Annotated in this window: 47 protein-coding genes, 1 tRNA gene and 3 pseudogenes (2 of these 51 cut by a window edge); 30 read left to right on the top strand and 21 right to left on the bottom strand. The window is 64.0% G+C overall.

The window, feature by feature from the left end:
- Window positions 1-274, bottom strand: the 5' portion of a protein-coding gene (locus tag CSV86_RS07680) for a hypothetical protein (RefSeq protein ID WP_158487745.1). Its footprint begins 50 nt before the window's first position; only the first 274 of its 324 coding nucleotides appear in the window; it begins with the start codon at window positions 272-274; its stop codon lies off the left edge, out of view.
- 113 nt (window positions 275-387) lie between these two features.
- On the opposite strand from CSV86_RS07680, the gene CSV86_RS07675 reads away from it, so the two are divergent.
- Complete coding sequence (locus tag CSV86_RS07675; RefSeq protein WP_037062396.1) at window positions 388-1,611, top strand: MFS transporter; 1,224 nt, start codon at window positions 388-390, stop codon at window positions 1,609-1,611.
- Window positions 1,612-1,938: 327 nt separating this feature from the next.
- Here CSV86_RS07675 and CSV86_RS07670 read toward each other — a convergent pair whose 3' ends face one another.
- The 3 genes and pseudogenes from CSV86_RS07670 to CSV86_RS07660 form a co-directional block, all read right to left on the bottom strand.
- Window positions 1,939-3,228: an ISL3-like element ISPpu12 family transposase gene (locus CSV86_RS07670; protein ID WP_004574636.1), complete on the bottom strand. Its 1,290-nt coding sequence runs from the start codon at window positions 3,226-3,228 to the stop codon at window positions 1,939-1,941.
- A 21-nt stretch (window positions 3,229-3,249) separates the two neighbouring features.
- Window positions 3,250-3,762 (bottom strand): signal peptidase II, encoded by a 513-nt coding sequence (lspA, locus tag CSV86_RS07665; RefSeq protein WP_003821921.1) that lies wholly within the window; start codon window positions 3,760-3,762, stop codon window positions 3,250-3,252.
- Window positions 3,763-3,765: 3 nt separating this feature from the next.
- A pseudogene (locus tag CSV86_RS07660) lies at window positions 3,766-4,661 on the bottom strand (cation efflux transmembrane domain-containing protein).
- Window positions 4,662-4,756: 95 nt separating this feature from the next.
- Here CSV86_RS07660 and cadR point away from each other — a divergent pair.
- Window positions 4,757-5,164, top strand: a complete 408-nt coding sequence (cadR, locus tag CSV86_RS07655; protein WP_009403731.1) for a Cd(II)/Pb(II)-responsive transcriptional regulator — start codon at window positions 4,757-4,759, stop codon at window positions 5,162-5,164.
- A gap of 208 nt (window positions 5,165-5,372) precedes the next feature.
- Window positions 5,373-6,784: pseudogene (locus CSV86_RS07650) on the top strand (purine-cytosine permease family protein).
- 54 nt (window positions 6,785-6,838) lie between these two features.
- Here the strand turns inward: CSV86_RS07650 and CSV86_RS07645 are convergent.
- The 3 genes from CSV86_RS07645 to CSV86_RS07635 form a co-directional block, all read right to left on the bottom strand.
- Window positions 6,839-7,081, bottom strand: coding sequence for a hypothetical protein (locus CSV86_RS07645; RefSeq protein WP_009407229.1), 243 nt, complete (start codon window positions 7,079-7,081; stop codon window positions 6,839-6,841).
- A gap of 354 nt (window positions 7,082-7,435) precedes the next feature.
- Window positions 7,436-8,593 (bottom strand): acetylornithine deacetylase, encoded by a 1,158-nt coding sequence (gene argE / locus CSV86_RS07640; protein WP_009407231.1) that lies wholly within the window; start codon window positions 8,591-8,593, stop codon window positions 7,436-7,438.
- Window positions 8,586-9,263 carry a DUF1028 domain-containing protein gene (locus tag CSV86_RS07635; RefSeq protein ID WP_009407233.1) on the bottom strand — a complete coding sequence of 226 codons (678 nt, stop codon included), beginning with the start codon at window positions 9,261-9,263 and terminating at the stop codon, window positions 8,586-8,588. The genes argE and CSV86_RS07635 overlap by 8 nt, the downstream gene beginning before the upstream one ends.
- Window positions 9,264-9,517: 254 nt before the next feature.
- Between CSV86_RS07635 and CSV86_RS07630 the strand changes: the two genes are divergently transcribed.
- Both CSV86_RS07630 and CSV86_RS07625 read left to right on the top strand, forming a co-directional pair.
- On the top strand, window positions 9,518-10,834 hold the full coding sequence (locus tag CSV86_RS07630) for a flavin-containing monooxygenase (protein ID WP_037062268.1): 1,317 nt from the start codon (window positions 9,518-9,520) through the stop codon (window positions 10,832-10,834).
- Window positions 10,834-11,244: a RidA family protein gene (locus CSV86_RS07625; RefSeq protein ID WP_009407237.1), complete on the top strand. Its 411-nt coding sequence runs from the start codon at window positions 10,834-10,836 to the stop codon at window positions 11,242-11,244. Before CSV86_RS07630 ends, CSV86_RS07625 begins: the two co-directional genes overlap by 1 nt.
- A gap of 133 nt (window positions 11,245-11,377) precedes the next feature.
- On the opposite strand, the gene CSV86_RS07620 is transcribed toward CSV86_RS07625, so the two are convergent.
- Window positions 11,378-12,286 (bottom strand): LysR substrate-binding domain-containing protein, encoded by a 909-nt coding sequence (locus tag CSV86_RS07620; RefSeq protein ID WP_009407239.1) that lies wholly within the window; start codon window positions 12,284-12,286, stop codon window positions 11,378-11,380.
- Between the two features lie 98 nt (window positions 12,287-12,384).
- Window positions 12,385-13,284 (bottom strand): LysR family transcriptional regulator, encoded by a 900-nt coding sequence (locus CSV86_RS07615; protein WP_009407244.1) that lies wholly within the window; start codon window positions 13,282-13,284, stop codon window positions 12,385-12,387.
- Window positions 13,285-13,482: 198 nt separating this feature from the next.
- Between CSV86_RS07615 and CSV86_RS07610 the strand changes: the two genes are divergently transcribed.
- From CSV86_RS07610 to CSV86_RS07595, 4 genes are all read left to right on the top strand, one after another.
- Window positions 13,483-14,823 (top strand): dicarboxylate/amino acid:cation symporter, encoded by a 1,341-nt coding sequence (locus tag CSV86_RS07610; RefSeq protein WP_009407246.1) that lies wholly within the window; start codon window positions 13,483-13,485, stop codon window positions 14,821-14,823.
- Between the two features lie 47 nt (window positions 14,824-14,870).
- A complete protein-coding gene (gene ttdA, locus CSV86_RS07605; RefSeq protein ID WP_009407248.1) occupies window positions 14,871-15,770 on the top strand; it encodes a L(+)-tartrate dehydratase subunit alpha in 900 nt (299 codons plus the stop codon).
- Complete coding sequence (gene ttdB, locus CSV86_RS07600; protein WP_009407255.1) at window positions 15,767-16,375, top strand: L(+)-tartrate dehydratase subunit beta; 609 nt, start codon at window positions 15,767-15,769, stop codon at window positions 16,373-16,375. Before ttdA ends, ttdB begins: the two co-directional genes overlap by 4 nt.
- A gap of 72 nt (window positions 16,376-16,447) precedes the next feature.
- Window positions 16,448-17,314, top strand: coding sequence for an isocitrate lyase/PEP mutase family protein (locus CSV86_RS07595; protein WP_009407258.1), 867 nt, complete (start codon window positions 16,448-16,450; stop codon window positions 17,312-17,314).
- Between the two features lie 454 nt (window positions 17,315-17,768).
- Here CSV86_RS07595 and CSV86_RS07590 read toward each other — a convergent pair whose 3' ends face one another.
- The 3 genes from CSV86_RS07590 to CSV86_RS07580 form a co-directional block, all read right to left on the bottom strand.
- Window positions 17,769-18,686 carry a hypothetical protein gene (locus CSV86_RS07590; protein ID WP_009407260.1) on the bottom strand — a complete coding sequence of 306 codons (918 nt, stop codon included), beginning with the start codon at window positions 18,684-18,686 and terminating at the stop codon, window positions 17,769-17,771.
- Between the two features lie 126 nt (window positions 18,687-18,812).
- Window positions 18,813-19,814, bottom strand: a complete 1,002-nt coding sequence (locus CSV86_RS07585) for an AraC family transcriptional regulator (protein WP_009407262.1) — start codon at window positions 19,812-19,814, stop codon at window positions 18,813-18,815.
- 248 nt (window positions 19,815-20,062) lie between these two features.
- The gene (locus CSV86_RS07580; RefSeq protein WP_170394490.1) at window positions 20,063-22,831 is read right to left on the bottom strand and encodes an RHS repeat domain-containing protein; all 2,769 of its coding nucleotides are present in this window, start codon (window positions 22,829-22,831) and stop codon (window positions 20,063-20,065) included.
- A gap of 224 nt (window positions 22,832-23,055) precedes the next feature.
- Between CSV86_RS07580 and CSV86_RS07575 the strand changes: the two genes are divergently transcribed.
- From CSV86_RS07575 to CSV86_RS07550, 6 genes are all read left to right on the top strand, one after another.
- Entirely contained in the window at window positions 23,056-24,033 is a 978-nt protein-coding gene (locus tag CSV86_RS07575) for a helix-turn-helix transcriptional regulator (RefSeq protein ID WP_009407265.1), read from the top strand.
- 103 nt (window positions 24,034-24,136) lie between these two features.
- A complete protein-coding gene (locus CSV86_RS07570; RefSeq protein WP_009407266.1) occupies window positions 24,137-25,006 on the top strand; it encodes a transporter in 870 nt (289 codons plus the stop codon).
- 7 nt (window positions 25,007-25,013) lie between these two features.
- The gene (locus CSV86_RS07565; RefSeq protein WP_037062257.1) at window positions 25,014-26,177 is read left to right on the top strand and encodes an MFS transporter; all 1,164 of its coding nucleotides are present in this window, start codon (window positions 25,014-25,016) and stop codon (window positions 26,175-26,177) included.
- A 33-nt stretch (window positions 26,178-26,210) separates the two neighbouring features.
- Window positions 26,211-27,323, top strand: coding sequence for a histone deacetylase-like amidohydrolase (locus tag CSV86_RS07560; RefSeq protein ID WP_009407268.1), 1,113 nt, complete (start codon window positions 26,211-26,213; stop codon window positions 27,321-27,323).
- Window positions 27,324-27,446: 123 nt separating this feature from the next.
- Window positions 27,447-29,090: a hypothetical protein gene (locus CSV86_RS07555; protein WP_009407270.1), complete on the top strand. Its 1,644-nt coding sequence runs from the start codon at window positions 27,447-27,449 to the stop codon at window positions 29,088-29,090.
- A complete protein-coding gene (locus tag CSV86_RS07550; protein ID WP_009407272.1) occupies window positions 29,090-30,076 on the top strand; it encodes an exonuclease/endonuclease/phosphatase family protein in 987 nt (328 codons plus the stop codon). The genes CSV86_RS07555 and CSV86_RS07550 overlap by 1 nt, the downstream gene beginning before the upstream one ends.
- A gap of 1 nt (window position 30,077) precedes the next feature.
- On the opposite strand, the gene CSV86_RS07545 is transcribed toward CSV86_RS07550, so the two are convergent.
- From CSV86_RS07545 to CSV86_RS07530, 4 genes are read right to left on the bottom strand one after another with little or no spacing between them, the layout of a single operon-like run.
- Window positions 30,078-30,557, bottom strand: a complete 480-nt coding sequence (locus tag CSV86_RS07545) for a hypothetical protein (protein WP_009407274.1) — start codon at window positions 30,555-30,557, stop codon at window positions 30,078-30,080.
- Complete coding sequence (locus CSV86_RS07540; protein ID WP_009407276.1) at window positions 30,554-30,919, bottom strand: hypothetical protein; 366 nt, start codon at window positions 30,917-30,919, stop codon at window positions 30,554-30,556. Before CSV86_RS07540 ends, CSV86_RS07545 begins: the two co-directional genes overlap by 4 nt.
- A complete protein-coding gene (locus CSV86_RS07535; RefSeq protein WP_009407278.1) occupies window positions 30,903-31,454 on the bottom strand; it encodes a DUF4123 domain-containing protein in 552 nt (183 codons plus the stop codon). Before CSV86_RS07535 ends, CSV86_RS07540 begins: the two co-directional genes overlap by 17 nt.
- Window positions 31,451-32,236 carry a hypothetical protein gene (locus CSV86_RS07530; RefSeq protein WP_009407280.1) on the bottom strand — a complete coding sequence of 262 codons (786 nt, stop codon included), beginning with the start codon at window positions 32,234-32,236 and terminating at the stop codon, window positions 31,451-31,453. The genes CSV86_RS07535 and CSV86_RS07530 overlap by 4 nt, the downstream gene beginning before the upstream one ends.
- 229 nt (window positions 32,237-32,465) lie before the next feature.
- Here CSV86_RS07530 and CSV86_RS07525 point away from each other — a divergent pair, with 229 nt between their 5' ends.
- From CSV86_RS07525 to CSV86_RS07480, 10 genes are all read left to right on the top strand, one after another.
- A complete protein-coding gene (locus tag CSV86_RS07525) occupies window positions 32,466-32,996 on the top strand; it encodes a tetratricopeptide repeat protein (protein WP_170394487.1) in 531 nt (176 codons plus the stop codon).
- A gap of 264 nt (window positions 32,997-33,260) precedes the next feature.
- Window positions 33,261-34,163: a LysR family transcriptional regulator gene (locus CSV86_RS07520; protein WP_009407283.1), complete on the top strand. Its 903-nt coding sequence runs from the start codon at window positions 33,261-33,263 to the stop codon at window positions 34,161-34,163.
- A 246-nt stretch (window positions 34,164-34,409) separates the two neighbouring features.
- Window positions 34,410-35,990, top strand: a complete 1,581-nt coding sequence (locus tag CSV86_RS07515) for a flavin monoamine oxidase family protein (RefSeq protein WP_009407285.1) — start codon at window positions 34,410-34,412, stop codon at window positions 35,988-35,990.
- 20 nt (window positions 35,991-36,010) lie between these two features.
- Complete coding sequence (locus CSV86_RS07510; protein ID WP_009407287.1) at window positions 36,011-36,511, top strand: RidA family protein; 501 nt, start codon at window positions 36,011-36,013, stop codon at window positions 36,509-36,511.
- A 46-nt stretch (window positions 36,512-36,557) separates the two neighbouring features.
- Window positions 36,558-39,005: a TonB-dependent receptor plug domain-containing protein gene (locus tag CSV86_RS07505; RefSeq protein ID WP_009407289.1), complete on the top strand. Its 2,448-nt coding sequence runs from the start codon at window positions 36,558-36,560 to the stop codon at window positions 39,003-39,005.
- A 267-nt stretch (window positions 39,006-39,272) separates the two neighbouring features.
- Window positions 39,273-40,607, top strand: coding sequence for an LLM class flavin-dependent oxidoreductase (locus tag CSV86_RS07500; protein ID WP_009407298.1), 1,335 nt, complete (start codon window positions 39,273-39,275; stop codon window positions 40,605-40,607).
- 35 nt (window positions 40,608-40,642) lie between these two features.
- Window positions 40,643-41,746, top strand: coding sequence for an LLM class flavin-dependent oxidoreductase (locus tag CSV86_RS07495; RefSeq protein WP_009407300.1), 1,104 nt, complete (start codon window positions 40,643-40,645; stop codon window positions 41,744-41,746).
- Between the two features lie 399 nt (window positions 41,747-42,145).
- Window positions 42,146-43,390 carry a multidrug efflux RND transporter periplasmic adaptor subunit MexE gene (gene mexE / locus CSV86_RS07490; protein WP_009407302.1) on the top strand — a complete coding sequence of 415 codons (1,245 nt, stop codon included), beginning with the start codon at window positions 42,146-42,148 and terminating at the stop codon, window positions 43,388-43,390.
- Between the two features lie 12 nt (window positions 43,391-43,402).
- On the top strand, window positions 43,403-46,582 hold the full coding sequence (locus tag CSV86_RS07485) for an efflux RND transporter permease subunit (protein WP_009407304.1): 3,180 nt from the start codon (window positions 43,403-43,405) through the stop codon (window positions 46,580-46,582).
- An 11-nt stretch (window positions 46,583-46,593) separates the two neighbouring features.
- The gene (locus CSV86_RS07480) at window positions 46,594-48,003 is read left to right on the top strand and encodes an efflux transporter outer membrane subunit (RefSeq protein ID WP_037062260.1); all 1,410 of its coding nucleotides are present in this window, start codon (window positions 46,594-46,596) and stop codon (window positions 48,001-48,003) included.
- Between the two features lie 90 nt (window positions 48,004-48,093).
- Here CSV86_RS07480 and CSV86_RS07475 read toward each other — a convergent pair whose 3' ends face one another.
- Window positions 48,094-48,276, bottom strand: a complete 183-nt coding sequence (locus CSV86_RS07475; RefSeq protein ID WP_009407309.1) for a hypothetical protein — start codon at window positions 48,274-48,276, stop codon at window positions 48,094-48,096.
- A 195-nt stretch (window positions 48,277-48,471) separates the two neighbouring features.
- Between CSV86_RS07475 and CSV86_RS07470 the strand changes: the two are divergent.
- The 3 genes and pseudogenes from CSV86_RS07470 to CSV86_RS07460 all read left to right on the top strand — a co-directional run bounded on the left by CSV86_RS07470 (window position 48,472) and on the right by CSV86_RS07460 (window position 49,732).
- Window positions 48,472-49,145 (top strand): annotated as a pseudogene (locus tag CSV86_RS07470) (polysaccharide lyase family 7 protein).
- 60 nt (window positions 49,146-49,205) lie between these two features.
- Complete coding sequence (locus tag CSV86_RS07465; RefSeq protein ID WP_009407315.1) at window positions 49,206-49,442, top strand: hypothetical protein; 237 nt, start codon at window positions 49,206-49,208, stop codon at window positions 49,440-49,442.
- Window positions 49,443-49,555: 113 nt separating this feature from the next.
- The gene (locus tag CSV86_RS07460; RefSeq protein ID WP_009407317.1) at window positions 49,556-49,732 is read left to right on the top strand and encodes a DUF3606 domain-containing protein; all 177 of its coding nucleotides are present in this window, start codon (window positions 49,556-49,558) and stop codon (window positions 49,730-49,732) included.
- Window positions 49,733-49,803: 71 nt separating this feature from the next.
- Here the strand turns inward: CSV86_RS07460 and CSV86_RS07455 are convergent.
- The 4 genes from CSV86_RS07455 to CSV86_RS07440 all read right to left on the bottom strand — a co-directional run bounded on the left by CSV86_RS07455 (window position 49,804) and on the right by CSV86_RS07440 (window position 55,572).
- Window positions 49,804-49,877 (bottom strand) — tRNA-Cys (locus CSV86_RS07455).
- A gap of 191 nt (window positions 49,878-50,068) precedes the next feature.
- Complete coding sequence (locus tag CSV86_RS33890) at window positions 50,069-51,607, bottom strand: methyl-accepting chemotaxis protein (protein ID WP_512700227.1); 1,539 nt, start codon at window positions 51,605-51,607, stop codon at window positions 50,069-50,071.
- Between the two features lie 835 nt (window positions 51,608-52,442).
- Window positions 52,443-53,213 carry an autoinducer binding domain-containing protein gene (locus CSV86_RS07445; RefSeq protein WP_009407321.1) on the bottom strand — a complete coding sequence of 257 codons (771 nt, stop codon included), beginning with the start codon at window positions 53,211-53,213 and terminating at the stop codon, window positions 52,443-52,445.
- 733 nt (window positions 53,214-53,946) lie between these two features.
- On the bottom strand, window positions 53,947-55,572 hold the full coding sequence (locus CSV86_RS07440) for a methyl-accepting chemotaxis protein (protein ID WP_009407323.1): 1,626 nt from the start codon (window positions 55,570-55,572) through the stop codon (window positions 53,947-53,949).
- 419 nt (window positions 55,573-55,991) lie between these two features.
- Here CSV86_RS07440 and CSV86_RS07435 point away from each other — a divergent pair, with 419 nt between their 5' ends.
- The gene (locus CSV86_RS07435) at window positions 55,992-56,573 is read left to right on the top strand and encodes a TetR/AcrR family transcriptional regulator (RefSeq protein ID WP_009407325.1); all 582 of its coding nucleotides are present in this window, start codon (window positions 55,992-55,994) and stop codon (window positions 56,571-56,573) included.
- Between the two features lie 168 nt (window positions 56,574-56,741).
- Window positions 56,742-57,671, top strand: partial view of an alginate export family protein gene (locus CSV86_RS07430; protein WP_009407327.1) — the 5' portion only. It continues 399 nt past the right edge of the window; 930 of the gene's 1,329 nt are visible here — the first part of the coding sequence; its start codon is at window positions 56,742-56,744; its stop codon lies beyond the right edge, outside the window.

Below are 57,671 nucleotides of genomic sequence, written 5' to 3'. Positions count from 1 at the left end.
CTTGTGGGAGCTGTCCGTCCAGCTCGATGCGTTCACCGTCCTTTTCCGGATAGAGCAGCACCGCCTCGTCCCCCTCCATCAGGGCCAGGTCCTCGATCCCGTCGAGGTTGAAGTCCTGGTAGACCAGCACGCTCTGCTTCCGACCTGACCTGCAACAGCGGCGGGCCGCCATCCGGGGCGTAGACGCTGATGATGCCGGGGCGGTGGCGCCGCTGACCAGGCGCCAGTGACTGCGGTCGATATCGCGAACGACTTCGTGCAGCGGTCTGATCATCTTGCCCGTTTCCCGACAGCCGTTGTCCCAATCGCGCGAGACAGGGCTTGCCCGGCGGCCTAGGATAGGCTCGCTTCGTCCTTGTGTGTCGAGTTATTTCCGGAAGGTCCCGTATGTCCACTACAACAACCAGTGCAGCTCCCCCTCTTTCAGCCACATCCACTGCCAGCCCCGGCAGCCAGCTGGTGATGCAGGTCATCGCCGGCTGCGCCCTCGCCCACCTGGTCAATGACCTGATCCAGGCGGTGCTACCGTCGATCTACCCGATCCTAAAGGCCAACTACGGCCTGAGCTTCACCCAGATCGGCCTGATCACCCTGACCTTCCAGCTCACCGCCTCGCTGCTGCAGCCTTGGGTCGGCTACCACACCGACCGCCATCCCAAGCCATGGCTGCTGCCGGTGGGCTCGATCTGCACGCTGGTCGGCATCATCATGCTGGCTTTCGTCGGCAGCTTCGGCGCCATCCTGCTGGCTTCGGCACTGGTGGGCATCGGTTCCTCCACTTTCCATCCGGAAGCCTCGCGCATCGCCCGCCTGGCCTCGGGAGGGCGCTTCGGCCTGGCCCAATCGACCTTCCAGGTCGGCGGCAACGCAGGCTCGGCCTTCGGCCCGCTGCTGGCCGCGGCCATCATCATTCCCTACGGCCAGGGCCACACCGCCTGGTTCGGACTGGTGGCGCTGTTCTCGATGTTCGTCCTGTACAAGCTCAGCCGCTGGTACAGCCACCACCTGAGCCTGTTCAAGCTCAAGGCCGGGAGCAAGGCCACCCACGGCCTGTCCAGGCGCCGGGTGACCTTCGCCCTGGTGATCCTCGCGCTGCTGGTGTTCTCCAAGTACTTCTACATGACCAGCTTCACCAGTTACTTCACCTTCTACCTGATCGAGAAATTCGACCTTTCGGTAGCCAGCTCGCAACTGCACCTGTTCCTGTTCCTCGGTGCAGTGGCGGCGGGAACCTTCTTCGGCGGGCCGATCGGTGACCGCATCGGCCGAAAGGCGGTGATCTGGTTCTCCATCCTTGGTGCCGCGCCATTCACCCTGGCGCTGCCCTACACCGACCTGTTCTGGACCAGCGTGCTGAGCGTGATCATCGGCTTCATCATGGCCTCGGCGTTCTCCGCCATCGTGGTCTATGCGCAGGAACTGGTGCCGGGCAACGTCGGCATGATCGCCGGCATCTTCTTCGGCCTGATGTTCGGCTTCGGCGGCATCGGCGCCGCGCTGCTCGGCCACCTGGCCGACCTGCACGGGATCACCGAGGTGTACACCCTGTGCTCGTTCCTGCCGTTGCTCGGGATCCTGACGGTGCTGCTGCCGTCGACCAAAGGGGTCTGAGTTCTTCTGTGCTCTTGAGGGCCCAATCGCTGGCAAGCCAGCTCCCACAGGGCAGGTGTTGACCACAGGATTTGTGGCCGACGCGGTCACTGTGGGAGCTGGCTTGCCAGCTCCTACAGGGTAGGTGTTGACCATAGGATTTGTGGCCGACGCGGTCACTGTGGGAGCTGGCTTGCCAGCGATGAGGCCAGGTCTGACAACATCATTGCCCAACCCGGCCTCATCACTGGCCAGCTCTCACAGGCACCGAGGCGCCCCCCAGTTTTTTTGGGTATACGGATTTAATGGTTGATGGGGCACCTTCACCCCATCAATCTGATACCACCCTCAGATGGTTGATAGATCGACTCCGTAGTTGAGTTCCTCTGCGAAGTCCGGCAGTCCGTAACCGATGGTTTTCTTGTAGAAAGGAGAGACCTTCGCAGTCGGTGCCTTCTTCTTGTGCTTCGTGGTGTAGAGCATTCGTGCCCGCATCACCTCGAAGGAGTAACCGCGCCCTTCACGGTTCTTGTCCTTGGCCAGTCGGTTGATGGACTCCGTGTAAGCGTTGGTGACGGGCATGTCCGTCTCGAAGTAGGTCATGGTCTCTTCGCGCCAGTTTCCCACTGCCCTGACCAGATCGCTCCAGACTTCCTTTTGGCCCTTCGGGATGGTGGCTATCCACTCGTCCAGGGCGGCTTCTGCCTGGAGCCGTGTGGTGGCGTCCCAGATGCCGTAGAAGCGCTCCTTGTGCTCGTAGGCGGCCAGCAGTTGCGGGAACGCGCCTGTCCAGGTCTCCATGATGAGGCGCTCCCGGTCTGAGACTTCGTGAGCGCGTTTCAGCAGGATTTTCCGGTCTCCCTTGAGAGTCCGGCTCTGGGACGGTTTCAGCTCCTTTCTGAGGCCCTTGCGCACTCTCTCTAGGGCATCGTTGGCCATGCGCACCACATGGAACTTATCGACCACGATACGGGCCTGGGGCAGCACAGCCTTGACCGCTGCCCGGTAGGGGTTCCACATGTCCATGCTGACGATCTCGACCTTCTGCCGGTCTTTCAGCTTCATCAGGTAGTTGGTCACCACGTCCTGGCGGCGGGTGGCCAGCAGGTCGAGCAGGGTTCGCTCCTCAATGTTGGTCAGAATGCAGCGGTAGCGCTTGTTCAGGTATAGCTCGTCAATGCCCAGGATGCGGGGCGTCTCGAAGCGGTGCCAGCGCCCCAGGAACTCGGCGCGGGCGTTGAAGATGTCGCGCACCGTCTTCTCGTCCAGGCCGGTCTGTGCCGCCACAAAGGTGTAGGGGTGGTTGAAGGATTCCTTCTCCACGTACTCATGCAGCCGCAGTGTCATACGGAATCCGTCCACCATCTCCGGTAGCTGGGGCCTGAATGTTGTCTTGCAGGCCCGGCAGGTGTATCGGCGGCGGACCACCCAGAGAGTGACCCGCTTGCCGTGGATGGGCAGATCACGATAGGGAACGTCACGCTTGCCGAACCGTACGAACTCACCCTGCACGCCGCATTCCTCGCAGGCGATGGGATCGGGCACGTCCACCTGGAAGTGCATTTCGTCGTCGGTTGATTTGCAGCCCAGTACTTGGTATTGCGGCAGGTGAAGGATGTTGTCGGGAAGTTCGGTCATGGTGTTGTATAGGCGTAGGTGTCAGTCAGATCCATCCGACTCGGCATTGGTGTTTGCTTTTTTACCCAACAAGCTGCTGGAAACGAAAAGTAAGGCACCGAGGACAATTGCAATATCAGCCAGGTTGAAGGCCGGCCAATGCCAGTCTCGCCAATAGAAATCAAAGGAATCCACAACATAGCCGCGAAAGACCCGGTCAATCAGGTTGCCCATGGCGCCACCGAGGATAAGACTGTAAGCGATGGCTTCTCCTTTATGACGATTTTCAAGGATCAGCTTGATCAGAAAAATCGAGACCACTACCGCGATTCCGATAAAAAAGTAGCGCTGCCAGCCTCCACCATTCGCAAAAAGACTGAATGCGGCACCGGTGTTCCATAGGTGCACCCAGTTAAAGAACGGGGTCACCGAAACATACTCGCCATAGGCCATTGATTGCTGCACCAGCCACTTTACAGCCTGATCAGACGCTGCCAGCAGGCCCGATATGGACAATAGGGCATACGGCGAGAGCTTTTTGCCAATAATGAGCATTATTTAACCCTTCAACGCCAAAATGCGTCTGGCACCGTTAAGTACAATGCCCCCGCGATGGTGCCGATAATCAGATCCGGATAATTGGAACCGGTCCACGCGACCAGGGCGCCGGCGGTGATGACCCCCAGGTTGATCACCACGTCGTTGGCCGAGAATATCCAGCTTGCCTTCATGTGCGCCCCGCCTTCCCGATGTTTGGATATGAGCAGCAGACAACTGGTATTGGCAATCAATGCGACGAATGCGATAGCCATCATCACCAGCGATTCAGGCTCACTACCGAATACAAAGCGTCTCACCACCTCTACGAGCACGCCCACAGCCAAGATCAGTTGCAGTACACCAGCAAGATGCGCGGCACGTACCTGCATTTTCACGCTATGTCCAACCGCATAAAGGGCAAGCCCGTACACCGCCGCATCGGCAAAATTGTCCAGGGATTCTCCAATCAGGCCGGTGGACCGGGCGATCAGACCGGCAGTCATTTCCACCACGAACAGAAGTGCATTGATGCCGAGCAACCAGCGCAGGGTCCCGGATTCTTGCTTAGCAGAAGCTGCCGAAAACTCGGCGGCCTTGATGGTCTCCGGATTTGCAGCGACGGTTTCCTGAAGCGAGGCGCCTAGCCCCAAGGTCTTCAGTTTCGAGGTGACGGGCTCGACCTCGCCGTCATGCACGACCTTCAGCCGGCGGTTCGACAAGTCGAAGGACAGCGCCCGAATCTCCTCAAAGCCGTTCAGGGCTAGGCGAATCATTCGTTCTTCTGATGGACAGTCCATCTTCGGCACGGCATAAACACTGACCCATCTCCCTGGCGCCTCGGAGGAGGCCTGTATATCGGTATCCGCTGCGGACGTTGCATCACCGCCACAGGCGCCACCACAGGATTTGCTCATGATACGACTCCACTTGAACAATGTTGTGGTACCATTTAAAACTATAAAGCTACTATAAGGTCAATAGAGTAAAGAATCCGTTGGGGAGGAGGCTGATGCGCATTGGTCAGTTGGCGCAGTTGGTAGGGGTCGAAACACAGACGATCCGCTTCTATGAACAGCAGGGCTTGTTGCCGCCGCCTGATCGGCAGGACAACGGTTACCGTGTCTATACCGAGAAGCATGGTGAGGGGCTGGCCTTCATCCGTCGCTGCAGAATCCTGGGCCTGTCACTGGCTGAGATTCACGAACTACAGAGCTATGAGGACGACCCTCATCAGCCTTGTACCGCCGTCAACGCCTTGCTCGATGATCACATCTCTCATGTGCGGTCGCAGATAACCGCTCTGCAAGCGCTTGAGAAACAACTCGTTTCACTGAGAGCGAGTTGCAACGATGACCGGGAAGTTGAGGCGTGTGGGGTTCTTGCTGGAATTAGCGAAGGAAACATGCACCAGCAGTAGGTGAAGCATCAACCAGATAATCCGATGAGATGCCGGTCTGTCTCACTCTCATGCAAAGGTAAGATCAACCATTTAATCCGCTTACCCGTTTTTTTAACGCCTCAGAACACATATTTACTAATTTCGTCCCCGCCCCAGCCCCCTCAAGATCGGCCTCCTACAAAAACGAAGTGCGCCAAGCGTGCTCATCCTTGCCTTGGAGTCCGTCATGACCAACGCTGCGTCATCCGCACCGCTTATCGAGAAACACACGATCGGCTACGTGCCCCCGAAGATCGCCATGGAAAGGTACGGGACCTGTTCACCCTCTGGTTCGGCGGCAATATCGCGCCGTTGCCCATCGTCACCGGGGCCCTCGGGGTCCAGTTGTTCCACCTGAACCTGGTCTGGGGCATCGTCGCGATCCTCGTCGGCCACCTGCTCGGCGGTGTGTTGATGGCCCTGCATTCGGCCCAGGGCCCGCAAATGGGCATCCCGCAGATGATCCAGAGCCGCGCCCAGTTCGGCTCCCTCGGCGCCCTGCTGGTGGTGGTGATCGCCGGCCTGATGTACATCGGCTTCTTCGCCTCCAATATCGTCCTGGCCGGCAAGTCCTTGCATGGCGTGGCCGAGAGCATCCCGGTGCCGGTGGGCATCGTGATCGGCGCCCTCGGCTCGGGAATCATCGGCATCATCGGCTACCGCTTCATCCACGTACTCAACCGCATCGGCACCTGGGTACTGGGCATCGGTATCGTGGTCGGCTTCGGCTACATCCTCAGCCACGTGCAGTCCGATGACTTCCTCACCCGCGGCAGCTTCAATCTGTCCGGCTGGCTGGCCACGGTGTCGCTCGCCGCGCTGTGGCAGATCGCCTTCGCCCCTTACGTGTCCGACTATTCGCGCTACCTGCCGGCCAACGTGCCAGTGGCGGCGACCTTCTGGACCACCTACCTGGGCTCGGCCCTGGGTTCGAGCCTGTCCTTCGCGTTCGGTGCCGTCGCGGTACTGGCGGTACCGGCCGGCATGGACAGCATGGACGCGGTCAAGCTCGCCACCGGCGCCATCGGCCCGCTGATGCTGGTGCTGTTCCTGCTCAGCGTGATCAGCCATAACGCTCTCAACCTGTATGGCGCGGTGCTGTCGCTGATCACCCTGGTGCAGACCTTCGCGTATCGCTGGATCCCTACCGCGAAAAGCCGTGCGGTGCTGTCGCTGGTGGTGCTGCTGGGTTGCTGCGTAGTGGCGGTGTTCGCCTCGGCGGACTTCATCGGCCACTTCGTCGATATGGTCCTGGTGCTGCTGGTGGTGCTGGTGCCGTGGACGGCGATCAACCTCATCGACTTCTATGCGATCCACAAGGGCGACTACGACATCGCCTCGATCTTCAAGGTCGATGGCGGCATCTATGGCCGTTACAACCCGCAGGCGCTGCTGGCCTACGCCATCGGCATCCTGGTGCAGATTCCGTTCATGAACACCCCGCTGTATGTCGGCCCGGTCTCGGCGCATATCGATGGCGCCGACCTGTCGTGGCTGGTCGGGCTGCTGGTCACCTCGCCGCTGTACTACTGGCTGGCGACCCGGGACAGTGCGTATCGCCGGCGGCAGACCAGCGCCAAGCTGGCGGCTGCGCACTGATCGCACGCAGCGCCTGAACGCAAAGGCCGCGGAGGTTTGCTCCGCGGCCTTTTTTCATACCGCTACGGTCAGCGGCGAAGCTGACACCGACAGCGTCAGCAATGCTTTGCAAATCCTCATGTTCAGCAACGCGTCACTGAGCAATTCCTGGTGGCGGTCATTGGGCAGGTCGGGAAGGCAGGCGGCGTACTGGATGGCTTTGACGAGGTGTTCGGTTGCCCGCTGGATGGCGTCTTCATGAGAGAGGCCGGGGCCGACGCAGAGGATCGGGGGTGGATCGGGGACGAGCTTTTTCATGGTGTAACTCCTAGCCGGGTGATGCCGTCACCGACTCGCCGCTAAACGAGTGGGTGGCAGCTGTACGTGGGTTAGCAGACCGAGGGCTAGGAGACCCGGCGCACCCGAAGGTGCCCACACGCACAGCCGCCATTACAAGCGTCGCTGGAGTGCACTAGCCATTCGGACTGCTAATCCGTGTCGTCGATGTGCGACGACCGGCGAAGACTAGGCAGGGTTTCCCAAGGACGCAACCACCAAGCGGAGGTCGGGAGTATGCTTGGGAAACTGCCTACAAGAAAGTCGGAAATCGGTGAAGTTTCCAGACATATGCAACAGAACTTGACCCGGCCACTGAATGCGGCATTCGGCAGCTCACCCCCGCAAGTAAACCAGCAACCTCCCCAGCATCTCGTCACACCCGCGCAATTGCTTCAGGCTGACGAACTCATCCGGCTTGTGTCCCTGGTCCATGCTACCCGGCCCGCACACCACGGTGGGAATCCCTGCCTGCTCGAAAAGCCCGCCCTCGGTACCGAAAGCCACGGTGCCGAACCCGTCGGAACCGCTGAGCATCGCCAGCAGCCTGGCCGCCTCGCTATCAGGCGCGGTGGCCAGCCCCGGATAGGCGCTCAGCGGTCGCAGGCTGACACCGGTAGCGGGCTCTACCGCCTGCATCTTCGGTACCAGTTCCGCCTCGGCAAAACGCTCCAGTTCATCCGCTACCACCTGCGCATCGAAGCCCGGCAAGGCCCGTACCTCGAAATCGAACTCGCATTCCGCCGGGACGATATTCAGCGCCCGGCCACCCTTGATCACGCCGGTCTGCACCGTGGAGAACGGCGGATCGAAGCGTTCGTCGTGCAGTTCGGGAGCGGCCAGGCGTTCGCCGATCTCGCCGAGCTTGCCGATCAGGCGCGCCGCATATTCGATGGCGTTCACGCCATAGGGTGCGTAGGCCGAATGGCAGGCCGCGCCATGCACCTGGCAACGAATGGCCAGCTTGCCCTTGTGGCCGAGGACCGGCTTGAGCTCGGTGGGCTCGCCGATCAGGCACAGCACCGGCTTGTGCGGGCGCTGCTCCAGGGCGGCGAGCATCGAACGCACGCCGAGGCAGCCGACTTCTTCGTCATAGGAAAACGCCAGGTGCACCGGGGTGCGCAGCGGCGCGGCGACGAAGGCCGGGACCGCCGCCAGCACGCAGGCGATGAAGCCCTTCATGTCGGCAGCGCCGCGGCCATACAGGCGGCCGTCGCGCTCGCTCATGACAAAGGGCTCGACCGTCCACGCCTGGCCGTCCATCGGCACCACGTCGGTATGCCCGGACAGCACCACGCCGCCACGGTCCCGAGGGCCGATGGTGGCGAACAGATTGGCCTTGGTGCCCTCGTCGTTGAGAAACAGCTCGCTGTCCACGCCATGACTGGCCAGGTAGTCGCGGATAAAGGCGATCAGTTCCAGGTTGGAGTCGCGGCTGACCGTCGGGAAGGCGATCAAGCGCGCCAGCAGGCCACGGCTGTTCGCGTCATTCATCGCCCGGCACTCCGTAGCTCGGCGCGGCGGTGGGGTCGAGGGCGCGGGTCACGTAGTCCTGCATCTGCGGGCGGTAGGCCTGCCACAGGGCATCGAGCTGGCCGATGGGGTCTTCGTCGGCCCAGTCCACGCGCAGGTCCACCAGCGGCCAGGTCAGTTCCCCTGCCACCTTCAGCGCCGCCGAGTGCACCGGGCCGGCCTCGCCACCGGCGGCCATGGCGGCGTGCATCGCGGCCAGCAGGCGCTCGGGAAGCTGGCCGTCGGCCTGTTCGAAGGCGCTGACCATGGCTTCGATCACGTGGCGCCCGGAAAGCAGGTTGCCCGCCGCCGCGCACTGCTCGCCGGCCACGGCATGGTGCACACCCAAGGCTTCGCTGCCGGTGAACAGCGCGACCCGGCCCTGGCTGTCGATCACCGTGACCTGGCGGTGCTGGCTCCAACCGTTGGCGCCGAGCGCTCGCTCCAGGGCATCGGCAGGCGCGCTCTGCTCACGCTCGAGCAGATCGAGGATCTGCGGGCCCAGGGCTGGCAGGGTGATGTTCTGCGTCGACACCGCGCCGACGCCGGCACGCACCCAGGGGCAGCGGGCGCCGACGGCGATGCTGGAGGAACTGATGGCGATGCCGACCTGGCCGGTTTCGGGGCAGCGGCCAATGATGGAGAAGGTCATGCAGGGGCTCCTTGAAGGTCTGGTTCAGAGAGCATTGTGGCTGGCCGCAGTGGAGCGGGAAATTCGCGGATTTATGGCTTGGGGGAAGGAAAAAACTGGCCTGGCCCCGCCAGGGCACCCACCCTCGGCTTTTTATCGCCAACCCCCAGTTATTAACTATTTTCGCCTTTTCCTGCGCTTCCCTAGTCTGGCCCCAGGCAACGGCGGTTCTCCGACCGTCCCCGAACACAACGCCTGGAGAAAGGGCAATGGGCATGACTTTGAACAACCTTGAAATCGATACCCTGGTGGTTGGCGCCGGACAGGCCGGGGTGGCCATGAGCGAACACCTGAGCAAGCTCGGCGTGCCGCACCTGGTGCTGGAGCGCAATCGCATCGCCGAAGCGTGGCGCACCGGCCGCTGGGATTCGCTGGTGGCCAACGGCCCGGTCTGGCACGACCGCTTCCCCGGCCTGGAATTCGACCTCGACGCCGACGCCTTCGCCGGCAAGGACCAGGTCGCCGATTACTTCGAAGCCTACGTGCGCAAGTACGACCTGCCGATCCGCACCGGCGTCCAGGTGAAAAAGGTCACCCGCAAAGCCGATCGCCCGGGCTTTACCATCGAAACCAGCGAAGGCACGCTGCATGCTGCCCGCGTGGTTGCCGCGACCGGCCCGTTCCAGCGCCCGGTGATCCCGGCCATCGCGCCGAAGGATCCGGCGCTGCACCAGATCCACTCCGCCGCCTACTTCAATCCGCAGCAGTTGCCCGAGGGCGCGGTGCTGGTGGTGGGCGCCGGCTCTTCCGGTGTGCAGATCGCCGACGAACTGATGCGTGCCGGGCGCAAGGTCTATCTCTCGGTGGGGGCCCACGACCGTCCGCCGCGCGCCTACCGCAACCGCGATTTCTGCTGGTGGCTGGGTGTGCTCGGCGAGTGGGACGCGGAAATCATGAAGCCCGGTCGCGAGCACGTGACCATCGCCGTCAGCGGCGCCCGCGGCGGCCATACCGTGGACTTCCGCGCCCTTGCCCACCAGGGCATGACCCTGGTCGGCCTGACCCAGTCGTTCCAGGATGGGGTCGTGCGCTTCCAGGACAACCTGGTGGACAACATCCGTCTCGGCGATGAGAACTACCTGGCGCTGCTGGACGCTGCCGACGCCTACATCGAACGCAACGGCCTCGACCTGCCGGAAGAACCGCAGGCCCGCATGCGCTTGCCCGACCCTGAATGCATGACCCGGCCGATCCTCGAACTGGACCTGGCCAAGGCCGGCGTCACCAGCGTGATCTGGGCCACCGGCTACGGCCTGGACTTCAGCTGGCTGGCGGTGGATGCCTTCGATGCCAACGGCAAACCCAGGCACCAGCGCGGCGTGTCCAGCGAGCCCGGCGTTTACTTCCTGGGGCTGCCATGGCTGTCGCGCCGTGGCTCCTCGTTCATCTGGGGCGTGTGGCACGACGCCAAGCACGTGGCCGGGCACATCGCCACCCAGCGCACCTACCTGGCCTACCGCGACAAGGCCCAGCGCCAGTCCGCCGCCGCTACCGAATCGTCTGAAAACGCTGCTCTCGAAGGAGTCAACTGATGCCAACCCATACCCGCATCCGCATGTTCAACACCAGAGCCACCTACCCCAACCAGACCCTCGACAACGACCTGTGCCAGGCCGTGCGTGCCGGTAATACCGTGTACGTACGGGGCCAGGTGGGGACCGATTTCGAAGGCAACCTGGTGGGCCTCGGCGACCCGCGCGCGCAGGCCGAACAAGCGATGAAGAACGTCAAGCAACTGCTGGAAGAAGCGGGTTCGGACCTGAGCCATATCGTCAAGACCACCACCTACATCACCGACCCGCGCTTCCGCGAACCGGTATACCGGGAAGTGGGCAAATGGCTGAAGGGCGTATTCCCGATTTCCACCGGCCTGGTGGTGGCCGGGCTGGCGCAGGCGGAATGGCTGATGGAAATCGACGTGATCGCGGTGATTCCGGAGTAAGCAAGACCGCAAGACCATGCACCATCCTGTGGGAGCTGGCTTGCCAGCGATGAGGCCCGACTGGACAACATCTTTGTTGTCGACGGCCAAATCGCTGGCAAGCCAGCTCCCACAGGGTTTTGGGCCAGCCGATTCAGGAAAGCCCGGAGAGTTCTTCCCGACAGAAATCCACGAACAACTGCGCCGGCCGGGTCAACTGCACCCGCTTCAGCTTGGCCGTGACCAGTCCGGACAATTCCACCGGCTCGGCGATGTCCACCGCCACCACTTTCTGCCCGTCATAGGTGCATTCCGAGCTCGGCCGGGTGACCAGCAGCGAGAAGCCGAAACCCTGCCCTACCATGCCCCGCACCATCTCGATCGATGGCGAGCTGAAGACGATGTTCGGGGTCAGCCCGAGGTCGTTGAACAGGCTGACGAAGTAGGTCCGGCTCGGCGCGACGTCCAGCAGGATCATCGGCTCCGGACACAGGTCGCGCAGTGATACCTGGGCCTGGCTGGCGAAACGATGCTTTTGCGGCAGCAGCACATAGGGCTTCTGCGGCGGCATCAGCGGTTCGGTCTCGATGGTGTTGTCCAGGTAGTGGTCGTACAGGAAGGCCAGGTCGAACGCCCCCGAGGTCAGCCCCTGCACCAGCTCCTGCTGCTCGCCGTCGCGCATGCGGATGTCCACGCCGGGATAACGCTCGCGGAACCCGGCGATCAGACGCGGCAGGTACAACGGCGCGACGGTTTCGAATACGCCGATATCGATCTGCCCGGCCACGGTGTCGTTGTCGGCCAGGGCGTTCTGCTCGAACTCCCGGGCCATCTGCAGCAGCGACTTGGTCTTGGCGTAGAAGCGCTTGCCACTGGGGGTCAGCGAGACGCCCTGGGCGTGATGGCGGATGAACAGCTGCACGCCGAAGCTCTCTTCCAGGCTCTTGATCGCCGTGGAAATCGACGGCTGGGCGATGTACAGCTGGCGCGAGGCCTCGGCAACGCTGCCAGCCTCCACCGTGGTGACGAAATACTTGAGTTGTCGCAGGGTGTAGGACGCCACGTGAACTTCTCCTGGCAGGTTTACCCATCACCTTACCCTAGCCGTGGAAAACCCCGACCGAGGTTTTTCCTCTGCCCGGACCATATTTTTCCTTGGCCTCACTTCCAGGCTTCACGCTCGAAGAAGGCACGCAGGTGTTCGATGAAGAACGACACCTTGGCCGACAGGTTCAGGCGCTCCAGGTACACCGCATAGATATCGGCAGGTGGTGTCTCGTAGTCGCCCAGCACCTCCACCAGCTCACCGGAACGCAGGTAGCGCGCCAGGTTCCACTCGGCCCGCATCAGGATCCCATGCCCCTCCAGCGCCCAGTTCAAGGCGACTTCGCCATCATTGGTGCTGAGCCCGCCGCGCACCTTGACCGATTCCGCCTGCTTGCCCCGACTCAGGCGCCAACTGCCGAAGGCGGCGTCGTTCTGGCGCAGCACGATGCAGTGGTGGTTGGCCAGGTCCCTGGGGGTTTCAGGGGTGCCGCAGCGCGCCAGGTAAGCCGGCGCGGCACACAGGCGCCGACGGTTGCTGGCGATCTTGCGCGCGATCAAGCGCGAGTCCGGCAGGTCGCCGAAGCGGATCGCTACATCGATGGCATCGTCCGGCAGGTTGATCGGCCGGTCGGTAAGCTGCAATTGCACCTCCACTTCCGGATGCCGCTGGACGAAGGAAGAAATCGCCGGCCCCACGTGCGTGCGCCCGAAGCCCAGCGGCGCATTGACCCGCAACAGGCCCTTGGGCTCGGCCCGGCTGCTGGAGACCTGGCGCTCCATTTCCTCGATCTCGCCGACGATGCGCTGGGCGTTGACCAGGTACAGCTCGCCCTCGGCGGTCAGGCTGATGCTGCGCGTGGTGCGGTTGAGCAGACGCACGCCCAGGCGCTGCTCCAGTTGGGCCAGGCGCTTGGAAACCGCCGGCGGGGTCAGGTTCAGCTCCCTTGCCGTCGCCGCCAGGCTGCCAAGGCGCACCAGCTGGATAAAGAAGGCCAATTCCGAGATCGGACTCATTAGTAACCTCAGGTAAACAATGAAGTGAAATTCATTGTATTACCACGTTTCAGAAAAACCTTTAACTTTCCCTCCCGTGATTACCCACACGAAACCTGGGCTATCCCGCCGCCGCGACTTGCCTGGTCGCAGCGGCGCGACAAGCCCGGCCGACAAGAAAAAATCCGACTCACAACAATAAAGCGGAGAAAAACGGCCATGAAAGTTCTAGGCAAGTTGTATGTGCAGGTCCTGATCGGCGTCAGCCTCGGTATCGCCCTCGGGGTGTTCTGGCCCGAAGTCGGCGTCGATCTCAAGCCCTTGGGCGATGCCTTCATAAAACTGATCAAGATGGTCTTCGCGCCGATCATCTTCGCCACGGTGGTGCTCGGCATCGCCAAAATGGAAAACATGAAGGAACTGGGCCGGGTCGGTGCCCGCGCCCTGATCTACTTCGAAGTGCTGTCCACCTTCGCCCTGGTGCTGGGCCTTGTGGTGGTCAACCTGGCGCAGCCCGGCGTGGGCATGAACGTCGACCCGGCGACCCTGGATACCAAGAGCATCGCCAGCTACACCTCGGCGGCAGCGGCCGGCTCCGGCAGCTTCACCGACTTCCTCCTGCATATCATTCCGGCCAGCGTCACCGACGCCTTCGCCAAGAACGAGATACTGCCGATCCTGCTGTTCTCGACCCTGCTGGGCATCGCCCTGGCCCATCTGGGCGAGCGCGGCAAACCGGTGGTGGACGTGCTGGAAAGCTTCTCCCACGGCATGTTCCACATCGTCGGCATGGTCATGCGCGTCGCCCCGCTGGCGGCCTGCGGCGCCATGGCCTTCACCGTCGGCAAGTACGGCCTGGGCTCGATCGTGTCCCTCGGCAAGCTGATGGCGACCATGTACATCACCTGCTTCCTCTTTGTCGTCATCGTTCTTGGGTTCGTGGCGCGCCTGTCCGGCTTCAGCCTGTGGAAGTTCCTGAAATACCTGAAGGAAGAACTGTTCACCGTGCTCGGCACCAGTTCCTCGGAATCGGTGGTACCGCAACTGATGGGTAAGCTGGAAAAAGCCGGGGTATCCAAGCCGGTGGTGGGCCTGGTGATTCCGTCCGGGCTGACCTTCAACCCCGATGGCCAGTGCATCTACTACACCATGGCGGCAATCTTCATCGCCCAGGCCACCAACACACCGCTGAGCCTGACCGACCAGCTCATCGTCCTCGGCGTGCTGCTGCTCACCTCCAAGGGTTCGGCCGGGGTGACCGGCTCCGGTTTTATCACCCTGGCCGCGACCCTGGCCTCGCTGGGCAGCATCCCGGTGGCCGGCATGGTCCTGCTGCTCGGGGTGGACCGCTTCATGTCCGAAGCCCGCGCCATCACCAACACCATCGGCAACGCCGTCGGCACCCTGGCCATCGCCAAATGGGTCGGCGCGCTGGACAGCGCCAAGCTCAACCGCGTCCTCGACGGCCAGCCCGAAGCCGAATCACACCGTGCAGAGGCAGCCCCCGCGCTGCACAACAACCAGACCGTGACACCGGCGACCACCGCCAGCGGTGCATGACCTGCACCCGACCCCACCCGCCTTGTGATGCTGTAAGGAGATAAACCGTGGAAAGAGAAGAAGCCGTCCAGTCGCTCACCGATACCCTGGCGAAATTCACCGCCTACATCGGCAAGCGCCTGCCCAGGGACGTCAAGGCCAAGACCGCCAAGCTGCGCGCGGCGGAAACCAACCCCCTGGCCATCGCCGTGTACGACTCCATGGCCGAGAACCAGGACTATGCCGACAAGCTCAACCGCCCGAGCTGCCAGGACACCGGGGTGATCCAGTACTTCGTCTCGGCCGGAGCGCGCTTCCCGCTGCTGGGCGAGATGGAGAGCATCCTGGAGAACGCCACGAAGGAGGCGACCATCCAGGGCCCGCTGCGCCACAACGCCGTGGAGACCTTCGTCGAGAAGAACACCGGGACCAATACCGGCTCGAAGATCCCGTGGCTGGACTGGGAAATCATCCCGGATGCCGACTACGCCATCGTCGACGTGTACATGGCCGGTGGCGGCTGCACCCTGCCCGGCTCGGCCAAGGTGCTGATGCCCGGCCAGGGCTACGAAGGGGTGACCGAGTTCGTCTTCGACGTGATCACCTCCCGCGGCGTCAATGCCTGTCCGCCGTTGCTGGTCGGCGTAGGTGTCTCGACCTCGGTCGAAACCGCCGCGCGCCTGTCGAAGAAAGCGATCCTGCGTGAAGTGGACTCCAGCCACCCGAACGAAAGCGCGGCGCTGATGGAAAAGCTGCTGGAAGAAGGCCTGAACGAAATCGGCATCGGCCCCCAGGGCCTGACCGGCAACAGCAGCGTGATGGGGGTGAACATCGAGTCCTCGGCCCGTCACCCTTCGACCATCGGTGTTGCCGTGTCCACCGGCTGCTGGGCCCACCGCCGCGGCAAGATCCGCATCAACGCCGACCTGTCCTACGACATCCTTTCCCATGAAGGTGTAGTTCTGTGAAAAAGATCCTCAGCACCCCGATCAAAGACGAAGACCTGGCCGAGCTCAACGTGGGCGACGTGGTCTACCTCACCGGCCAACTGGTGACTTGCCGCGACGTCGCGCACCGGCGCCTGATCGAACTGGGCCGCGAACTGCCGGTGGACCTGCGCGGTGGCGCGATCTTCCACGCCGGCCCCATCGTCAAGAAGAAGGACGATGGCAGTTTCGAGATGGTCTCCATCGGCCCGACCACCAGCATGCGCATGGAGAAGTTCGAGAAGGAATTCATCGAGCAGACCGGCGTCAAGCTGATCGTCGGCAAGGGCGGCATGGGCCCGGAAACCACCACCGGCTGCCTGGAGAACAAGGCAGTGCATGCGGTGTTCCCCGGTGGTTGCGCGGTGCTCGCGGCCACCAAGGTGGAAGAGATCGAACGTGCCGAATGGCAGGACCTGGGCATGCCCGAGACCCTGTGGGTCAACCGCGTGCGCGAGTTCGGCCCGCTGATCATTTCCATCGATACCAAGGGCAACAACCTGTTCGAACAGAACAAGAAGCGCTTCAACGAACGCAAGGGCTCGGTGATCGAGAAGATCAACGCGCAGGTGCGTTTCATCAAGTAAGACCACGACCGACCGGTGCCCACGCAGCACCGGTCGGCCGTTCCCTTCTTTACAGAACAACGAGATATCGCCATGTATCCAGCCAGTCATCACGCACTGCGCGAGACCTTCCGTGGCCTGCTCGCCCGCCCGGCCTGCCAGCGTACCGCTTCGGTGTTCGACCCCCTTTCCGCGCGCATCGCCGCCGACCTTGGCTTCGAGGTCGGCATCCTCGGTGGCTCGGTGGCCTCGTTGCAGGTGCTGGGCGCGCCGGACATCGCCCTGCTGACCTTGAGCGAGTTCGTCGAGCAGGCCACCCGCATCGGCCGGGTGTCGCGCCTGCCGGTGATCGCCGATGCCGACCATGGCTACGGCAATGCGCTCAATGTGATGCGCTGTGTCGCTGAGCTGGAACGGGCCGGGGTCGCCGCCCTGACCCTTGAGGACACCCTGCTGCCGGCGCGCTTCGAAGAGCCGCTGTCGGAGCTGATCAGTGTCGAGGAAGCCGTCGGCAAACTGCGCGCCGCGCAGCGGGCGCGGCAGGACCGCAGCCTGGCACTCATCGCCCGGACCCATGCCGGGGTGCAATCCTTGTCGCAGGTTATCCAGCGCACCCGGGCCTATCAGGAGGCCGGGGCAGACGGAATCTGCCTGATCGGGGTGAGGGACTTCGAGCAACTGGAAGCAATCGCCGAAGGATTGCGGGTGCCCCTGATGCTGGTGACCTATGGCAGCCAACAGGCCTGGGACGAACAACGCCTGACCGGACTCGGCGTGCGGATCGTGGTGGACGGGCATGCGGCCTGTTTCGCGGCGATCAAGGCCACTTACGACACCCTGCGAGCGCAACGCGGGCCGGATGCCGGCGCCGAGCTCAGGCCCGGCGAACTGGTGGCGCGGTACAGCCGGGCCGAGGAGTACCTGGGCTTGGCGCGGGAATATATGGGGGTGATTGCCTGATGGGGTCTTGGGCTGTTCTTTCGGGCCTCATCGCTGGCAAGCCAGCTCCCACAGGTAATTTGTGCAAATCTCAAGGTTTGCAGTACCCCTTGGGACATGGGGTGATTGCCTGAGGGGGCTTGGGCTGTTCTTTCAGGCCTCATCGCTGGCCAGCTCCCACAGGTTTTTGTGCAAATCTCAAGGTTTGCAGTAACCCTGTGGGACAGGGGGTGATTGCCTGACAGGTCTTGGGCTGCTCTTTCCGGCCTCATCGCTGGCAAGCCAGCTCCCACAGGTTTTGTGCAAATCTCAAGGTTTGCAGTAACCCTGGGGGCAGGGGGTGATGCCTGACAGGTCTTGGGCTGTTCTTTCAGGTCTCATCGCCGGCTAGCCAGCTCCCACAGGTCCGGCGGTGCACGCGGTCACTGTGGGAGCTGGCTTGCCAGCGATGAGGCCTGAGAGAGCACCACACACTTCAGATCAGATCACTTCCCGGGCCAGGGATTTGATCAGCGCGTGGTAATGCCCCATCAGGGCCTTGAACAGCAGCATCCTCGCCTCCGTCATCCTGTTGAATCTCATGCATCCACGGGCAATCCCGCAGTCGCGCGTCCAGCCGTGCGGCTTCCTGCAGCAACGCCTCGCTGGCGGCACGAGCCTGGCGCGAGCGCCAGCCCGAGGTGAACCCCAGGCGCTGGACTTCGGCCAGCGCTTCGTCGAGGTCCTGCATACCACGCTCCTGTGCTTCGCAGGCCACCGCAATGGACATGCCGCGCTCTTCGATACTGCTCGAGGCGGCGCTGATCCCGGCAAGGGCCAGGTTGGCGTCGTAGGTCTGGTCGCGCCCCTGGCGTGCCAGCAGGCGCACCTCGTTGCCCAGGTCGGTCCGGGCTGCCAGCGCCGTCCGGTCGACACTGCGCAACGCCATCAGGGTGGCACTGAGCCCCGCCTGGCCTTCCAGTGCCAACTTCATCGATTGGCGTGATTCACTGCCGACCTGACGGGCATCCTCCAGCAACTGCCGACCCTCGACCTTGATCCGGGCAAAGGCGGTCAACGCCAGATCGAACTTGCGCTGCTGTTGTTGCAGGGCCGCGTCACACTCGTTGCTCAATGCAACGACCTGGTTCGCCAATTGGCCCAGGTGCGCCAGGTCCTTGCGCATCAGCCCCAGGCTGTCGCTGGCTTCACCCTGCAGCACCCGCATGCCCTCGCGCAGCGTCCGCGCCTGCTCCTGACAGCGGGCCAGATGCGCGCGCTGGCGCAGGCACAGGTCCAGCAGGAGGACGCCAGCACAGGTGCCAAGAGCCGCGAACAGCCCCAGGAGCGGCTCCAGCAACAGGATGACCACAAGGATCAGGCAGTAGCGAAATGAAACGGTGGCTGGTGGCATGCGGGCAGAAGGTCCCTCAACGGCTGCGCAAACGTGTGCGTATCAAGTGTGGCGGCTTTTTTCCCGGGTTGCCGTGGTCCGCGCTGCCGGGATAAACAAAAAGCCTGCGCGGATAAACGAAAGCCTTCAGAGCTGCTCGCGATAGCGTCCCGGCCCCATGCCGAACCAGCGCTCGCACGCCTTGTTGAAAGCGCTCTGATGGCGAAAACCGACCTGGTAGGCAATCTGCTTGAAGCTCAGGGTGCTGTTGCGCAATAGCCGATGGCTGTCGCGCAGCCTCACCTCGTCGAGCAAACGCACGAAGCTGTGCCCCTCGCCTTCCAGGTTGCGACTCAGGCGCGGGCCACTCATGGCCAGCACCTCGGCGACCCGGGCCAGGGTTACCGGACGCCCCTGGCCCAGTTGCTCGCTGATGACCGCGCGGACCTTCAGGCTGAGGCGATCGCCGCCCATCTGCGCCTGCCAGCGTGCCAAATAGTCGCTATGTACTGCATGCAGCGCCGGATCGTGGCTGGCCACCGGCAGCGCGGCATCGGCATGGCTGAACAGCAGGGCATTCTGCGCCGCGCCGTGCTGGATATGCTCACCGTAGACCCGCCTTGCATCGGCGCTGACGGTGCACGGCGGATAGCTCAGCTCTGCGCGCAATGGACGGATTGTCCGCCCCGGCACCAGCCAGCACAGCAGGCCGACGGTGATCGCCGCCACCGCGTCGATGAACACCCGCGACAGTTCGCGCTGGCCGGTTCCGGTGGGCACGCCGACCAGGCGCACACCGTCGCTGCGCTCTTCGACGAACAGGCAGAAACCGGTGCCCACCAGATGGTGATGCTCGGCCAGGCTCACCAGCACGCTCTTGATAGTCCGGCTGGACATCACCGCGTAGCCAAGTGGCCCGAGGTGGGCCGGGTGAGCATGCTCGAACGCACGCAGGCCGATCCCCGGATCGCCGCCGAGCAGGCTGGCCTGGTCGAACACAGCGTCGAGGCTGGCCAAGGGTATGAAGGCAGGCGCGGACGGGTCCAGCAAGGGTTCGGCCAGGCGCTGGCACAGCTCGCGAACGGCTGGCTGGACGCCTCCCAGCGCGGAGATCAGGGCGTTGGCAAAAGTCCGCGAAACGGTTGGCATGGACGAATTCCAGAAACGAATGGGTCAGGCATGTCCGGGGTCAGTCGTATGACCACCGAAAGCGCATTTGACTCAATGAATCGCCTTCCAGGACACAACCTTTAGTGGCGTAGGGGCTTTCCCGATAAGGGTTGCCGGGTGCTAGGGGAAACCATCAAGCGACTGGCAGCGATGGAGTGGTTGTCGCATGACTCTGACCTTAGGACGCCCCCGTGAAACCTCTCACCGATGCGGAAGACGTTGCGTCATCAGCACAAACCCGCGAGCGAGTCGGCATTCCTCATGACCACCGCCTGACGAATGCCCGCATGCGTGGTGAAGTAGTCCCTGCGCTGGTTGGCATCAAGCGGCTCGCGCAAGCCGAACCTGGCAGCCTCGCGCTTGATCAGCCGGCTATATAGCAAGCTGTTCTGCTCGTTCATGTCCGCCTCGTCAGGCCCGAGGGCGACCTCGCCCTGGGAGGTGGCATGCAGTTCATCCACCAGCGCCGGGATGCTCCGCACCTCGCTGAGCGGCGATACGCTGTACCAGTAGTCGGTCACCATATCCTCCGGACTGGTGAAGAACAGGTCGGTGGTAAGGACGTGAAATTCTTCATGCATGGAGGTCACCGCACTGTCGAAGAGATTGCCACGCAGGTGGCGGGCGGCCAGCTCCAGCCTCGCACCCCGGCCCTGCGACTGCCGTGTGGCGCCGACATGCTGCAGGTCCTGCGGCTCGCTCAGCATCAGTCGCCAGCTTTGCCCATGTTCCAATTGCAACAGGCCATCATGGGCCGCCTGGAAAACCCCTTGCAGCTGCGCGAGGAACAGGCGCTTGGCGGCGGTCAGGCGAAAATCGGTGATGCCGAAGGTTGAGTAGAGTGCCTCGTTAAGCTGCTCGTCGGGCCTGCGCCCCAAGGCGTCGACGGTGTCCTTCAGCATGCCCCTGGCGATCTGGAAGCTACGCCTCACGGCGCCCTGCATGTCCATCGGAAAGTTATCCAACCCCGAGGCGAGCAAATGGTCGCCGCCGTCAATCAGCTCGCTTTCCGCCTCGTCCAGCACATCGAACCCCCGATATCCATCGGCATCCCGCCGATTCACCGGCGCGTTCCCCACCATCCGATACAGGTTCAGACCATCCACCTCCCCCGCCGGATCCGGGTTCAACCAGCGTTGCCAGTCCGCCCGGTAATAACGCGCACCGTAGTAATACAACCCGCTGGCATCGCGCTCCTTGCCGGAATATCGCAGGGTCCGGTAACTGGCCTCGACCTCGTTGCGCGCCGCCGACCAGGCCGTTTCGCCGAAGGGGTAATAGGTCTCCTGGCTGATCAACCCGGCCTCGTCGTCCAGTTCCAGCTGGCAGGAGCCCAGATGATCGCCCAGGGCATAGCGACACTGGTCCTGCGGCACGGCGTCGGGCCGCCCGTCCAGCCAGTGCAGCAGGCGGATGGCGCAGGTGCCGGCCTGCACCACCAGCACCTCGTAGTGCTCGCCTCCGGCACTGCGCCGGTGTCGCTCCAGACCAGGCAGATAGCGCACTTCGCCGAGCAAGGTGCGGGCGCCGGCTTGCTGCAGGCGCCTTTTACGCCGCCGCTGTCCCTCGCCGTCATAGACATAGCGCTCGCAATCATCCAGCCCCTCGTCGCGCCGCACCGGGCTGACGCTGGACAGTCGATTGCGCAGATCCCACTCCACCGTTTGCCCGGCCTGCAACTGTCGAGGGTTGCCGTTGCGATCGTATGCCGCGAGGTAGTCATCCTCCGCGGGTGGCCGTTCATCCACCGCCGCCAGGCAGCGATTGCTCCCCGCCGCAGCCACCAGGACCCGACCATGCGCCTGGGCACCGACATGCACCAGGCGCAAGAGATTGCCGCCGGCGTCGTATTCGTAGGTTTGTCGGTAGTTGCTGACTGCCGCCGGATCATCCAGCGCGCCGGGGCCACGGCGGACGGCACCGGCCTCCTGCCCACGGGCTTCGATCAGTTGCCCCAGGCTGTCGTGACGGTACTCGCAGCGCGCCTCGACACGCTGGTTGGCGAAATGGCGCACGGGCTGGGCACGGTCCTCGATGGACAGCACATTGCCTGCCGGGTCGCAGAGGTAATGCAGGTCTTGCACAAGCCGGCCACTGGCATGACTGCTGTGCAGGCGGGTCAGGCGCCCGTCCTCGGGACGATGCTCGCGGCCGATCCGCACGCCATTGCCGAGCAACTCCTCGACCACATGCCCTGCAGCGTCGTAGCGCAAGGCCTGAACCAGCACGCGCGGCTGCTCCTGACCGTTCGACCATACCTGCAAGTTGCGCAGCCGCCCGAGCAGGTCAAGGCCTGTGTACTGACGGTTGCCGGAGGCATCGATCTGTTCCCGCACCTCGCCGAGAGCGGTATGACGCCAGAGGGTCGATGCCGATTCGGTTTCGAGCAAGGCATCCCTCGCTTCGGGTTCCAGTGGCCAGTCCGGCCAATGCGCCTCGCCCAGGAAGCGCCAGGTTTCGAAGGCCACCGCGCCGCACAGGGCATATGCCGGATAGCGCCGGCTACCCGCTGTATCGTCGCGGCGCAGCAGACGGCCACAAGCATTGTGCGGCGCCAGCGCAGGATCGGCACCCGCATAGTCACGGCGCTCGCTGCAGGTACGCGGATGACTCGAGGACTGTTCGTGGATCGCCAGCACACGCAACAGCCCGTCGTACTCGAACTCGCGGTGATTACCCTGACCATCCTCGCTCCACACCGGTTGCCCGGCCTCACCGAACAGGGTGCAACGAAAACCGCTGTCGACCCTGTCGCTACTCAGTTCACGGCCACTGAGGCCATGCGCGCCAAGGCGGTTCGCCGGCCCGTTGCTTGCCCAGAGCCGCGGGTCCCAGCTGGCAAGGTGATGCCCAACAGCACCGAAGCCCTGGCGCTGAACCCGGGTCTCGGCCGCTGCCTGCGCCGTATCGCGGCAATAGTCCACCTGGCGCACGACCAGCCCGCGCGGGTCGACCGCATGCAACACCGGGGTAAGGGCATGGACAGCGGCGGACATGGGCAGGCCTCGCTGAAGACGAGCCTGACTGTAACGCCGCAGCGCCCATGGCACACCTGATAAAAATGTCAGGTCAGCCACCGACAAGCCTCCACCCCTCCTGCATCTGTAGGATAGTGATCCACCACCCTTTACCGCGAAACTCGATCCAGGCCCTGCCCCCTCCGGCCACCCCAAGACCCCTGACGAAACCAATAACAACAGTCGCACAGAGGTAGTTGCCCATGTCCCGGCACGAATACAGTCCCGCCCGCCTGTTGCAGGCCTTCAGCAGCATGACCCTGGAGCTCCAGCGCCTGGCGCAGAACCAGGACCTCGCGAACTTCCACCGCCCGGCCCTGGACTGCGTCGGCCAGGTGCTGCCCTTCGCCAGCGCGTGGTGGGGCCGCGCCGCGTTGATCGACGGCTTGCCGGAAGAACACAGCTCCTACCTGCATGGGCTGCCCGCCAGCTACCTGCCGGACTGGCAGTCCATCCGCCATATCGACGTCACGGTCGGCCGGGTCCACGCCCATCCCGGGCAGTCGGTGATCATCGACATGCGCGATCCCGATAACGGCCCCGGCCTCAACTGGCTGGGGCAGGCCTACGGTATCGGCGAGCTGCTGTGCGTGGTGCATGTCGATCCGCGAACCCTGCTGAGCGATCACCTGGCCCTGTACCGCGCACCCGGCGCGCCGCGCTTCACCGAACAGGACCGGCTGATCCTCGATAACGCCATGCTGCACCTGGTCGCGGCGGTGTCGGCCAACCAGATCCGAACCCTGGTGACCAAGCGCGAGTCCCTCAGCCCGTCGCGCAACCTGGCGCTGGCGGTGTGCGACCAGCGCGGCACCCTGCAGTGTGCCGAGCGCGGATTCGTCGATCTGCTGCTGGGTGAGTGGCCGCAGTGGAGCGGCCCGCTGCTGCCGATGGCCGTGGACGGCTGCGGGCATGAGGGCAAGCACCTGCAGATCGAAGCCTCGGCGGTAGGCGACCTGTTTCTCCTCGCCGCCCGCCCCCGTGGTGCGCTGGCCCAGTTGAGCCCGCGGGAACAGGATGTCGCCCTGGGCTTCGGCGAGGGCAAGACCTACAAGGAAATCGCCCGCGACCTGGGCATGGCACCCAATACCGTGCGCCACCATATCCGCGCCATCTATCACAAGCTCGGGGTCAACGATAAGACCCGCATCGCCCAGTTGCTGCATACCCCGCCCGACTGACCCCGGACGCTGATCGACCCTGACCGCACGCCGACGCCTAGCGCCGGTGACGGCCCGGCTTTGCCTGCGATTTGCCAACCATAGAAGAAGAGACACCACGACCATGACCCATCCCTTGATCCGCACGCTGGCCCTGGCCGGCGCCTTGTCGAGCCTGCACGCCCAGGCCGCCGACCTTAACGCCCGGGATTTTTTCGGCGCCCCTTCTGGCACCAGCCTCGGCGTGCTGTATCTGCCGGCCACTCGCGCCGGCGACTTCCACGGCCCGGCCGATAGCACCGGCAAGGCCGAGCTGAAGGTCAATGCCGTGGCCTACCGCCAGGTGTTCTTCAGCGACCTTTGCGGCACCCTGTGTACCCCGCAGTTCATCGTGCCCTTCGCCGACATCGATGCGCGCCTGCCCGGCGCGAGCCGGCATACCGGGGAAAGCGGCTTCGGTGACCCGCAGGTGGGCGGCACGCTGTTTTTCATCAACGACCCGGCCAGCCGTACCTACAGCGGCCTGCTGACCCTGGTCACCCTGCCGGTCGGCGAATACCACGGGCAGAATCCGGACGTCTCGCCCGGTGCCAATCGCTGGGGCACCACCTTCGTTTACAACTACACCCGGGGCATCGGCGAGAAGTGGGTGCTGGAAGCCAACCTCGAAGCCCAGCTCTACGGCAAGAACAACGACTACTTCGGCAGCGACCTCAAGCAGGACCCGCTGTATCGTCTGCAAGCCTTCGCCTCCTACGACTTCACGCCCGCCACCTACGGCGCCCTGCGCCTGATCCATGCCGACGGCGGTGAACTGAAGATCGACGGCCAGCGCATCGACGACACCCACAAGCGCTACACCCAGGTGGGCTTCGAGCTCGGCCACTGGCTGGACCGGCAAAACCAGTTGATGTTCAGCCTGTCGCAGAACGTCGCCACCGACAACGGCTACCACGGGACCGACGCCTTGCTGCGCCTGGTCCATGTGTTCTGACGCGGAGATGCCCATGAGCAGCAAGCCCCTGTCCGCTGGATCCGCAACCGCTTCGTCGCACCTGGCCCTGCTGGCGGCCATCGTCCTGTTCGCCGCGATCACCCCGACCGTCCTCATGACCGCGCCGGCGGTGGCCGCGCAACTGGCCACCCAGTGGAACCTGAGCCCGTCACGGATCGGCGATCTGTTTTCCGCCGAACTGGGGGCCATGAGCCTGGCCACCCTTCCCGCCTTCTGGTGGCTCAAGCACGCCGACTGGCGACGGGTCGCCCTGCTCGCCGGCCTCGCTTTCATTTCTGCCAACCTGCTGTCGATCTACGCCATCGATTACTCCACGCTGCTGGCCCTGCGCTTTTGCAGCGCTTTGGCCGGCGGCTCGCTGATGATCGTGTGCCTGTCGAGCGCAGCGTCCACCAGCAATCCGAGCCGGGTCTACGGCCTGTGGGTCATGGGTCAGCTGGTGGTCGGGGCGATCGGCCTGAGCGTGCTGCCGCGCCTGTTCGGGCACTACGGGCTGGCCGCCTGCTACCTGTCGCTGGCGATACTGATGGCGCTGTTCCTGCCACTGGCGCGTTGCTTCCCGCAAGGTGCGCCGGCCGCACCAACGGGCCCCGACGCAGCGCCCTCGGCGAACAAAGGCAAGATCGTCCTGGGGATCCTCGGCATCCTTACCTTCTACATCAGCCTCAGCGGCGTGTGGACCTTCATCGGCGCGATCGGCGCCGCCGCCGGGATCGGCGCCGAAATCAGCGGCGAAGTGCTGGCCATCGCCACCCTGATGGGCATCGTCGGTGCCGGTTGCGCCTCGCTGATCGGCGAGCGCCTGCCGCGTGGCCTGCTGTTGCTGGCCGGCTACGGGCTGATGGTCGGTTCGGTGCTGCTGCTCCTCGGCCAACCGGCTCTGGCGCGGCTGGCGCTGGCGGCACTGGTGTTCAAGTTCACCTGGACCTTCATCCTGCCGCTGGTGCTCGCCTGCCTGGCCGACCTCGACCGCTCCGGCCGCCTGATGAACGCGTCCAACCTGGTGATCGGCGCCGGCCTGGCAATCGGCCCGGCCATTGCCGGGCGCCTGATCGAAAGCAGCGGCAGCTACCAGCCGCTGCTGATCGGCGCCGCCGTCCTGACCTTCACCTCCCTGCTGCTGATCCTCGGTTGCCGTCGCGGCGCCTGAGCCCTCCCTTCACCTGGAAAAAACGGAATCATCATGAGCCGAAACACTGCCTTTTTCTTCGACGAACTGAGCCTCTGGCACAGCGCCGGCCTGCATGCCCTGACCTTGCCGGTAGGCGGCTGGGTGCAGCCTCCGGCTGCGGCCGGACATGCCGAGTCACCGGAAACCAAGCGCCGCCTGAAAAGCCTGCTGGATGTCTCCGGCCTGACCCGCCGGTTACAGGTGCGCGGTGCGGCGCCTGCCAGCGAAGAGGATCTGCTGCGCGTCCACACGCCGGATTACCTGCAACGCTTCAGGGCCCTCAGCGATGCCGGTGGCGGCGAGCTGGGCCCGCACGCGCCAATCGGGCCGGGCAGCTACGGGATCGCCAGGCTGTCCGCCGGCCTGGCGATGGCGGCGGTAGACGCGGTGCTGGCTGGCGAGGTGGACAACGCCTATTCCCTGTCGCGCCCGCCGGGCCATCACTGCCTGGCCGACGGCGCCATGGGATTCTGCTTCCTGGCCAATATCGCCGTCGCCATCGAAGTGGCCAAGGCCAGGCGCGGGCTGGGCAAGGTGGCAGTGATCGACTGGGACGTGCACCACGGCAACGGCACCCAGTCGATCTTCGAGGAACGTGGTGACGTGCTGAGCATTTCCCTGCACCAGGACGGCTGCTTCCCGGCCGGCTACAGCGGCGAGGACGAGCGCGGGCGCGGCGCCGGGCTGGGCGCGAATATCAACATTCCCCTGCCGCCGGGCAGCGGGCATGCGGCCTATATCCACGCGATGGAGCGCATCGTGGTGCCGGCGCTGGAGCGTTTCGAGCCGGAACTGATCATCGTCGCCTGCGGCTACGACGCCAACGCCGTGGACCCGCTGGCGCGGATGCTGCTGCACAGCGACTCGTTCCGCGAGATGACCCGGCTGGTACGCGAAGCCGCCGAGCGCCTGTGCCAGGGGCGGCTGGTGCTGGTGCATGAGGGCGGTTACTCGGAGGCCTATGTGCCGTTCTGCGGGCTGGCGACGATCGAGGAGCTGGCAGGCGTGAGGACCGGGGTGGACGATCCGATGCTGGAGTTCGTGCAGTTGCAGCAGCCGGTCGAGACCGTGGCAGCGTTCCAGCGGCAGTGGGTCGAGGGCCTGGCAGGCCGGTGCCTGCCCTGAGGGCAAGGGGGTTGTCGAGCATCCCTCTATCCACACGGCCGTGAATAGTGGCAGGATGCCGCATCACTCCCGGAGCATTGCCATGCCCTTGTCGAAACCACCCAGACTGCCTGCGAGGTTCTGATGCCAACCCTGCGTGCGATCGTCGATGACTGGTACGACAAGGCCTGGGGGGCGCACAAAAGCGGCAAGAAAGGCCTGCTCCCGGAACTGGAGCGCTCGCCACTGATGTGGCGAAGCTCCAGTCCCTGGAAGTGTGAACCGGGAGACGTCCAGTTCAGCAATACCAAGGAAAGCAGCTACACCTCCAAGCTGCCCAGGCTCGACACCAGGACGCTGGAACAGAACTGGAGAAGCGTTCGCCTGGGCCTGTCCAGCGGCAGCTTTGTCGGCGAGGAACAACTGAACCCGCTGATCCCGCGAATGCACAGCAAGAACGTGGTCAAGCGCGTGAAGGCCCGGGTGAAATCCAGCGGCCTGAACGCCTCGATGGTGGTCAGGCGCGAGCTGGCCTCGGTCGCCGACAACACGCTATTCATCAAGGGTACCCTGGAGGATGGCTCCCCCCTGTCCGCTGCCGTGTGGTTCGAGCGCGCCACGGTGGCCTGGAGACTGCAGTCCTGGTGCGGCATCGTCGTTAAAGACATCACGAACCATCCTTCCCTGCACGGCATCTATGAACACCCGAACGCCCTGACCCTGGACAACGGCCTGAACAGCCTGAGTTTTGGCGAGCCGATATTCATCGAGTCGTCGGTGGTTGTCGCGGGCTCGGCGACCACCATTCCCGTACTGGCGGGCGCGCACTATTACGTGGGTTTCAGGTTCGGCCCGAACCTACAACGGGCGGTGCGCAAACGCACGCCCCTGGTGCTGATCGGCAACCAGATGAACGCCAGTGCCTGGCGTTCGACGCCCTTCGACTTGAGCTTCACCGATCTGGAACTGCGCAATTGCACCCTGTTGATCAAGACCCGCCAACTCGATGACGGCGGCACCCTGGTCTGGGACAGCCGCTGCTACCTGGAGGGTCGCGGTCTCGGTGGGCAACGTTACCGCACGGAACTGGGCAGCGATAACTGCATCCTGCGCTGGAACCTGCAGCTCAGCGCCAGTCTCGATTACGATCCAGCAGACGTGCATGAAACCGACTCACCACAAAACGCCGAGCTGGCCGGGGCCGAGGAGGACTTTTTCCTCGACTCGCCGGCGACCTACCCGCCCCTGCAGAAACTGGAACGCTACGATGCCTGGCTCGGCGGTGCGGCGTGGCGCAGTGGCGACATTACGTCGGAGATCTATGGGTCGCTGGCCGAGGCGCAGTTCCTTCACCTGCAGTTCGGCATCGCCCTGACCAGCCTCAAGACCACCGACGCCGCCCTGGTCTTTCGCGGCACGCCGACGGTCAACAGGCCATCCGACGCCTTCACCTGGCACCGCTCGCTGTTCCGCGTTGCCGTAGGCCAGCCGTTCAATAGCGGGCAGCGGCGCATCAGCCATGAATCCCATATCCGGATAATGGCCGGCGACATCCCCTGCGAAGGCTTTTTCGAACCGCGGGAGGACAAACCCATCCTGAACCTGCGCCCGGCACGCGACACGGATATTCCCCGCTTTGCCGCAGGCCTCAAGATTGATATCCCGGCCGACACCCTGCCTGCCGTCGACCAGTTCACCCTGCGTTTCAACCTGATCAGCGGCCGCGGCCAGGTAATCGCCAGCAATGACGGAGACTTCCAGTTGCTCGACCCCTCGGAGGAACCCTGATGCCCGCAGTACGCATCATCAGCTGGAACATCTTCAACTTCGCCGCCGGCAAGAACGGCGTACTGAGCCGGGCCGACAGTACCGAGCGCATGCTGGAAGTGGTGCATCCGGCCACCGGAGCTGCCGCCTGCGACATCTTCGTGATCATCGAACCGGTGACCAAGAAGGCCAAGGTCGGTGCGATCGCCACGGGCGGCGGCCCCACCGGCGGCACGCAGATCCTCGGCATGCTCCAGTCGCGGGCTACCGGCGGTGCCGACTGGGCCGTCGCCGACACCCTGTGCATCTACAGCAAGACCAAGGGCGAGACGGTACTGGTGTTCTATCGCACGCCCGTGGTGACCATCAGCGCAGGCCCGGTGCTGCTGTCGAACGTGGCCGCGGTAATGCCCAACTGGCGCATCCTCAATGTCCGGGAAAGCTGCCCTTTCCACATCACCTTCAGCCTGACCGGCAGCGGCACCACGTTCGAGCTGATCGCCCAGCATGCCCCCAGCCCCAGCTACGGTCATGCCAACAACCGCAAGGCCAATGTCGGTGTGCAGCAGGTCGGCGTGCATGCCAGCGTGACCGGCAATACGCGGGTGGTGTACCTGGGCGACCTGAACCTGTGCGGCGTTCCCGACCCGACCCTGGCGCCCGCCTGCGATCTCACCGGCCATGACGATGACCGCACTACCTTGAACAACCTGGGTATGACCCTGGTGGCCGGGGAGGATCGCTCCAGCCTGAAAAAGGGCGCAGCGCAATACACCACCTACCGTGAGCACGCCTACGACAACATCCTCGCCAAAGGCCATACCGCCGTTGCCAACGCGGCCGTCATCGACCTGATCGCGCCGCTGATCACCACGTACCAGTTGACCAAGCCGGGCGCCATCGCGGCCAATGTGTTCGCCAGCAAGTCGCTGTTCTACAAGGTCCGCATCGGCAAGAACCGCGGCATCAGCGATCACCTGCCGATCAAGGTCACGGTCACCTTCTGAGTCAGTCCCAGAGCAACGCGTCGTCCGGCAATTCCAGCCATTGCGCGTCCTCGATCTCGCCCGGCTCCGCCTCTTGATCGTCTTCATCCTCAGGAGGCGCGGCGGTCAGCAGGATATCCGCACGCTCCACCAACTGGGTGGTCTCGTTGCGCTGCAGGGTGACCTCGATATGCCAATCGCCGGCGGGCAGCTCCTGCTTCGGCACCGAGGCGTAGCCCTGGTCGTCGAGGGTACCTTCGGCCAGGGTTGTCTCTTCCAGCATCAGTCGATACGGCACCTTGGCCAGCGGGGCATTGTCCTCGTCCAGCAAGCTGACTTCGATCATCGGTTCCTGACAGGGCAGGATCGGACTGCCCAGGGCAGTGGACGCCGGCAGTGCCGCCACCGCCGAATCCATGGCCGCATAGCTGGCCACGGGGTCGTCATCGACGGGCACCTCCGTCGGCGGGACCACGGCGAACGACTGTGGTTGCAGCATCATGCCCTCGCCCTCCGCTCCAGCAACCATTCGCGCACATCGCCATCGAGCAAATCGAGGCGATCGGCCGGACGCAGGCGGGTGTCGCCGAGCCGCAGATGGACCCAGTCCAAGTCCGCCCGACTCAAGTCATGGTCCAGGGCCATGGCCATATTGGCCAGACGCAGTACATCCGGCCGCTCCTTGATTCCATAGCCGAGCGCCACCTGACCAACGCTGCGCAAGCGCGTCAGCAGCGCCTGCGGGCCGAGGCGCTCGCACCGCTGCGGCCAATGCCTGCTGACACACGCAGCGACGGCCTTGAGGAATACCTCGTCGGTGGCCTGGGCCAACTGCTGCATCTGCAGGTTATTGATCAGCAGCATCACGGCTCTCCTCCCCTGGCTCGAAAACCCGCCAGCTCGTGCCCTCGTCAAGCTCGACCACCAGCCGCCGCATGGGCCCGAGCAGCGCCCGGTATTGCAAGGCATCGCAGGTGGGAAGAAATACCGACAGCACCCGGGGATCGTAGAAACGGAAATTCAGGACACGCCTGTCTTCGGTACGCACCCGCAGGAATTTCTTGCAGTGGCGGCGCAGGCGGTCCATCGACAGGTCCGCCGGCGCCACCAGCAGGATGCCCCAGGCATTGCCCCAGCCCAGGTCCAGCAGGGTCAGGCTGGCCGGAGCCCGCGCCGGCAGCCTGACCAGCCACGGCGCCGCGGCCTTGAGGCGCGGAATCAACTCGCCTGAATACAGGCAATCGCACGTCAGTCCGCTGCGCTCCAGCCACGGCAGTATCGCCGGATCCCGGGCACCATCGAGCAAGGCGTAGACCTGCTGGTCGTCGGCGTCGCCCCCAGGCCAGAGCAGGTCGGGCAGGCGCTCCAGCGCAGAAAGCCCGGACAGGTTCTCGGTCATCGCTTGCCCTCGCAGATTTCACAGAATGGCGTGCCTCGTTCGGCCGCCTGCTCCAGCACGGCCGCCTGGGCGTCTTGTACCGCTTCGATAGGTTGCTGGACAGGATCCGCCACGGCGGGCGCCTGGGCTTTGGCCTGCTCGCAGATCTCGCAAAAAGGCATGGCCTGCTGTGCCGCCTGCTCCAGCACCTGTGCCTGGGCATCCTGGACCTGCTCGGCCGCTGTCGGCTCGACGGCTGCCAGGGCGGCAGCCGGTTGTGCCTTGGCCAGCTCGCACGCCTCGCAGAACGGCGCCGCCTCCTGCGCGGCCTGCTCGAGCATTGCGGCGAGGGTGTCCTGGGCCTCGGCCTGCGCCGGCGACGTTGCAGGCACCTCCTTGGCCACCGCCACGGGCACCACCGCCTCCACCCGTTCTGGCTGCGGCGCTGGCGGCGCCGGGGCAGCGACCACGGTAACGGCTTCGGCAGCATGGGTAATGACTTGCGCACGCCAGGCATAACGATCAGCGCGCAGGTTGCCGAACTGCAATTCATTGGCGACCTGATGCAGTACCTGTTCGTCGCTGAGGCGGTGAATCAGCAAGGTCTGCCGGGCCAGCATCGCGCGCAGTTCCAACAGCCGGTCGCGCAAGTGAAACTGCACGAACGCCTCGGCCTGCCAGGCATCCCCGAGGTCGACGCGCCGCTGCCAGGACAGGTTGCCACCGTCACGGGCAATGGCCGGGAACTCGGCCTGTTCGCACAGGCCGATCTGTTCCACGCCGTCGGCAAGCCATATGCGCATGGTCGTCCCGGGAAGTCGAAAAATGTGCCGACACACTACCGCGAGCAATGGCCTTTAGCCAGATCAGCACGAAAGCCGCAGTGGCGCCGTTCAGGATTTCTACCGAACGTAGGTCAATAAGCCACAAAAAAAGCCGGGATTTGCTTGACCCACGCCAGAATCCTCCCCTTAAATCCGCACATTCTTACAAAAATAACGGCCGCCGCCAGGCTTCCTCAAGGGACGTCCCATGCTCAGCACCGCCCTCGATAACGCTCGTGTCATGGCTCTCAACGACCAGGCCGGGCATTACAAAGCCCACGGTTACCTGGACAAGGCGGAGCAATGCTTCATCGAGGCACTCGACCTCGCCGAAAGCGTCGACAGCTTCGATCCCGCCCTTCTCGCCACGCTTCGCGACGGCCTCGCCGGCCTGCGCTGGGAGCAGCAACGCCACGCCGAAGCGGAGGCCCTGTACCTGGAGGTGCTGAGCACCCGGGAACAGCTGTTCTCCAGCAGCCACCGACTGGTCGGGCAAAGCCTGCAGACACTTGGCAATTGCTACCTCAAGCAGGGCCGCATCGGCGAAGCGGCGCGCATGCTGGAACGGGCGGTGCAGGTCTACCGCGAAGACACCCCGACGACCTGGAGCCGGTCAGTGCCTGCCTGGCTTCGCTGGGGCTGGCTCATCTGCAGCAGGACAACCTGGCGGCGGCGCACAAGGCATTCAGCGAATCGCTGGGTATCTACCAGGTGCAACAGCCGCGAGACGAACAGGTGATCGCGGTGCTGGGCGAGCAGTTGAAGATGATCGAGCATCTGGGCAAGGGGGCCTGGTGGAAGTTCTGGTAAAGAACGGTTAGCACGGCCCCTGTGGGAGCTGGCTTGCCAGCGATAGCTAGGGTGAATTCACTGGAGCTATCGCTGGCAAGCCAGCTCCCACAGAGTCCGCGGTGCTTTCCGACTATCTGCCTCCTGCAAAACCCGCCAAGAAGGATTATTCTTCGAAAACATCTCCCCGCCCCAGACTATGTGAGAAGCGAATATGAAGATCGATGACATGGACGCTTTCGTCGCGGTCATCCGCTGCCAGTCGACCAACCTGGCCGCCGAGGCCTTGCAGTTGACCCAACCGGCGATCACCCGGCGGGTACAGAATTTCGAGGAAGACCTGGGCGCCAACCTGCTCGATCGCAATACCAAGCCGCTCAAGCCGACGCCCATGGGCTGGCGTGTGTACGAACAGTGCAAGGCGATCCTGCGCGAGATCGATACCCTGCGCGAGCTGGTCGCCAGCGACGGTGCGCCCAGCGGCACCCTGCGCCTCGGCGTGCCGCAGACCATCGGCGACGTGGTCCTGCTCGACGCCCTGGCGAAGATTCGCGAAGCCTACCCGGACCTGCGTACCCAGGTGGTCAGCGGCTGGGGCAGCTCGTTGATCTCGCGCATGGAAAACGGTGACCTCGACGCCGCTGCGGCCCTGTTCCCTACCGGCAAGATCTTCCCCGAAGGCATCGCCAGCCGCTCCATCGGGCGCATGCAATTGAGGGTCGTGGCGGCCAAGGGCACCGCCGGCAAGAAAAGCCACAAGCTCAAGGACTGCTACCTGCGCGGCTGGGTGCTCAACCCCGATGGCTGCGGTTTCCGCGCAGGTTTGCAACGGGCGTTGAGCGAACAGGGGTTGTCATTGCAGATCAACCTGGAAACCTTCGGCACCGAGCTGCAACTGGGCCTGGTCGCCAATGGTCAGGGCCTGGGCCTGGTACCGGAACCCCTGCTCGCGGCCAGCCGGCATCGCGACCAGCTGGAAGTGCTGAACGTCACCGATTTCAAGCCCCAGGTCGATCTCTGGCTGTTCCATCCGCGCTACCTGGGCAATCTGCAGGAGCCGGTGGAGTTGTTCGGCGCGGTATCGGCCCAGCGCCTGGACACGCACAAAATAGCCTGATTGCATTTTGAAAATCTTGATTATGTCTTTTTCTGATAATTAACTTAGAACCAAAAAGCCTTTCACAAGCCCGTTTCAGACGCTTATGTTCGCTTTACCGACCCCGACCTGGTGGAGGCAAATGGATTTCCGTCGCCGCCAGAGGGTCGTCCCCTCTCCCCGTTTTCGGGTCGCCCTCCGGTTGTCTGCGGAACCGCTATCCCAAGCTCGCGGTTGCCCATGCGGCAACCTTATGGAGAACGCGATATGGGGCTCACCCGTAGAGATCTGGTAACCCGCCTGGCCGCCATCGGCGGCTATTCGGCGGCATTGGGCGGCCTGTCCGCCCTTGGTCTGCCCGGCAGCGCCCGGGCGGCAAGTTTCGAACCCCTGAACCTGGCCAGCCGCACCGGCAACGGCAAGCGCGTGCTGATCGTCGGCGGCGGCATCAGCGGCCTGGTTTCGGCCTACGAGTTACGCAAGGCCGGTTTCGAAGTGAAGGTGCTGGAAGCACGCAACCGCATCGGCGGGCGCGTCTGGACCCTGCGCAACGGCGACCAGGTCGAACACAACGACGGCAGCAAGCAGACCGTGGCCTTCGACGACGGCCTGTTCTTCAACGCCGGCGCCGCGCGCCTGCCCAGCCACCACCTGACCATCCTCGGCTACTGCCGCGAACTCGGCGTGCCCCTGGAGGTGCTGGTCAACAGCAGCCGCAACGCCCTCGCCCAGCCGGACCTGGCGCAGCCCCCTCTGCTGCTGCGCCAGGCGGTCAACGACACCCGCGGTCATCTCAGCGAACTGCTGGCGCGCAGCGTGCAGCGCAATACCCTCGACCAGGAGCTGAATGCCGGCGAACGCAAGGCGCTGCTGGATTTCCTCAAGGTCTATGGCGACCTCAACGACGAGCGCCAGTACCGCGGTTCGGTGCGCTCCGGCTATACCCGCTTCGCCGGCGCCGGCGACCAGACGCCGGTGCAACGTACGCCAGTGGAACTGAAGCGCCTGCTCGACAGCAACCTGCTGCTGCCGCTGGTGTTCGACGAAATCCCGGAGTTCTCGGCAACCATGTTCCAGCCCGTGGGCGGCATGGACCAGATCCCCAAGGCGCTCTATCGCCAGGTCAAGGACGCGGTGCAGCTCAACGCCGAGGTGCAGTCGATCCAGACCTCGGACAGCGGCAGCCGGGTGGTATGGCGCGACCGCCTCACTGGCCGCCAGCACATCGAGGATGCCGACTACGCGGTGGTCGCCCTGCCCTTGCCGCTGCTGCGCCGGCTCGACAGCAACTTCACCCCGGCCTTCAAGCAGGCCATGGAGCTGGCCAAGCCGGACAAGGCCAACAAGGTCGCCTGGCAGTCACCCCGCTTCTGGGAGACCGACTTCCAGATCTACGGCGGGCTTTCCTATATCAACCATGAAGCGCGTTTCCTCTGGTACCCGAGCGATCGCCTGAACAGCCCGCAAGGCGTGCTGGTCGCCACCTACAACACCAGCGAAGTCGCCGAGTCCTTTGCCGCCAAGCCCTGGGATGCGCAACTCGCCTCGTCGCGCAGCGCGGTGGAATCCCTGCACCCCGGCCACTCGCACAAGCTCGGCCGTGGCGTGGTGGTCAACTGGTCGAAGATCCCCTTCAGCGAAGCCCCGTGGATCGTCCACGACGAAGTCGCCCAGCCCGGCTACGACATTCTCAACCAGCCGCAAGGCCGCACCTGGCTGGCCAGCGATGCCCTGGCCCATGGCGGGGTCGGCATCTGGCAGAACAGCGCCGCCGAATCGGCGCGGCGGGTGGTCGGCCTGATCGCACAACACGCCAAGCAAACCCATGCCGGCGTCGCCGCCGCCTGAACCACGACAAGGAACGTCCCATGAAAAACATTCCCGCCCTTACCCTCGGAGCCCTGATGAGCCTGACGCTGTACACCGCCCACGCCGACAGCATCCAGCGTATCGACCCGCCGGGTTCCAGCTTCCCCATTTCCCAGGTCGTCACGGTGCCGGCGTCGGCGAAGCTGACCTTCGTCAGCGGCACCCTGCCTGACGTCGCCGACCCCAAGGCGCCGAAAGGCAGCATCGCCGCCTACGGCAATACCGAAACCCAGACCCTGTCGGTGCTCAACAAGCTGCAAGCCATCCTCAAGGCCCAGGGCCTGGGCCTGGGCGATATCGTGCAGTTGCGAGTGTTCCTCGTGGGCGATCCGGACAAGGGTGGCAACCTCGACTTCGCCGGGCTGCAGGCCGCCTACACGCGCTTCTTCGCCACCGCCGAGCAACCGAACAAGCCAACCCGCACCGCCTTGCAGGTGGTCGCCCTACCGCTGCCTGGCGCCCTCGTCGAAATCGAAGCCATAGCCGCCAAAGCCCCATAAGCCACCGGGACCGCTCCCGGACATAAAACAGAACAGGAAACACGCCTTGAACACTGCCCGACTTTCCCGTTGGCCGGTGGCGACGGCGCGCACCCCGCTGTTGGGTGCCGCGCTGCTTGCCGGCCTTAACTTCCCCGTCGCCCAGGCCGAAGAAGCCGGTACCGACACCGCGGCCTCGCGCCTGGAGACCGTGATCGTCACCGGTAGCCGCGGCAGCGAAAAACGCACCGTGACCACCAGCCCCGCGCCGATCGACGTGATCAGCGCCAAGCAATTGCAGGACACCGGCAAGCCAGGCCTGATGGAGGCCCTGAGCGCCACCGTGGCCTCCTTCACCCTCCCGGAAAAGACCGGCTGGGATGCCAGCGGCATGGCCCGGGCGCCTAGCCTGCGCGGGCTGAATGCGGCGCAGGTGCTGGTATTGGTCAATGGCAAGCGCCGCCACACCAGCGCCACCCTCAACATCAGCGGGATCAACGCCGGCGCCGCCCCGGCCGACCTGGACCTGATCCCGATCAGCGCCATCGACCATGTCGAGGTGCTGCGCGATGGCGCCGCCGCCCAGTACGGCTCCGACGCCATCGCTGGGGTGATCAACGTGATCCTCAAGGCCGATACCAGCGGCACCGCGGTAACCAACGTCGGCCAGGGCTACGACGGCAAGAAGCAGACCGTGCAGCAAAGCCTGAACAAGGGCTTCGAGATCGGCCAGGACGGCGTGCTGCAACTGGCGCTGGACGCGCGCAGCCAGAACGACGACAACAAGGCCAGCGCCAACGGCTATAGCGTCGCCGAGGCCCACGAGAAAGCCGGCAAGGTCACCTACGGCGGCTACGGCACGCCGAAGATCAACCTGCTGACCCTGGGCTACAACGCCGAACTGCCGATCCACGACGACCTGAGCCTGTACTCCTTCAGCACCTGGTCGTACCGCAAGGCCGAGCAGGGCCAGAACTTCCGCCTGCCGACCATCGTCAACACCATCACCACCGGCCCCAACGGCCGGCCTTCGGGCTATACGCCAACCTGGTACATCGAAGAGCAGGACTTCCAGGCGGCCCTCGGCGCCAAGGGCCTGGTCGGCGAGTGGGACTGGGACCTGTCCAGCACCTACGGGCGCAACGATGCCGAACAGGGCACGTGGAACAACCAGAACCCGTCTCTCGGTGAAGCGACACCCAATCACTTCAAGTCCGGCACCTGGATCTCCACGCAGCTGACCAGCAACCTCGATCTGCACCGCGGTTTCGACGTGGGCCTGAGCAAGCCGCTGGACCTGTCGTGGGGCCTGGAGCAGCGCCGCGACGGTTACGAAGTGGAAGAAGGCGACTGGGCCAGCTGGGCCGACGGCGGTTACTGCCGCGCGCCGGGGCAATGCGCCTCGTCCGGGGCCCAGGTAACCAACGGCATCTCGCCCGACCAGACCGACAAGACCCACCGCAACAGCGTCGCCAGCTACGTGGACGTCGGTTTCAACCCGCTGCCGCAGTGGTATGTCGGCACTGCCCTGCGCTACGAGCACTACGATCAGGGCATCGGTGCCACCCGCAGCGGCAAGCTCAGCACCCGCTACGAGTTCACCCCGCAGCTGGCGGTGCGGGCCACGGTGAGCAACGGCTTCCGCGCACCGTCCCTGGCCAACAGCCTGTTCAGTGCACGCTCCACCACCTATGGCGTGGTCGACGGGGTCTACCAGTCGATCAACTATGGCGTGCTGCCGGTGGACTCGGCGGCAGCCAAAGCCCTGGGTGCCGAAGCACTCAAGCCGGAGCGATCGACCAACTACAGCCTCGGCCTGACCTTCCAGCCAAGTGACCGGCTGTCGTTCACCGCCGATGCCTACGTGATCAACGTGCGCGACCGCATCACCCTGACCGGGACCCTGCTTGGCCCGGAAGTCACCCAGACCCTGATCGCCAACGGCATCGACTCGACCTCCGGCGGCCAATACTTCACCAACGGTGCCAACACCCGGACCAAGGGTGTGGACCTGGTCGGCAACTACGACCAGGACCTCGGCGGCTACGGCAGCGTGAAGTGGACAGCGGCGTGGAACTGGAACGACACCGAGATCCTTTCGTACAAGGAGAACGTCAACATCCTCGGCAAGGACTACGCCCTCATGGACCGCCAGGCACGCAACCTGATCTCCGGGGTGCAGCCCAGGACCAAGCTGCTGCTGGGTGGGAGCTGGAAGCTGGATGACTACACCGTGAACCTCGGGCTGACCCGCTATGGCTCGTACCGCGAGGTCAACGATGCCAACGACCGCTCGCTGGACCGGGTATACAAGGCGCGCTGGATCACCGACCTCGACGTCGGCTACCAGTTGACCAAGGACCTGAACCTGGCGGTAGGCGCGAAGAACCTGTTCGACATCTATCCGGAACGCCAGGCGCCGAGCAGCAAGACCATGACCAAAGGATACGGGGTCTATTCGCCGTATGGCTTTACCGGGGGCTATTACTACACGCGGTTGACCTATGACTTTTGATTGACCTTTCGGACCTCATCGCTGGCAAGCCAGCTCCCACAGGCTTACGCGATCCCTGTGGGAGCTGGCTTGCCAGCGATGAGGCCCTCAAGTTCAAGATTCAATTCACTGATATAAACCAATCTTAAAATGCACAACTTACATAATTAGCATAGAAGAAAATGTGCTTTCACAGCACAGCCCGCAACAGCTTAAGGTCTACCCCACAGTCCGACCCCATGCCAGGCGGAGGCCATCACGAACTCCCCTCTCCTCAAGGAGCCAAGCATGAGCAAGCGACAGATCAAACTCGGCGCAATGATCCACGGTGTCGGCCACGGTTGGGGCGAATGGCGCCATCCCGATGCGCTGGCCGATGCCAGCGTCAACTTCGGCTACTACAAGCAGCAGGCGCAACTGGCCGAAGCAGCCAGGTTCGACTTCGCCTTCATCGCCGACAGCCTGCATATCCACGCCAAGTCCAGCCCCCACTACCTCAACCGCTTCGAACCGCTGACCGTGCTTTCGGCCCTGGCCGCCGTGACCGAGCATATCGGCCTGGTGGCGACCATTACCGTCAGCTACACCGAGCCCTTCCAGGTGGCCCGCCAACTGGCTTCCCTGGACCATATCAGCGGCGGTCGCGCCGGCTGGAACGTGGTCACCTCCTGGCTGTCCGGCACCGCCGACAACTTCGGCAAGGCCGAGCACCCGCCCCATGCCGAGCGCTACCGCATCGCCAAGGAACATGTGCAGGTGGTCCAGGGCCTGTGGGATTCCTGGGAAGACGATGCCTTCACCCGCGACAAGCAGAGCGGCGAGTTCTTCGACCCGGAAAAACTCCATGCGCTGAACCACCAGGGCGAGTTCTTCAAGGTCAAGGGCCCGCTGAACATCGCCCGTTCGCGCCAGGGCCAGCCGCTGATCTTCCAGGCCGGAACCTCCGAGGACGGGCGTAACTTCGCCGCGCGTCAGGCCGATGCGATCTTCGTCAGCCCCGAGGGTTTCAGCGAAGCCCGCGCCTACTACCAGGACCTCAAGCAACGCGCCCGCAACTTCGGGCGCAATGCCGAAGAGCTGTTCATCCTCCCGGGCATCCGCCCCATCGTCGGTGTCGATGCCGAAGACGCCGAGCGCCGCTATCAGCAGGCGGTGGACCTGGTCAGCATCGATGACGCCCTGGTCGCCCTCGGCCGGCCGTTCAACGACTACGACTTCAGCGGCCATGACCTCGACGCGCCCTTCCCCGATCTCGGCGACCTCGGCAGCCAGAGCCACAAGGGCTCGTCCGACCAGCTCAAGCGCATCGCCCGCGAAGAGGGCCTAACCCTGCGCCAGGTCGCGCTGCGTTTCTCCGCGCCAAAGCGCGACTTCGTCGGCACCGCCGAAGAAGTCGCCAATGCCGTGCAGGACTGGTTCGAACACGAAGCGGCGGACGGTTTCATCATCAATTCCCTATTGCCGGACGGCCTGCAGCGCTTCACCGAACTGGTGGTGCCGGTACTGCAAGCCCGCGGCCTGCTGCGTCGCGACTACGAGGGCCAGACCCTGCGCGACAACTTCGGCCTGGCCGTGCCGGCCAACCGCAATACCTTGCGTCGCACCCAGGAAGCGGTCGCCTGAACCGCCCGAGCCCCCACACACAAGGAGTTTGCTTCATGAGTCTCGAATTCATCGGCCTGATCGGCCCCCAGGAAGGCAGCGAATCCCAGGCGCCGCGCGGCCCCGGCGTTGACCTGGATTTCATCAAGGCCTTTGCCCAGGCCCAGGAATACGGCGGTTTCGACAAGGCCCTGCTGGCGGTCAATACCAGTGCTGCCGACTCGCTGATCATCGCCAGCCACGTTGCCGCCTACACCGAGAAACTCGGCCTGCTGGTAGCCCACCGTCCGGGCTTCCAGGCGCCGACCTTCGCCGCGCGCCAGTTCGCCACCCTCGACCAGCTCAGCCGCGGTCGCGCCTCGATCAACGTGATCACCGGCGCCGACAGCGGCGACCTGCAACGCGACGGCGATTTCATCGACAAGGATGCGCGCTACGCCCGCACCGAAGAGTACCTGGACGTGGCCAAGCAGGTCTGGACCGCGACCCAGCCGTTCAGCCACCAGGGCGCGCATTACCGGGTCGAGGAAAACCTGACCCTGGTCAAGCCGCTGCAGAAACCGCATATCCCGATCTACTTCTCCGGTGCCTCGGACGCGGCGGTGGAAGTCGCGGCCAAACATGCCGACGTCTACATGATGTGGGGCGAGCCCCTGGAACAGGTGCGCGAGCGCATCGCCAAGGTGCGCCGGGCAGCGGCGAAATACGGGCGGGAAAAGCACATTCGCTTCAGCCTGTCGCTGCGGCCGATCCTCGGGGCTACCGAGGAGGAAGCCTGGGCCCGGGCCGAGCGGATCCTCGCGGACGCCAAGGTGCTGCACGAGCAGCGCGCCGGCAAGCGTCGCGAACTGAACGTTGGCAGGAACAACGTCGGCTCCTCGCGCCTGGTGGAACTGGCGAGCCAGAAGGTGGTGCACGACAAGCGCCTGTGGACTGCGATTGCCGCCCTCACCGGCGCCGCAGGCAACTCGACCTCGCTGGTCGGCACCCCGGACCAGGTCGCCGAGGCGGCGCTGGAGTACTACAACCTTGGAATAACGACCTTCCTGTTCCGCGGTTTCGACCAGTTGCGCGACGCGGTGGAGTACGGGCAGGAATTGCTGCCGCGGATTCGCTCGCTGGTGGCGCAGCAGGCGCAGGGGAAACGGGCCAACGGTTGAGGCCCTGATAATCGCTGGCAAGCCAGCTCCCACAGTGTCCTGTGGGAGCTGGCTTGCCAGCGATGAGGCCCTCAAGAACACCACAAGGTCCAGAGCAAAAAAAACCGCCGGCAGCCCTGCCGGCGGTTCAAACGTAGCGCAGATATGAAGATATTGCCGTCGCACGCAAAGGGACCTGTTCCAGTGGTGCGCCGCCAGTATCCGCGTCCGCTCCCCTGCCCGCTTGCCTGTCCCTGCCAGTCGCTTGCATCTGGTTGCCAAGGCCCAACTATCAACGCCAGACGATAATCCCCGACTTCCATCATTCCCCGTGATAGTCACCTTCGCTTCATTCGATTCGTCCGCGCCCGCGGCAAAACGCAGAATCCGCCCACTATCAATACATTGGCGGAGTTTTCCATGGAGCAGTCACTCAAACCCTTGCGCTATCCCCTTGCTGCGTTGGCCCTTCTGGTGATGAGTGCCTGCGGTCGCACCCCGGAAGCGGTGCAGGCTCCAGGGGCGCCCAAGGTCAGCGTAGCCAAGGTGATCGAGCAACCGATCAACGAATGGGACGAGTTCACTGGCCGTCTCGAGGCCCCGGAAACCGTCGAGGTGCGTCCGCGCGTCTCCGGCCAGATCGACCAGGTGGCGTTCACCGAGGGCGCCCAGGTACAGAAAGGCGATCTGCTGTTCCAGATCGATCCACGCCCGTTCCAGGCCGAGGTCCGCCGCCTCGAAGCCCAGCTGCAACAAGCCCGCGCCACCGCCATCCGCTCGGAAAACGAAGCCCAGCGCGGTGAACGCCTGCGCAACAGCAATGCGATTTCCGCCGAACTGGCCGAATCGCGCACCAGCGCCGCTGCCGAAGCACGCGCCGGTGTCGCGGCTATCCAGGCGCAACTGGACCTGGCCAAGCTGAACCTGAGTTTCACCCGGGTCACCGCGCCGATCAGCGGCCGGGTCAGCCGCGCACAGTTCACCGCCGGCAACATCGTCACCGCCGACGTCACCCCGCTGACCAGCGTGGTCTCCACCGACCGCGTCTACGCCTATTTCGATGCCGACGAGCGCGTGTACCTCAAGTACACCCAGCTGGCACGGGAAGGCCAGCGCGGCCAGATCACCCCGGTGTACCTGGGCCTGTCCAACGAAGCCGGCAACCCGCACCTGGGCCAGATGAACTTCGTCGATAACCAGGTCAACCCCAGGACCGGCACCATCCGCGGTCGTGCAGTCTTCGACAACCGCGACGGCCAGTTCACCCCGGGCCTGTATGCGCGGCTGAAACTGGTGGGCAGCGCCACCTACTCCGCGGTGCTGATCAACGATGAAGCCGTGGGCACCGACCTGGGCAAGAAGTTCGTACTGGTCATGGACAAGGACAACAAGGCCGACTACCGCGCCGTCGAGCTGGGGCCGAAACTCGAGGGCCTGCGTATCGTGCGCAGTGGCCTGTCCAAGGACGACCGCATCGTGGTCAAGGGCCTGCAACGGGTACGCCCGGGCTCGCCGGTCACCCCTGAAGAAACGCCGATGGCGAGCGAAGCCACCCTCGCTGCCCTCGCCCAACAGCGCCAGGCCCTGGAAGCCGCCAACCGTCAGCCTGCCGACAACGGCAAGGCCACGGCGAAGCTCGCCAGCGCCGCGACTCCACGCGGTTAAGGGACCACACCCATGAATTTCTCCCGTTTCTTCATCACCCGGCCGATCTTCGCCGCGGTGCTTTCCCTGCTGATCCTGATCGCCGGCGCGATTTCGCTGTTCCAGTTGCCGATCAGCGAATACCCGGAAGTGGTGCCACCCACCGTCGTGGTCCGCGCCAACTTCCCCGGCGCCAACCCCAAGGTGATCGGTGAAACCGTCGCCGCGCCGCTGGAGCAGGCCATCACCGGTGTCGAGAACATGCTGTACATGTCCTCGCAGTCCACTGCCGACGGCAAGCTGACCCTGACCATCACCTTCGCCCTGGGTACCGACCTGGACAACGCCCAGGTCCAGGTACAGAACCGCGTGACGCGAACCCAGCCGAAGCTGCCGGAAGAGGTGACGCGCATCGGCATCACCGTCGACAAGGCCTCGCCCGACCTGACCATGGTCGTGCACCTGACCTCGCCGGATAACCGTTACGACATGCTCTACCTGTCGAACTACGCGATCCTCAATATCAAGGACGAGCTGGCCCGCCTGGGCGGCGTCGGCGACGTGCAGTTGTTCGGCATGGGCGACTATTCCCTGCGGGTCTGGCTCGACCCGAACAAGGTCGCTTCGCGCAACCTGACCGCCGCCGATGTGGTCAGCGCCATCCGCGAGCAGAACCGCCAGGTCGCTGCCGGCCAGCTCGGTGCGCCACCCGCGCCGAACGCCACCAGCTTCCAGCTTTCGGTCAACACCCAGGGCCGCCTGGTCAGCGAGGACGAGTTCGAGAACATCATCATTCGCTCCGGCGCCGACGGCGAGATCACCCGCCTGAAAGACATCGCCCGGGTCGAGCTGGGCTCCAGCCAGTACGCCCTGCGTTCGCTGCTGAACAACCAGCCGGCGGTGGCCATCCCGATCTTCCAGCGCCCGGGCTCCAATGCCATCGAGATCTCCGACGAAGTGCGGGCGAAGATGGCCGAGCTCAAGCAGAGCTTCCCCGAAGGCATGGACTACAGCATCGTCTACGACCCGACCGTGTTCGTCCGTGGCTCGATCGAAGCCGTGGTACATACGCTGTTCGAAGCGCTGATCCTCGTGGTTCTGGTGGTGATCCTGTTCCTGCAGACCTGGCGCGCCTCGATCATCCCGCTGGTGGCGGTTCCGGTGTCGCTGATCGGTACCTTCGCGGTTATGCACCTGTTCGGTTTCTCGCTCAACGCCCTGTCGCTGTTCGGCCTGGTACTGGCCATCGGTATCGTGGTGGACGACGCCATCGTTGTGGTGGAGAACGTCGAGCGCAACATCGAACTCGGCCTGCCGCCGCTGGAAGCAACCAAGAAGGCCATGGGCGAAGTGACCGGCCCGATCATCGCCACCGCCCTGGTGCTGTGCGCCGTGTTCGTCCCGGCGGCGTTCATCTCCGGCCTTACCGGGCAGTTCTACAAGCAGTTCGCCCTGACCATCGCCATCTCCACGGTGATCTCGGCCTTCAACTCGCTGACCCTGTCGCCGGCCCTGGCTGCCGTGCTGCTGAAGGGGCACCACGAGCCGAAGGACCGTTTCTCGCGGCTGCTGGAGCGCTTGCTCGGCGGCTGGCTGTTCCGTCCGTTCAACCGCTTCTTCGAGCGTGCCAGCCATAGCTACGTGGGCACCGTCGGCCGGGTCATCCGCCGCAGTGGCGTGGCGCTGTTCGTCTATGCCGGGCTGATGGGCCTGACGTACCTGGGCTTCTCGTCCACCCCGACCGGTTTCGTTCCGGCCCAGGACAAGCAGTACCTGGTGGCCTTCGCGCAGTTGCCGGACGCGGCGAGCCTCGACCGCACCGAAGCGGTAATCAAGAAGATGAGCGAAATCGCCCTGAAACAACCGGGCGTGGCCGACTCGGTGGCCTTCCCGGGCCTGTCGATCAACGGTTTCACCAACAGCCCGAACAGCGGCATCGTGTTCACTCCGCTCAAGCCGTTCGACGAGCGCAAGGACCCGAGCCAGTCGGCCGGTGCCATCGCCGCCGCGCTGAACGCGCAGTTCGCCGACATCCAGGACGCCTACATCGCGATCTTCCCGCCACCGCCGGTACAGGGGCTGGGCACCATCGGCGGTTTCCGCCTGCAGATCGAGGACCGTGGCAACCTGGGCTATGAAGCGCTGTACAAGGAAACCCAGAACATCATCGCCAAGAGCCACAACGTGCCGGAACTGGCCGGCCTGTTCACCAGCTACCAGGTGAACGTGCCCCAGGTCGATGCCGCCATCGACCGCGAGAAAGCCAAGACCCACGGCGTGGCCATCAGCGATATCTTCGACACCCTGCAGATCTACCTGGGCTCGCTGTACGCCAACGACTTCAACCGTTTCGGCCGTACCTACCAGGTCAACGTCCAGGCCGAGCAGCAGTTCCGCCTCGACGCCGAGCAGATCGGCCAGTTGAAGGTGCGCAACAACCAGGGCGAGATGATCCCGCTGGCGACCTTCATCAAGGTCAGCGACACCTCCGGCCCCGACCGGGTCATGCACTACAACGGCTTCATCACCGCCGAGATCAACGGCGCCGCGGCGCCGGGCTACAGCTCCGGCCAGGCGGAAAAAGCCATGGAAAAACTGCTCAAGGAAGAACTGCCCAACGGCATGACTTTCGAATGGACCGAGCTGACCTACCAGCAGATCCTTGCCGGTAACACCGCGCTGTTCGTCTTCCCGCTCTGCGTGCTGCTGGCCTTCCTGGTGCTGGCCGCCCAGTACGAAAGCTGGAGCCTGCCGCTGGCGGTGATCCTGATCGTACCGATGACCCTGCTCTCGGCGATTACCGGGGTGATCCTGTCCGGTAGCGACAACAACATCTTCACCCAGATCGGCTTGATCGTACTGGTGGGGCTGGCGTGCAAGAACGCGATCCTGATCGTCGAGTTCGCCAAGGACAAGCAGGCCGAAGGGCTCGATCCGCTGGCCGCGGTACTGGAAGCCTGCCGCCTGCGCCTGCGGCCGATCCTGATGACCTCGTTCGCCTTCATCATGGGTGTGGTACCGCTGGTGTTCTCCTCCGGCGCCGGTGCGGAAATGCGTCATGCCATGGGCGTGGCGGTGTTCTCCGGGATGATCGGGGTGACCATCTTCGGCTTGCTGCTGACCCCGGTGTTCTTCGTTCTGATCCGCCGTTATGTCGAGCGCAAGCAGGCGCGCAAAGCGGCCCGCCTGACCGCGCAAGGGAGCCACGCATGAGCCGTGTAGAGATGAGTAGCAAACTGTGGCTGCCGAGCCTGTTGGTGCTGGCCCTGAGCGCGTGCGCCGTGGGCCCGGACTACAAGGCGCCGGACACCGCTGCCGCCCACCTGGCCGCCAGCGACGGCCAGGCCGGCCTGGACCGCAGCCGCTTCGAAAGCGCCTGGTGGCACCAGTTCGAAGACCCGGTACTGGACCAGCTGGTAAGCCAGTCGCTCAACGGCAACCGTGACCTGCGGGTAGCGTTCGCCCGCCTCAAGGCGGCCCGTGCGATCCGCGAGGACGTCGATAACGATGCCTTGCCGACCGTGACCAGCCGCGCCAGCAGCGACCTCGGCAAAGGCCAGATCCCTGGCCAGACCACCGATCGGGTCAACAGCGAACGATATGACCTGGGCCTGGACATGGCCTGGGAACTGGACCTGTTCGGTCGCATCCAGCGCCGCCTGGAAGCCAGCGAAGCCCAGGAAGCGGCGGCCCAGGCCGACCTGCAGCAGTTGCAGGTCAGCCTGATCGCCGAACTGGTGGATGCCTACGGGCAACTGCGCGGCGCCCAGGAACGCGAGAAGATCGCCCTGGCCAACCTGAAGACCCAGCAGGATTCGCGCGGTATCACCGAAACCCTGCGTGAAGCCGGGGTCGGCAACGAGCTGGATGTGGTGCGCGCCGATGCGCGCCTGGCGGCAGTGGAAGCCAGCGTGCCGCAACTGCAAGCGGAACAGGTGCGCGCTCGCAACCGCATCGCCACCCTGCTCGGCCAGCGACCGGATGCCCTGAGCGTCGATCTCTCACCCAAGCAGCTGCCGGCCATCGCCAAGGCGCTGCCGATCGGCGACCCGGGCGAACTGCTGCAGCGCCGTCCGGACATCCGCCGGGCCGAGCGGCAACTGGCGGCGGCCACGGCCAATGTGGGCGTGGCTACTGCTGATCTGTTCCCGCGTGTGAGCCTCAGCGGCTTCCTTGGCTTCACCGCCGCGCGCGGTTCGCAACTGGGTTCGTCGGCAGCCTCGGCCTGGGCCCTGGGCCCGAGCATCACCTGGCCGGCCTTCGACCTGGGCAGCGTGCGCGCCCGCTTGCGCGGCGCCAATGCCGAAGCCGAAGGCGCCCTGGCGACCTACGAGCAGCAGGTATTGCTGGCCCTGGAGGAATCGGAAAACGCCTTCAGCGACTATGGCAAGCGTCAGCAACGCCTCGTCTCGTTATTGAAGCAGAGCGAAGCCAGCCGCAAGGCGGCCGACCTGGCGTCGATCCGCTATCGCGAAGGCACGGTGGATTACCTGGTACTGCTGGACGCCGAACGCGAGCGCCTGGCGGCGGAAGATGCCCAGGCCCTGGGCGAGGTCGAGCTGTATCGCGGCATCGTCGCGATCTACAAGGCCTTGGGTGGTGGCTGGCAGAGCGAGGCGGTGGCATCTCGCTGAACTGGATTTCGAGGCTCCTTTGGTTGGTTCACACCGACCTCTTTGCCCCGCAGGCTTCGGCCTTGCGGGGCTTTTTTATGCATCAGGGCATCATTGCCGTCCATCGTCCGGCCTGCGTGACCGCAGCAGTGCGAAAAACACATTGGGCACCATCATGATCGCCAGCATCCCCCAGAAACCGACCTTCCCGGCGTTGTGCAGCGCGGCGCCCAAGGCGATGAATGCCAGCAGCGCGACAAAGCGCAGCGATACGAATTTTTCCAGGCCTCTCACGGCGGCTCCTCGGTGTCGTCTGGTGCAAGCGGGCGATTCTACAGAATGCCTCTGCGCCGCGCTTGCCGGGCCGTCGATACATCCGGCTGAACCATCCCTGCACCCACCCGCCGAATGAAGTGAAGGAAGCGCAAGTCTCCCTCAGGATTGGAAGGCAATCTGCCAGGCCAATGAAATTTATCGTCAGGAGTTCCCATGACCGTAAATATCAGCAATCTGACAATCACCACACCGCTGCCCGTCTCCTCGACCAACCCCGTCGCGCTGGAAGTCAACGGCGCGACGGCGATCGCCCAGTTCCCCAGCGTGGTCAAGGTACTCGGCGACGGCTCGATCCAATTCTCCGCCCCGACCAAGGGCGCCTCCAGTAAAAGCACGCGCAGGACCCGTTGCGAATGGACCGAATCGACCAACTGGACCCTGGCCAGCGCCCGGGATCACTGGAACAGGCAGGAAATGACCCTGACCAAGGTCAATTCCGCGCAAAAGGTGGTGATTGCGCAGATGCACGTACGGGGCGATGACGGCCCGCCGGTGAAGGTGTTCTGGAACAAGGGCAATATCACCCTAGGGTTCCGGCAATCCTATGACCAGGCGGATCCGGTCAACTCGACGATCCTCAAGGGGGTGCCGCTGGGAACCAGGTTCAAGGTCAGTATCCACGTGACGGCCCAGGGCGTGGTCCATGTCAGCGTGGTCGCGGGAACGGCTTCTGGTTCATCGGGGATCTGCGGCTCGACAGCAGCTGGAATGTGCGCCTGTTCGAATTTCATGGCGGCGTCTACAACCAGATCGACTACACGGATGCCACGCCGGCTGACGATGGGTCGATTTGCGTCATCAGTGACCTTTCGCTGAGTCACGTCTGAGCCTGCGCTCTCGGCGTTGTGGTGCTAGTGTCAGGGTCTGTCCTGGTCAAGGAGCGCAGCATGACTATTCGCAGTCTGGCGAAAAACCTTCCGGCGGACCCTGACAATCCCGGTTGGGTACTTGGTTGGGGCGTGTTGCGGGATCGGCATCCGTGGCATTTCGTCGATGTGTATGCCGACCAGGGAACCGCAAGGGCGGAGGCGCAGCGGCGGGGTGCGGGTTATGTCGTGGAGTTCGGGTCTCATCGGCTTGGAACGGATGAGTTTGTTTGCGGTGTTGTGGCGCCGGAGGGGTGAGGGTCGCTCCGTAAGACCTTGAATACAGCGAATCCGATTAAACCCGCCTCGCTTCTGTGTGTCCAACACTCGGTAGCCCGGATGTTCCGGGGCGATGAACAAAGGTGGATAGCATGGCTGATGATTTGAACAACCGCGGCCCCCAGGACCGCTCCCGGATCAATCTGTCCGAGGAATGGGAAGTGCAATACTGGACAAAGAAATTCGGCGTGACGAAGGAGAAACTGACTGAAGCCGTCAAGGCGGTGGGAGCCAGCGCCGAGGCTGTTCAGAAGCACCTCGGCAGGTAGCAAGCGGCGCTGCGCGCTTCAAGCGCAAACTAAAAAGCCCCGCAGACGTTAATCTGCGGGGCTTCGAATAGTGGAGGCCGAGGTCGGAATCGAACCGGCGTAGACGGATTTGCAATCCGGAGCATAACCACTTTGCTACTCGGCCTCATGAGCTTCGGAAATCTATCGATTTCCCTAACTCGTTGAAAACGTTGAGATTTTTTATTTCTCGTCGCTTTCGATGGACGCCATTATGTCCACATTCCCGGATGCTGGCAACCCCCTGATTTAAAAAAACTTTCTGGCCGGGGACAGGGGCGCTTCGCGTCGGCTCGGCGCCCTGCTCCGCGCCGGCGATCAAGCCGCTTCGCGCTGGCCACCGCTCCTGGAGACTTCGAACAGCCCAACCAGCTTCTGCAGTTTGTTGGCATTGAGGCGCACCGTTTCGGCACTGGCATGCAGGACGTTGACGGTCTGGTGCATTTCCAGGGAGGACTGGTCCACTTCCTTGATCGTCCGCCCATAGTCGAGGCTGCGCTGGTTGAGCTGCTGGATGATCTGGAACATGTTTTCCACCGCCTGGTGCAGTTGCACGTTTTCCGACGAGGCCTGTTCGGCGAGGCCGAGGCTTTGGTCGACGTTGTGCACGCCATCCTCCATGAAACCGACCGCCTTGCGCGTTTCGCCTTGCAGGCTTTCGACCGTGAGGCGGATCTCTTCGGCTGCGCTGGAGGTACGTGCCGCCAGGCTGCGGACCTCATCCGCGACCACGGCGAATCCGCGTCCGTGCTCCCCTGCCCTGGCCGCCTCGATGGCGGCGTTGAGCGCCAGCAGGTTGGTCTGGTTGGTGATGTCGCTGATCAGCCCGCTGATCTTGCCGATCTCGGCCATACGACTGTCGAGCAGTTGCACGCTGGCCGCCGAGCGCTCGACCACGTCGCGGATCGACTGAGTGCCCTGGCGCACGGTGAGGAACTGCTCGCGGGCACGCTCGACCACTTCGTCCATGGCCTGCTTCATCTGCTCGGCACCGGCGGAGGCCTGCTGGATTTCACCCAACTGCTCCTCGACGATCACCATCATGCGATGCACCGCGTCGGCCACTTCCATGGACGTGCTGCTGGCCTTGCGGCTGCGGCCGATCATCATCTGGTTGGTGGTGCCGACGCTGTGGCTGGCCTTGACCACCTGGCCGACCACCGAGTCGAGGTGGTCGATGAAGCTGTTGATCCAGCGGCCCATGTCGCCGGTTTCGTCGTTGGCCATGCGCGTGGGGTCGAGCCGCTGGCGCAGGTTGCCCTCACCTTCGGCGATGGTGCGGATGACCCCGGTCATTTCCGTCAGGCGGGCGGCCAGGCGCTTGGGCCCCAGGGTGCTGAACACCAGCGCGGCGATCATCAGGCTGGCGGCCTCGCACAGGTCGATCAGGTGCTGGGACAGCCCGCTATAGTGCTGCACACCATAGTTGCAGGCGAACAGGCCGAGCATGGTGGCCAGGTAGGGCTTCATCAGGCCGTAGCTGAGGGAACGGCGGCGGTAGACCTCTTCCAGGTCGGCCTCGCACATCATGCCCCAGCGGTCCGGCGAGCCCGGCAACTGGAAGGTCACGCCCTTGCCCACCACTGGAATGTGCCGGTAGTCGGAGTAGCCCGGGTAGGTGACGAACAGGTTCGAGCCATTGCGGATGGTTTCCCGGACCCCGGGATGAAGCTGCTCGGTGGCAGGGTCGGTGAAGCGCAGTTCGAGTTCGGTGTGGCGCTGCACCCGCACGGTCTTCCAGGGCGTGTGCACGCCGCTCTTGAGGTTTTCGCCATGGCTGAAGGTGCCGTCCTCGAAACGCGAGCGCGACAACGCCACACCCGGCTGCAGGTTGCGGTCGAAGCGCGACTGGACCATGAACAGGTAGTTGTCACCGGACTCGGCGAAGATATGCCCGGCCTCGCGCTGGATAAGGTCGCCCAGCACATCGTTGGGCACCCTGCCGCACAGGCAGCCGAGGGTTTTCCCGTCGACTTTCAGGGGCTGGTAGAACATCAGCGTCACCTCGTCGTGGAAACGCGACGAGGACGGGCCGATGGCGAGGGTCAGTGGATCGCTGTAGGGGCCGTGGAGAAACGGCGCCTTCAACCCTTCGGCCAGCGCTGCCGGGTTCAGGGAACGGGGTTGCGCACCGCTCCAGGTCGAGGCCAGCAGATTGCCCGTGCTGTCGACGACAAAAAGTTCGGAGAAGTCCTCGGCCTGTTGCAGTTTGTCCTGCAAGGCCTGGGCGTCGATGGCACCAGGCTCGCCCAGCCCCTGGGCCAGCTCGGCAAGATGCTCCCACTGTTCCAGGGCCCAGCCATTGAGCAGCTTGACCCGGGTTTCGGCGATGGCCTCGAAGGTCTGCTCGATTACCGGATAAGCCCCACGGTTGACCCGGCAGGCCCAGCCCATGGCGAGCTTGCCGGTCTTGCCGAACCAGGGTAGCCAGCGACGTTCTTCAGCGGATAACAGCATGGAGTTGCTTGATAGCGACATACACCTCTCCAATGGCGACATTCCAATGGATTTTTTGAGGCAACTACCAGGCCAAGAGCAAAGCTAGCTAACGAATTCACTGGTAAAACTGGCTTTCTGCCATCTCCGCTGATCGCAACTTGTTGAAACGCTCACCCGGACGAGCGCGAATTGCCCCAAATGCGAGCGGTTTCGCCTTCCTGATCGTCATAACGGTGCAATTTCAACGCCTTGCTCAAGCACTGCTGGCCAGCGCCCAGTCGCTGGAGCGCCGCTGGAACGGTGTCGGCTCATCGGCCACCCGCCTGTCTTCACGGGTGATGAACAGGCCAAGTTGCGCCGCCCTGGCAATGGCGGCCACCTTGTTCTGCACCCCCAGCTTGACGATGCTGTTGCGCGCATGGAAGTTGACCGTCGATTCCGACAGGTTAAGGATCCCGGCCACCTCCTCCGCCGTCTTGCCGATGGCCGACCAGCGCAACACTTCGATCTCGCGGGTGCTGAGATTGAGCGCCTCGATCCGGCGCTTGAGCTCGTCGACCTGCTGCATATGGATCAGGTTGCACAGCAGCAGGACCTGGCCGGCCTTCTCATACCACTCCTGGTCGGAAATCGGCCCTTTTTCCCGGGCGACATCAAGGACGCTGAACACCCCTTCCGAATGCGAACCCTGTGACCAGCCATGGCACAGCCCGAAGGCCTGTGCCTCATCCCACAGGCCCGGCGCGGAACGGAACAGATCCTCGCTCCAGTTGATCGGCAAAATGGAGCGTCGGCAATGCTCTATCCGGGGATCGATCTCCAGAAACTTCCTCGCCTTGTACTTCTGGATCCACCCCGCCGGCCACGTGTTCCAGAACATCGGGCGCGGGTCGAAGCTGGTCCAGCAACTGAATCCGAAGAAATCGAACCCCAACTGCACGACCAGGTCGTGCAGCATGCCGAAGCGCAGATTGGGAGAGACTTCTCGTGCCAGAACATTCAACACATCGGCACTTAACGGCATGGTGCACCTCTTGTAATAAGCGCGAGGGTCCCTCCCGGATGCGCCTTGGGTGACGGAAATATGAGCGGTAGCAGGTTGAGGCTAGTGGCGAGCCGAAGCGCCGACAACAGGCTTTTGGATATATATCGAAAGGATGTTCCGCAGTCGGCGGAGGCTCTGGGATAGGGGTATTGGCCAGATCCAAAAGGAAATGCCGCACGTCGCGCGACGGGAACTTTGTCACTGGGCCCTGTGGGAGCTGCGGTGCGGCGGTCCGACTTGCCAGCGATAAGGCCGGCATAAGCAATGCTGGTGTCTGGACGGACCAATCGCTGGCAAGCCAGCTCCCACAAGGCCAGTGTCGAACGCAAAATCTGCGGCTGGCTCGGAACCTGTGGGAGCTGGCTTGCCGGCGATGAGGCCGGCACAGGCAATGATGGTGTCTGGACGGGCCAATCGCTGGCAAGCCAGCTCCCACAAGGTCGGTGTCGAACGCACAATCTGCGGCTGGCTCGGAACCTGTGGGAGCTGGATTTCCAGCAATGAGGCCGGCATAGGCAATGCTGGACGGACCAATCGCTGGCAAGCCAGCTCCCACAAGGTCAGTGTCGAACGCAAGATCTGCGGCTGGCTCGGAACCTGTGGGAGCCGGCGTTGCCGGCGATGAGGCCGGCACAGGCAATGATGGTGTCTGGACGGGCCAATCGTTGGCAACGCCAACTCCCACCAGGATCCAGGTCGCTCCAGCGAAATCTCACACCTTGAATTTGGAAATCATCACATTCAGTTCCACCGCCAGGCGCGACAGCTCCTGGCTCGCCGCATTGGTCTGGTTGGCCCCGGCCGAGGTCTGCATCGACAGGTCGCGGATATTGACCAGGTTGCGATCCACCTCGCGCGCCACCGACGCCTGTTCTTCCGAGGCACTAGCGATCACCAGGTTGCGCTCGTTGATCGCGGCGATGGCTTCGGCGATGACCTTCAGCGCCTCGTCCGCCGCCTGCGCCACCACCAGGGTCTGGCTGGCCTGGCTCTGGCTGCTGTGCATGGTGCTGACCGCCCGGTGGGTGCCGGCCTGTACACCGCCGATCATTTGCTCGATCTCTTCGGTGGACTGCTGGGTGCGGTGCGCCAGGGCGCGCACTTCGTCGGCCACCACGGCGAAACCACGCCCGGCCTCCCCGGCCCTGGCCGCTTCGATGGCGGCATTGAGGGCGAGCAGGTTGGTCTGGTCGGCAATGGAGCCGATCACATCGAGCACCCGGCTGATATCGTTGACGTGGTTGGCCAGGTCCTCGACTTCCTGGGCGGTGTCGCCAACGTCGCTGACCAGGCTCTGGATCGAGGCCAGCGCCTGGTCGACCTGCGCCCGGCCGTGCTGGGTGGTGTCGTCGGCGCGACGCGAGGCGTCGGAGGTGGTCACCGCATTGCTCGCGACTTCCTCGACGGCAGCGGTCATTTCGTTGACCGCCGTGGCCGCCTGCTCGATCTCGGCACTCTGTTGCAGCAGGCCGCGACTGGTGTCGTCGGTTACTGCATGCAGCTCTTCCGACGCCGAGGCGAGGCGATCGGAGGACTCGGCGATCTGACGCAAGGTGGTACGCAGCCGTTCCTGCATGGTGCGCATCGACTCCAGCAACAGTGCCGGTTCGTCCTTGCCGTAGACGTTGATTTCCTGGGTCAGGTCGCCGTGGGAGACGCGGTCGGCCACCACCACTGCCTCATGCAGCGGCAGGACAATGCTGCGGGTCAGCACCGCAGCGATGGCGATCATCGCCAGGAGGATCACCACCAGGGTCGCGGCCATGATCACGATGGCACGGTCATAGGCCTCGCCACTGATCCGCCCCGACTCCAGCAGGCCGTCGTAGTTGTAGCGGATCAGCTCGCCGAGGTCGTTCATCATGGCGTCGGCGTGGGCCACGATAGGGCCGTTGAGCACGTCGATAGCCTCTTCGGTGCGGTCGCCGCGCACGGCATCGAGGAGCTGGCGCTGCAGCACGGAGTACTGGTCATATGAAGTCTTGAATGCCTCGAACAACTCGCGGTTGCGCGGGCTGTCGATGCTTTGCTGATAGAACTCGAGGTTGCCGCTGATCTCTGCCTGGCGCTCGCCGATCAGCTCCAGGGTGCGCTGGCGCTCCTGTGGGTCGCGCTGCAGGATCGACCGCAGGGTCAGGGCCCGCGTGCGGCCCAATGCCAGGCCGACTTCGGCCAGGGCATGGCTGCCGGGCTGCCAGTAGCCGGTGATCTTCTTGGTCGAGGAATCCATTTTCTCCGCTTCGAAAATGGCGACCGCACCCAGCAGCAAGACAAGCACCGCCAGGATTGCGAAAGCGAACCCGGCCCTGGCACCTATGGAGAGATTTCTGACCCGCATTGACCGTTCCTCGAATAAAGCCTTGGAGCCCACAGGCACGACGCGATAGCGCCGGCAATGAGGGCGTGGTGCACACAAAGGCTTTTTCTGGTCAGGTCGCAGGCCTGATTTATGGGGTAGGTATTCTACGGAAGCGGCCAGATGATGGCAAACTGCCTTGCATCGTTCTCCAGGCGCTCATCATTACGGGACAGCGCTCTGGAACCCCGGGGCGGAACCTTATAGCAGGGGTTATTCTCTTGACATACAGACCTGCATCTTCCTGCGAAGAACGCTTTTGACGTGTGTCAACTCACACTAAGTGGAAACGTGCAAAATGATGAAGACTCGCCTAAAGCCATGTACTTCATCAACCGGGGGAATTCGCTCCGCGCTTGCCCCCCTGCGCCTGTCCAGCTCGATCAACAAGGCCCCACACGATGTCATCACGCACCAATCTCACTCGCGAAGACTGGATTCATGCCGCGCAGCACGTACTGGTCAGCAGCGGCGTCGATGCGGTCCGGGTCGATACCCTGGCCAAGGAACTGAAGATCACCCGCGGTAGTTTCTACTACCATTTCAAGAGCCGCGGCGAACTGCTCGAATGCATCCTCGGCAACTGGCGGACGCGGGCGACCGAGGAGGTGATCCTCAATCTGCGCAATGCCAATGTGTCGCCATTGAAGCGGTTGCAACGCTTGCTGGAGCTGCCGTCCCACGGGCAGACGGCCAAGGAAGCGGCAGCGATCGAACTGGGTATCCGCGCCTGGGCGCGGCGCGACAAGCAGGCGCGCCAGGCGATCGACGAGGTGGACAGTCACCGCCTGAACTACATCGAGGGCTTGCTGATCCAGGCCGGGGCGCCGGCAGACGAAGCCCAGGACCGGGCGTACCTGATCTATGCGTACCAGATCAGCCTGTCGCTGCTGCACGGGCATGACACCCAGCAGCAGAGGCTGGAGCGCAGCCAGCGGATGGTGGAATTGTTGTTGCCGCAGGGTGCGGCCGTGCCGGCTTGAGTACGACGCAGGCACACAAGTACAGCCTGTGCGAGCCTGAACGCACCACCGTACCCGCCCAGGAACTGGCCATTGCGGTCAAAAGCACTGGCAGCCACGAACAAGACTTGCCCCGCCGCACGGCGCCCTAATAGCCCCCGATCTGCCAACAAGAACCGGGGAGCACTCATGAACAAGCAACACCACCTGTTACCACTGGCCCGGGCCGTCGGCCTGAGCCTTGTCACCCTTGCCGCGGCCCAGCCGGCCCTGGCCTACGAGCTGTACGCCGACGACGATACCCACCTGAACGCCGACATGCTCGCCGTGTTCGGCATGTTCAATAGTCGCAAGAACTACGATGGCACCCCGGGCGGTTCGACCTGGCGCGAAGGCTTCATCAAGTACGGGGTCAGCGGCGACCAGGGCCTGGGTGGCAACGGCACGCTGTACGGCACTTTTAACCTGGTCAGCTCGGCGACCTGGGGTGATGGCGACGCGGCAGGCAATACCGACGGCTCCGAACGCACCACCAAGATCGAGGATGCTTTCCTTGGCTGGCGCTCGGGCGATCTGTTCCCGGTCCTGGGCAAGGACGGCGTGGACTTCTCCGCAGGACGCCAGGTGGTCAAGCTCGGCAGCGGCTTCCTGATCAACGACGACGGCCCCAACCTTGGCAAGGGCCCGGCCGACGGTGCGCTGAACCGTGGCGGCGCCTACTACCTGGCGGCCCGTCACGCCTTCGACCGCACCGCGGTGCTGAAACTCGGCGGCCAGGACGGGCTGCACGGCAGCGTAGTGTGGCTGAAGTCCGACAACCGCGCCCAGGCCGAAACCGAACTGGCTGCGGGCACCCTGGACTACACCGCCGAGGCCGGCACTCTGGGCCTGACCTGGGTACATGGCCTCGACGTGGTCGACCAATGGGCCAGCGAGTTCCAGAAAGAACGCGAGAACATGGACGTCTACAGCCTGCGCGGCGAAGGCAACGGCGGCATCGAGAATGCCAGCTTCGCCTTCGAATACGCCTGGCAGGACAAGGACGCAGGCCCGGAAAAGGCCTGGTACGCGGAAGCAGGCTACACCTTCGCCGATGTCGCCTGGTCGCCCAAGGTTACC

It is taken from the genome of Pseudomonas bharatica CSV86, from assembly GCF_000319305.2.
In the GTDB taxonomy this organism is placed as follows: Bacteria; Pseudomonadota; Gammaproteobacteria; order Pseudomonadales; family Pseudomonadaceae; genus Aquipseudomonas; species Aquipseudomonas bharatica.
The sequence above is the reverse complement of the archived record's forward strand: the minus strand, read 5'-3'. Positions and strand labels throughout refer to the sequence as shown.

Coding starts and splice junctions, on each gene's coding strand:
- CSV86_RS07435 (WP_009407325.1), top strand. CDS start 55,992: ATGTCATCACGCACCAATCTCACTCGCGAAGACTGGATTCATGCCGCG.
- CSV86_RS07565 (WP_037062257.1), top strand. CDS start 25,014: ATGCCCATGAGCAGCAAGCCCCTGTCCGCTGGATCCGCAACCGCTTCG.
- mexE (WP_009407302.1), top strand. CDS start 42,146: ATGGAGCAGTCACTCAAACCCTTGCGCTATCCCCTTGCTGCGTTGGCC.
- CSV86_RS07500 (WP_009407298.1), top strand. CDS start 39,273: ATGAGCAAGCGACAGATCAAACTCGGCGCAATGATCCACGGTGTCGGC.
- CSV86_RS07480 (WP_037062260.1), top strand. CDS start 46,594: ATGAGTAGCAAACTGTGGCTGCCGAGCCTGTTGGTGCTGGCCCTGAGC.
- CSV86_RS07550 (WP_009407272.1), top strand. CDS start 29,090: ATGCCCGCAGTACGCATCATCAGCTGGAACATCTTCAACTTCGCCGCC.
- CSV86_RS07670 (WP_004574636.1), bottom strand. CDS start 3,228: ATGACCGAACTTCCCGACAACATCCTTCACCTGCCGCAATACCAAGTA.
- CSV86_RS07645 (WP_009407229.1), bottom strand. CDS start 7,081: ATGAAAAAGCTCGTCCCCGATCCACCCCCGATCCTCTGCGTCGGCCCC.
- CSV86_RS07510 (WP_009407287.1), top strand. CDS start 36,011: ATGAAAAACATTCCCGCCCTTACCCTCGGAGCCCTGATGAGCCTGACG.
- CSV86_RS33890 (WP_512700227.1), bottom strand. CDS start 51,607: ATGGTCCAGTCGCGCTTCGACCGCAACCTGCAGCCGGGTGTGGCGTTG.
- CSV86_RS07590 (WP_009407260.1), bottom strand. CDS start 18,686: ATGCCACCAGCCACCGTTTCATTTCGCTACTGCCTGATCCTTGTGGTC.
- CSV86_RS07520 (WP_009407283.1), top strand. CDS start 33,261: ATGAAGATCGATGACATGGACGCTTTCGTCGCGGTCATCCGCTGCCAG.
- CSV86_RS07545 (WP_009407274.1), bottom strand. CDS start 30,557: ATGATGCTGCAACCACAGTCGTTCGCCGTGGTCCCGCCGACGGAGGTG.
- CSV86_RS07525 (WP_170394487.1), top strand. CDS start 32,466: ATGCTCAGCACCGCCCTCGATAACGCTCGTGTCATGGCTCTCAACGAC.
- CSV86_RS07515 (WP_009407285.1), top strand. CDS start 34,410: ATGGGGCTCACCCGTAGAGATCTGGTAACCCGCCTGGCCGCCATCGGC.
- CSV86_RS07575 (WP_009407265.1), top strand. CDS start 23,056: ATGTCCCGGCACGAATACAGTCCCGCCCGCCTGTTGCAGGCCTTCAGC.
- CSV86_RS07445 (WP_009407321.1), bottom strand. CDS start 53,213: ATGCCGTTAAGTGCCGATGTGTTGAATGTTCTGGCACGAGAAGTCTCT.
- CSV86_RS07570 (WP_009407266.1), top strand. CDS start 24,137: ATGACCCATCCCTTGATCCGCACGCTGGCCCTGGCCGGCGCCTTGTCG.
- argE (WP_009407231.1), bottom strand. CDS start 8,593: ATGAATGACGCGAACAGCCGTGGCCTGCTGGCGCGCTTGATCGCCTTC.
- CSV86_RS07625 (WP_009407237.1), top strand. CDS start 10,834: ATGCCAACCCATACCCGCATCCGCATGTTCAACACCAGAGCCACCTAC.
- CSV86_RS07580 (WP_170394490.1), bottom strand. CDS start 22,831: ATGTCCGCCGCTGTCCATGCCCTTACCCCGGTGTTGCATGCGGTCGAC.
- CSV86_RS07615 (WP_009407244.1), bottom strand. CDS start 13,284: ATGAGTCCGATCTCGGAATTGGCCTTCTTTATCCAGCTGGTGCGCCTT.
- CSV86_RS07585 (WP_009407262.1), bottom strand. CDS start 19,814: ATGCCAACCGTTTCGCGGACTTTTGCCAACGCCCTGATCTCCGCGCTG.
- CSV86_RS07495 (WP_009407300.1), top strand. CDS start 40,643: ATGAGTCTCGAATTCATCGGCCTGATCGGCCCCCAGGAAGGCAGCGAA.
- CSV86_RS07540 (WP_009407276.1), bottom strand. CDS start 30,919: ATGCTGCTGATCAATAACCTGCAGATGCAGCAGTTGGCCCAGGCCACC.
- CSV86_RS07610 (WP_009407246.1), top strand. CDS start 13,483: ATGAAAGTTCTAGGCAAGTTGTATGTGCAGGTCCTGATCGGCGTCAGC.
- CSV86_RS07465 (WP_009407315.1), top strand. CDS start 49,206: ATGACTATTCGCAGTCTGGCGAAAAACCTTCCGGCGGACCCTGACAAT.
- CSV86_RS07530 (WP_009407280.1), bottom strand. CDS start 32,236: ATGCGCATATGGCTTGCCGACGGCGTGGAACAGATCGGCCTGTGCGAA.
- CSV86_RS07630 (WP_037062268.1), top strand. CDS start 9,518: ATGACTTTGAACAACCTTGAAATCGATACCCTGGTGGTTGGCGCCGGA.
- cadR (WP_009403731.1), top strand. CDS start 4,757: ATGCGCATTGGTCAGTTGGCGCAGTTGGTAGGGGTCGAAACACAGACG.
- CSV86_RS07555 (WP_009407270.1), top strand. CDS start 27,447: ATGCCAACCCTGCGTGCGATCGTCGATGACTGGTACGACAAGGCCTGG.
- CSV86_RS07635 (WP_009407233.1), bottom strand. CDS start 9,263: ATGACCTTCTCCATCATTGGCCGCTGCCCCGAAACCGGCCAGGTCGGC.
- lspA (WP_003821921.1), bottom strand. CDS start 3,762: ATGCTCATTATTGGCAAAAAGCTCTCGCCGTATGCCCTATTGTCCATA.
- CSV86_RS07595 (WP_009407258.1), top strand. CDS start 16,448: ATGTATCCAGCCAGTCATCACGCACTGCGCGAGACCTTCCGTGGCCTG.
- CSV86_RS07535 (WP_009407278.1), bottom strand. CDS start 31,454: ATGACCGAGAACCTGTCCGGGCTTTCTGCGCTGGAGCGCCTGCCCGAC.
- CSV86_RS07675 (WP_037062396.1), top strand. CDS start 388: ATGTCCACTACAACAACCAGTGCAGCTCCCCCTCTTTCAGCCACATCC.
- CSV86_RS07440 (WP_009407323.1), bottom strand. CDS start 55,572: ATGCGGGTCAGAAATCTCTCCATAGGTGCCAGGGCCGGGTTCGCTTTC.
- CSV86_RS07485 (WP_009407304.1), top strand. CDS start 43,403: ATGAATTTCTCCCGTTTCTTCATCACCCGGCCGATCTTCGCCGCGGTG.
- CSV86_RS07460 (WP_009407317.1), top strand. CDS start 49,556: ATGGCTGATGATTTGAACAACCGCGGCCCCCAGGACCGCTCCCGGATC.
- CSV86_RS07560 (WP_009407268.1), top strand. CDS start 26,211: ATGAGCCGAAACACTGCCTTTTTCTTCGACGAACTGAGCCTCTGGCAC.